Origin of the sequence: Streptomyces regalis, from assembly GCF_001509475.1 — a bacterium.
GTDB classification, from domain to species: domain Bacteria; phylum Actinomycetota; class Actinomycetes; order Streptomycetales; family Streptomycetaceae; genus Streptomyces; species Streptomyces regalis.
Window position 1 is genome coordinate 55,761 of sequence record NZ_LLZG01000399.1, and the last position, 56,505, is coordinate 112,265.

Sequence of the window (56,505 nt, forward strand, 5' to 3'; positions counted from 1 at the left end):
GGGCGGTGTTCACTGCGTGCAGATCGTTCACCAGGGCGGGCAGGCTGTCGGGATCGCGGCGCGAGAGCAGCCATGAGTACCCGTAGTCGTCGCGGCTGAACTCCACGGGCATACCCGCCCGTTCGGAGTCCGCGTCCAGCAAGGCCCCTACCTCCTGTTGGACTTGGGCGAATGCCCCGCCCTCGATGGAGGCGAAGCACACCGCGCCCGCACCGGTCGGGGTGAAGCCGATGGCCGCCTGGAGCGTGATCGCTGCCGAGGGGAGGCCGAAGAGCTGGTCCAGGTCGGGCTTGACCGGCTTGGACCGGCCAAGCAGGGAATCCAGGAAACCCACGGGGTCTCAGCTCCTTCTCATGGCGTCCGGCTGCCCGGTTCGCCCAGCTCGGCGGAGATCTCCGCGAGGGCTTCGAGGCGGCGTTCCAGACTGGGGTGGGTGGAGAACAGGTTGGCCACCGCCGTTCCGGGGCCGAGGGCGGGGGTGAAGAAGAAGGCGTTGAACGCCTGGGCGGTGCGCAGGTCCTGGGTGGGGATACGGGCGATGTCCCCGCTGACCTTGGTGAGGGCCGCGGCCAGAGCGGAGGGCTTCGCGGTCAGCATGGCTCCGGCGCGGTCGGCGGCCAGTTCGCGGTAACGCGAGAGCGCCCGGATGAGCAGGAAACTGAGCGCGTAGACGAGGGCGGAGACCGCCATCACCAGAGCAAGCGCGACGGCGGTGTTCTGGTCGCGGTTGCGTCCGCCGAACAGCTGGGAGTAGAAGGCGAAGCGGACGATGAGGCCGGCGATCACGCCCAGGAACGAGGCGATGGTGATCACCGCGACGTCGCGGTGCGCGACATGGGAGAGCTCGTGGGCGAGGACGCCTTCGAGCTCCTCGGTCGTCAGGCGGCGCTGCAGTCCGGTGGTGATGCAGACGACGGCGTGGTCGGCGTTGCGGCCGGTGGCGAACGCGTTCGGCAGGTCCAAGTCGGAGATGGCCACCCGGGGTTTGGGCATGTCTGCGGCGGCGCACAGCCGGTCGATCACGCCATGCAGCCGGGGCTCCTCCTCCGGTGTGACGAGGCGGCCGCGCATGGCGTACAGGGCGATCCGGTCGGAGTACCAGAACTGCGCCAGCAGCAGCCCGGCGGCTATGACGACCACCAGGACGACGGACTTGAGCAGCACGATCAGCGCGGCAATGAACGCCACGTACATCAGCCCGAGCAGGAACATGGTGACCGCCATGCGGGCGGTCAGCTGCCGGTCGGGCTCAAAGCGGCTGCGCATCGCCATCACCCCGGGATCAGGCCCTCGTCGGAGAGCATCTCCCGCACTTGGGTGAGGCTGGTGTCCGCATCGGGCAGCACCAGATCGGACGGCGTGATCTGCTCGTCCGGCAGCGGCGTGCCCAGGCTGCGTACCGCGTCCAGCAGGGCCGAGAGTGCGGTGGTGAACGCCGCCTCGTCGCCCGCGTCGGCGGCCGACTGCAGGGCGGCATCCAGTTCGTTGAGCAGATTCATGTGCTCTTCGGTGACCTCGTACTGGCCCTCGCCGAGAATCCGCATGATCATGATGTCGCCTCCTGGTCCGGCGGCTTCTTCGGGGTTTCAGGGCCCTCCAACGCCTCGGGGGCGGAGGCGGCCGGGAGCTGTGCCTTCATGCGGGCCAGTTCGATCTCCACGTCCTGACCGGCGCTGACGCGCTCAAGCTCGGCCTGGATGTCGTCACGCCCGGCCGGCAGCGTGGCGTCCTCCAGCGCTCCGGAGGCGATCAGCTCGTCCAGCGCACCGGCGCGGGCCTGCATCTGCTCGGTCTTGTCCTGGGCGCGCTGCATGGCCAGGCCGACATCGCCCAGCTCTTCGCCGATGCCGGTGACGGCCTCGGTGATGCGGGTCTGGGCCTCCGCCGCGGTGTAGGTGGCCTTGATCGTCTCCTTGCGGGTACGGAACGAGTCAACCTTCGCCTGCAGGCGCTGTGCGGCCAGGGTCAGCTTCTCCTCCTGCGCCTGCAACGACGCCTGCTGCTCCTGCAGATCGGTGATCTGCGAGGCCACGGCCGTGCGGCGGGTGAGCGCCTCACGGGCCAGGTCCTCACGACCGGCCGCGAGCGCCTGCTGCGCCTGGTCCTGCAGCTTGCCCGCGGACTGCTGCAACTGGTTCACTTGCAGCTCGACGCGCTTGCGGCTGGTCGCCACATCGGCCACGCCACGTCGTACCTTCTGCAGCATCTGAAGCTGCTGCTCGTAGGAGTAGTCCAGGACTTCGCGCGGGTCCTCGGCCCGGTCCAGTGCCTTGTTGGCCTTGATCCGGAACAGTGCGGCGATACGGTGAGTGATGCTGGTCATGACGACCGCCTTCCTCTCGCCTCTTGGATGCCGGGTGATGCGGAAGAGACCGGCCGGGCCGTTAGCGGGCACGTGCGCGACAGCGTCCGCCGCCGCAGGTCACAGCCCCGACCATGGTTCTTCCATTGTCCGGGCGCACTACCGGCCTGGCAGCTCCACCCGTTCTGGGCCGGTACGTGCCTCAGGCCGGTCACGGCGTCCTCCCGGCCCCAGCCGCGCCCTGAACCGCCCGGATGTCACGGAGAGTGTCAGCAAAGGCGTAGACGAGGGCTGCGGCGATGTAGCCGACACCCCAAAGGCCCCAGGCACCGGCCGGTGCGTCGGTGGCGAGCAGGGCGGGAAGGGGCAGTGCCCCGGCGATCAGGAGGGCGGGGGTGGTGCGGCGGATGCTGCGGTCCAGGCGCGGGGCGTCACGCTTGCCGCGCCAGGCCAGGAGCACCCCACTGACGGCAGTGGCCAGGATCTGGAGCGCAAGGAGAAGCCAAGTCAGCAGGCCGGCGGCGTCCATTTCGGTCACCTCCGGCCGGGTCGTGGTTGTCGGCGGTGACGCTCTGCCCGGTCGAGCACAGTGAGCAACAGCGCAATTCCGGCGAGGGCGCTGTCGGCGATCGCGGGATGCAGGGCCACGGAAATCCCGGTCATCGGCTCCTCCCGGTGTGGGAGTGGTGGGATACGGCAGTGCGCGGCGGCTGCGGCTGATGCCCGGATCCGGCGTGAGGGCCTGGCGGGGGCGTGGTGCTGCGGACAGGGCGGTGGCGGGGCAAGAACGCCGGGGTGCGGGCGGCGTAGGCGTCCCACTGCTCGCCGAATTCCTTGGCGACCTCGCGTTCCTCGCTGCGGGCCAGGCGTACGTACACGTACCCCAGGACCGGGAACATGATCAGGGTGGGGATGGTCGGCCACTGCAGCAGGAAGCCGATCATGATGAGCAGGAAGCCGTCGTACTGCGGGTGGCGCACCCACGCGTACGGGCCGGTGGTGGCGAGTTCGTCGTGCTGGGCGGCTTCGTGCAGGCGCTTCCAGGCGGCGGCGATCAGCCAGAACCCGGTGCCGAGCGCGGCATAGCTGGCCAGGTGGAAGGGGCTCAGATGCGGGTCGCCCTGCCAGTTGGTCAGGTCGTTCCACAGGTGCCCGCCGGCGTGGGTGTCCTCCAGCAGCGGGAACTGGTTGCCGAGCCAGCTGCCCAACAGGTAGATGGTCAGCGGGGTGCCGTACATCTCGGTGAAGAGCGCGACGAGGAACGCGCTGTAGGCGCCCATCGCCCGCCAGTCCCGCTTGGTCTTGGGGTGGAAGAAGCTGGCGGCGAACACCACGAAGAGCAGGGTGTTGAGCACCACCAAGGGCCACAGGCCGTATGCCGCGTCAGCCATGATGTCCTCCCACCGTGTTGGTCGGTCCGGTGGTGCTGCGGCGCTGTCCGTGAGCGAGGGCGCTCATGCGTCGCTGGTAGGTGGCCGTGTCGATGCGGTCGTGCAGGCGCAGGCCCACCAGCCACCGTTCCGCTTCGGCCAGCGCGGCACGCCGTCCGCGCAGGCGGGCCAGCGGTGGGCGTCGAGGCTCGTCGGGGGTGATCAGGCGGGCGATGTCGTAGACGGTGCCCGCCAGGATCAGCACCCCGGCCAGCGAGGCGATCACAGTGGCCATGGTGCTCACCCCCTGCCAGGCGCGGGCGGTCAGGCCCGCCCGGGCCCGGTGTGGTGGTCGTGCTTGTGCAGCGGGTCTTCATCCTGGTCGTCGCGGTGTTGATCGCGTCCGCCGCGCATGTCCTGGCCGTGCATGCTGCGCATCATGAAGAACATCATCAGCGGGCAGGCGGCGACGAGGGCGAGCCAGACGAGGCTTTCCAGGGACGCGCCGACGATCAGGGCGCCGACCACGACGATCGCGGCGGCGAGGGCGTACATGCCGTAGTTGCGCTGGTTCATGACTGGCCTCCTTCGACGGAGGGCTGTGGGCCGCAACCGGGGCGGCCGTCTTCTCAGGTTTTGGTGAGAGGGCCGGCGTGCAGCGCGGTCAGGCTGCGCCGGTACTCCTCCTCGTCGATCTCGCCGCGGGCCAGCCGCTCACGAAGGATGTCCTCGGGCGTGGGCGCGGCGGGGGTATGGGTGTGTTCGCGGGGGCTGCTGAGGGCGCGGACGAGCAGCACGACGACTGTGATGATCAGCGCCCAGAAAAGGATCATGCCGGCCGACATCGCGAACCAGCCCCATCCACTGACGTCGTGGTCGTACCAGAACATCATCGCCACTCACCTGCTTCGGCTTGTCGGCGACCGGGAGCCGGACGGGGTCCCCAGGGACTTTCCTGCCTTCACCTGCATCGTCCCTCTGCCCGGTGTGACGGTCTGGGGCCGGATGGTCCAGGACCAGTGGGCCGTTCAGCCCCTACCTGGCAGGGGTACCCGAGCGCAGGCTGGAGACGGACCGAAGTGGGAGGCGAGCAAGCTCATGGGTGCCGTCGACATCGTTGTGGTTCTGGCCTCGGCCGTGCTGGTCGCTGTTCTGGGCCGGTACTTCTTCGGGCCGCGCCGGGCCGGTGCCGCCCGGCTGGAAGGCGGCGTACAGCGGGTGGAGGTGACGGTACGGGGCGGCTACAGCCCCGATGTGATCAAGGTCCGCCAGGGCGCCCCGGTGGAGCTGGTCTTCGACCGGCAGGAGGCCGGCGAGTGCACATCCCGCGTGGTCTTCCCCGATCTCAAAGTCGGCGCGGGACTGCCCGCCCACACCCGCACGACCGTGCGGCTGAGCCCGGACCGGCCAGGTTCCTTCGGCTTCGCCTGCGGCATGAACATGATCCACGGCACGCTGCTGGTCGAACCTGCGGAAGGCTCCGCACCACCCGGCACGGACGGCGACGGCACCACGACCATCTCCCCTCCGTCTGCTGCTGCTCCGACCGGCGGTCCGCCTCCTGGTGAGGAACGGACGGCGGCCGAAGCTGAGGCCGCGGACGCCGCCGAGCGGCGGTCGGAGATCAAGGACCTCACGCGCAGGGTGCTGACGGGCGCGGTGCTCACCGCTCCGGTGCTGTTCGCCGTGATGGCACACGAACTCTTCGGCGCGGACTGGGTGCCCGGCTGGATGCTGAACCACTGGCTGCAGCTGGCCCTGATCACGCCGGTGATGCTCTACACCGGGTGGCCGATCCACGTGACGGGCTGGCTGACCCTGCGCCACCGCGCCGCCGACATGAACTCCCTGATCACTCTCGGCACCAGTGCCGCCTACGGCTACAGCCTGCTGGTCACCCTCGCCCCCGGCCTGCTGCCGGAGGACCTGCGGGAGGTCTACTACGAGGCTGTCGGCGTGATCCTGACCCTGATCCTTCTCGGACGGCTCCTGGAGGCTCGCGCGAAGGCCGGCACCGGCGAAGCCATCCGTGCCCTGCTGGGACTGCAGGCCCGCACCGCCCGTGTCGTATGGGATGGCACCGAGTCCGAGATTCCCGTCGAGGACGTCGTGGTCGGGGACGAGATCGTCATCCGGCCGGGAGAGAAGATCCCCGTCGACTCCGAGGTTCTCTCGGGTTCCTCCGCGGTGGACGAGTCGATGGTCACCGGCGAGCCGATGCCCGTGACCAAGCATGCCGGGGACACGGTCATCGGCGCCACGGTCAACGGCACCGGGTCCCTGAGGGTCCGGGCGGCCAAGGTCGGCGCGGACACCATGCTGGCCCAGATCATCCGGCTCGTGCAGCAGGCCCAGGCGTCCAAGGCCCCCATCCAGCGGCTCGCCGACGCCGTATCGGCGTACTTCGTGCCCGCGGTCATCGCCATCGCGATCGGCACCTTCGCCGTCTGGTTCACCATCGGCCCGTCACCCGCACTGACCCTGGCACTGGTCTCCGCGGTCGCAGTACTGATCATCGCCTGCCCGTGCGCGCTCGGACTCGCCACGCCGCTGTCGGTGATGGTCGGCACGGGCAAAGGCGCCCAGGCCGGCATCCTGATCCGCTCCGCGGAAGCCCTGGAAACCGCCCACAAGCTGGACACCGTGGTCCTGGACAAGACCGGCACCGTCACCGCGGGCAAGCCCGTCCTGACCGACGTCCACACAGCCGACGGCTTCGACGAGACGGAACTGCTGCGGCTGGTCGCCGCGGCCGAGACCGACAGTGAACACCCACTCGCCCAGGCCATCGTCACCGGCGTCCGCGACCGCGGTCTGCACCTGCCCGTGGCGACCGGGTTCGACTCGGTCACCGGCAAGGGCGTCCAGGCCACCGTCGACAGGCGTGCCGTCCTGGTCGGCACCGCCCGGCTGCTGGGTGACGTAGGCATCGACACCACCGCATTGGCCCCGCTCGCGGCCAATCTGTCGGCCGAGGGCAAGACCCCCGTGCTCGCGGCCGTCGACGGACGTCCCGCCGGTGTGCTGGCGGTCGCCGACACCGTCAAGGACGACTCCGTCTCCGCCATCGCCGCCCTCAAGCATCTCGGCATCGAGGTCATCATCATCACCGGCGACAACGCCCGCACCGCCGCGGCGATCGCCGCCCAGGTGGGCGTGGACCGGGTGCTGGCCGAGGTTCTGCCCGAGCACAAGGCCGACGAGATCCGCCGTCTGCAGCGCGAGGGGCGGACCGTCGGCATGGTTGGCGACGGCATCAACGACGCCCCCGCCCTGGCCGCCGCCGACGTCGGCCTGGCCATCGGAACCGGCACCGACGTGGCCATCGAGGCCGCCGACATCACCCTGATCTCCGGCTCGCTGAGCGGAGTCGTCACCGCGATCCGCCTGTCGCGCGCCACCATGCGCAACATCCGGCAGAACCTGTTCTTCGCCCTGGTCTACAACGCCGTCGGAGTCCCCCTCGCCGCGGGCGCCCTCTACCCCCTGTGGGGCCTGCGCCTCAGCCCGATCATCGCTGCCGCCGCCATGGCGCTCAGCTCTCTGTCGGTCGTCACCAACGCCTCCCGGCTACGCCGCTGGCACACCCAGCCACTGCCCGACGCCCAGTCCGCCCGCGTTCAGCCCCGTGTCGAGTCCGCCACCGACCGGGCCCAGTCCGACACCACGGCCGCCACGGCGGGGCATGGGCACCGCCACCCCGCTTCCCAAGGCGGAGGCACTGTGGTCGCGGACCCGGTGTGCGGCATGCAGGTAGACAGGACCACCGCTGCCGAGCACCGGCAGACCGAGCACGGCACGTACTACTTCTGCTCCGCCCACTGCGCCGCCACCTTCGACGCCGACCAGGACCGCTACACCGCCCCCACGACCGGCAGCCCGCACGAGGGAGGCGAACCTCGATGACCACCGCTCCAGCCGCCTCTCGCCACGCCCACGAACAGCACACCCAGGCACCCGGTTACGCCGATCACAAGGCCGACCACCTGGCCCGCCTGAGCAAGATCGAGGGCCAGATACGCGGCATCTCCCGCATGGTCACCGGCGACCGCTACTGCATCGACGTCCTCACCCAGATCACAGCAGCCAGCCGAGCCCTCCAAGAAGTCGCCCTCAGTCTCCTCGACGACCACTTGCGCGGCTGCGTCACCGACGCCGCCCGCGCCGATCCGGCCCAAGCCGAGGAGAAGTTCGCGGAACTGAGTGACACCTTGCGCCGCGCAGTGCGTCTGTAGCCCCTCCTGGGGTGGGGTCCACGCCCTCGTCGCTCGAGGCGCTGAATTACCCCCATGGGGTATATTGACGACGATGAGCCGTTTTTCAGCTCCAGCACGGACGGAGACCATGACGAGAGCCGACCACCGGCGAGGCGGCGCCAGCAGCGCCGCACTCCGGTGGACGCGCGCTGCCGTCATCGCGCTGATGGCAGCGCTCGCTGTTCTCGTTCACCACGAGACGGCTGTGGCCATCGCGTCTGTGCCACCCACGGCGGCCTCGGAAACGAGCATCCTCGCGGGTATGCACCACGCGGCCGCAATGACCCATTCCGTGCACACGGACGGGCACACCACGTCGCCGGGCGCCACGACCACGACCACGACCGACGATCATGGGGCGTGCTCTGGCACGGTGATGCAGCACTGCTCCGCCGCCGGTGTCGACAGCGTGAAGCTCGTGCCTCCTCACCACCCCTCCATCAACTGCGCTCCGGCCCTCCTTTCCGGAGCAGCCGCTGGCCGCGACGTCCCGGGAACGACGGGACGGGCACCACCCGATCTTTCGGTTCTCTCTCGATTGCTGCTGTAGGCCGCGCCCTCGGCTGCGCACGTTCACGCGTGCGTTCAGCCGAGACCGCACGCGACCGAACAGAAGCGACATCGAGAAGAGGACACCCCTGTGAACAGCATGAACCGCCGCTCCGTCCTGCTGACCGGGCTCAGCGTCGCGGGCACGGGCGCGCTCGCCGCCTGCAGCGGCTCCGGCAGCACGCCTGCCCTGATCAGCCCCTCCGAACCGGCCGTCGCCGCCGCCGACAAGAAGCGCACGAAGAGCGGCAGGACACACGAACTGACCCTGACCGCAGCACAGGCCAAGGTCGACCTGGGCGCCGGACTCAAGGCCAGCACCTGGGCCTTCAGCGGCCAGACCCCGGGCAAGGAACTGCGCGTCTCGGCCGGAGACACACTCGCCGCCACGCTGTCCAACCAGCTGCCGAACCAGACCACCACCTCCATCCACTGGCACGGCGTCGCCCTGCGTAACGACATGGACGGGGCACCGCCGGCCACCCAGACCGCCGTCCGCGCCGGCCGCAACTTCACCTACCGGTTCACCGCGGACGCTCCCGGTACCTACTTCTTCCACCCGCACGTCGGCGTCCAGCTCGACCGCGGCCTGTACGCGCCGTTGATCGTGGAGGACCCCAAGGAGCCACTGTCGTACGACGAGGAGTGGGTGGTCGTCCTCGACGACTGGCTCGACGGCGTCACCGGCACCCCGGACGACGTCTTCGCCGAGTTGAAGCAGGGCATGGGCGGGATGCACATGGGCGAGGCTTCCGGCAGCTCGTCCAGCCCCTCCGGCCACGACATGGGACACATGGCCGGGATGGACATGGACAGCGGCACAGGCGCGACGAGCAGCTCACCGTCCCCGTCCTCCGGCGCAGGCATGTCGACGAAGTTCATGCTGATGGGGGCCCGGAGCCCGCTGCTCGGCGGCGACGCTGGCGACGTGAAGTACCCCCACCACCTGATCAACGGCCGCGTTCCGGCCGACCCCGAGGTCTTCCGCACCAAGCCCGGCAAGCGGATCCGGCTGCGACTGATCAACGCCGGCGGCGACACCGCGTACCGCGTCTCCCTCGGCGGCCACAAGCTCACCCTCACCCACACCGACGGCTTCCCCGTCCAACATCAGCAGGTCGACGCCGTGCTGATCGGCATGGGCGAACGCTACGACGCCCTCGTCACCCTGGACGACGGAGTCTTTCCTCTTGTCGCACTGGCGGAGGGCAAAAACGCCACCGGCCTGGCCTTGGTCCGCACTGGATCAGGAAGCGCGCCGAAGCCGGACGTTCGCCCGAAGGAACTGGACGGGATGATCATGGCCGCGTTGCAGCTGCGCGCGGCGGACGACGTCCGGCTGACGTCCAAGAAGGCGGACCGGGTCCACCGCATCGAGCTGACCGGCGGCATGATGACGTACAACTGGGCCATCAACGGCAAGCGGTTCGACATGAACCACCCGACCGCGAACCCGATCACAGTCGAGGAAGGCCAACGGGTACGGCTGGACTTCGTCAACACCACCACCATGTGGCACCCGATGCACCTGCACGGCCACACCTACCAGATCGGCACGGGCGGCCCGCGCAAGGACACCGCGATCGTCCTGCCGAAAAGGACGCTGTCGGTGTTCTTCGACGCGGACAACCCCGGGCAGTGGATGCTGCACTGCCACAACGCCTACCACGGCGAAGCCGGAATGATGGCGCTGGTGGCCTACCAGAGCTGATCGTCAAGCCCTGCAGGTGCCCAGCCAGACGCGGGCGGGCCGGGCTGCCGAGCCGTTCCTCGACGGCGCCGAGGAGTTGACGCGCGGCGGATTCGGAGAGCTGCTCTGACCGGCCGCGAGGAGGCGTGCCGCCACGGCACCTTCGCTTCGCCGTCCACTGGTGATCACCTCACCCCGTCCCGTCATGGTCTCTTGGTGTGGCGGCGCTCGATGGCAGGGGGCAGGCTGGAGGACGGTGACGGTGAAGGGGCGGCACTCAAGACCCTTCTGGAGGCGGCCATGACTGGTGCGGACGGGCGTCGGCCGATCGTGGTGGGCGTCGACCCTGATCCTTCGAAGCGGCTGGCGCTCGCCTGGGCCGCCGACGAAGCAGATCGGCGTGGCCTGCCGCTGCGGCTCGTCCACGCCCAGGGCGTGCCGACCGGCGGATACCGCTCGGGAGAGGCACGGCCGTCCTGGGAGGAGTGGAACCGGGCGCTGCATGGCGCGGGTGACCAGGTGCTCAAGAAGGCCGTTGCGTACGTCGAGTCCCGGCAGCCGACGGTGGAGGTGTCGACGCTGCTGGCGGAGGGAGAACCGGCGTGGGTCCTGCGCGAGGAGGCGCGCAGCGCCTCTCTGGTCGTGGTCGGCTCGTGGCACCTGAGCAGACGCCGCGAACTGTTCACCTCCGCCTCCGTGGCGCTCCCGCTCAGCGCCCATGCTTCCTGCCCGGTGGCGGTTGTACCGGAGTCTGAGCACGTCACCCAGGAGCCCGCGTACTTCGTGGTCGGCGTCGACGGCAGTCCGCATTCGGCTGCGGCGGTGGATGTGGCGTTCGAGGAGGCGGCCCTGCGTGGGGCGCGGCTGCGGGCCCTGTACGTGTGGCATCCGCCGCTGCTCGGTGTGCTGGACGAGGACGCCGCGGTGCGGGAGTGCCGCCGTGTGCTGTCGGAGACGGTCGCGGGCCGCACCGCGACGCACCCGGACGTGGAACTGCACCACGAAGTCGTCCGCGGCCACCCGGTGCAGGTCCTGACGGAAGCCTCGGAACACGCCCTGGGCCTGGTCGTGGGAACCCGGGGGCACGGGGGATTCACGGGCATGCTGCTGGGCTCGGTGAGCCAGGGGGTGCTGCGCCACGCCCGCTGTCCCGTCATCACGGTCCCAGTGTGAGGCGGCGAACGGCCCGGGGCTTCTGTCCCGGATGGCCCTGGTGGTGTCGTCGGGCCCGTCACACGATGAGGGAACGCCGCCGGTCATGGGCGGCGAACTGGCGAGACGCCCGCCGAGTCCCCTGGAGTCCGTCATGGCAGCCTCACCCAACGCGCTCCGCGCAGTCCGGCCGATCGCACCGGTGACGGGGACCGCGTCACCGTACGGGATCGGATGATGCGCACCGGTACGGAACCGCTGATGCCGGGCGGAGAGAAGGACGAGGCCGCCGGTGTCACGTCCGCTTCCGGTCCGCGTCCGCCGGTGCGGGAACTTCCCGCCGGTGAGGTCTTCACCGCGCTGGACACGTCGCGGCGCGGCCTGTCGGCGGCGCAGGCACGGGCCCGGCTGGAGCGGTACGGGGCCAACGAACTGCCCCGTGCGGGGCGGCGCGCCGTGTGGCGGCAGCTGGGGGCGCAGTTCACGGACCTCTTCGCGGTCGTGCTGATCGTCGCGGCGGGAATCACCTTCCTCGCCTACTGGCTGGAAGAGCCGCGTGACATCGGGACCTTCCAGCTTGCGGTGGCGATCCTCGGCGTCGTGGTGCTGAACGCCGCCATCGGCTTCACCCAGGAGTACTCGGCCGAGCGGACGGCCCAGGCGCTGGCGGCGATGGTGCCCCACACCTGCAGGGTGCTGCGCGGCGGCGAACGGCTGGAGCTGCCGGCCCGGGAGCTGGTGCCGGGCGACGTGATGGTGCTGGAGGCCGGGGACGCGGTGTCGGCGGACGGCCGGGTGATCGAGGCCCACGAACTCGCCGTGAACAACGCGCCGTTGACCGGGGAGAGCAATGCCGTGGGCCGTACGGCCGATCCGGTGGCGGCCGGGCCGGCGCTGGAGGCCCGTAACTGCGTGTTCATGGGGACGGACGTCGTCGCGGGGTCCGGGCGGGCGGTGGTGTTCGCCGCCGGCGTGACCACCGAGTTCGGGCGGATCTACCGGCTGGCCGCGGCCGCCCCGAGGCAGAAGACCCCGCTCCAGCACCAGGTGGCCTCGATGGCGCGGCGGGTGGCGGGGGCGGCCCTGGCGATCGGCGCCCTGATGTTCGCCGTGCGGCTGCCCACGGGGGAGTCCCTGGTGACGCTGTTCGTGTTCGCGCTGGGGGTGATGGTGGCGCTGGTGCCGGAGGGGCTGCCCGCGACGCTCTCGGTGTCCCTGGCGATCGGGGTACGGCGGATGGCGCGCCGCCACGCGCTGATCAAGCAGCTGCTGGCGGTGGAGGCCCTCGGGTCGACCACGGTGGTGTGCACCGACAAGACCGGAACGCTGACGCAGGCGGAGATGACGGTCACCAGCGTGTGGGCGGGCGGTGTCACGCACCCGGTGACCGGTGTGGGGTACGCCCCGAGCGGTGAGGTCGCCGATGCGGCGCCGGTGCGCGAGCTGCTGCGGGTGGCGGGCCTGTGCTGCAACGCACGGCTGGTTCCACCCTCGGGCCCCCGGGAGCACTGGCGGGTGCTCGGTGACACCACCGAGGGGGCCCTGCTCGTCGTCGCCGCGAAGGCCGGTCTCGACGTGGACGCGGAGGAGGCGGCGGCGCCGCGGGTGACGGAGTTCCCCTTCGACTCGGTCCGCAAGCTGATGACCACGGTGCACAAGGGCGGCGCGGGATATCAGGCGTGCGTGAAGGGGGCGCCCGGGGAACTGCTGGCGCGGTGCACCGACGTGGAGTGGGCGGGGCGGCGCGGGCCGCTGACCGATCAGGACCGGGCGGCGGTCGTCGCGGCGGGTGACGCCCTGGCCTCGCAGGGGCTGCGGGTGCTGGCCGTCGCGCGGCGGGAGCTGGACGGGGCCCGCCCCGCGCAGGATGAGGCCGAGTCCGCACTCACGCTGCTGGGCCTGGTCGGCATGCTGGACCCGCCGCGTCCGGAGGTCACCGACGCGGTCGCCGCCTGCCGGCGAGCCGGGATCCGGATCGTGATGGTCACCGGCGACCACCCGCTGACCGGGGAGGCCGTGGCCCGGCGGGTCGGGATCGTACGGCGGCCGGATCCGGTGGTGGTGACGGGCGCCAGGCTCGACGCGATGGACGACGAGGCGCTCGACGCGCTGATCGCCGAGCCGTCGGAGTTGCTGCTGTGCCGGGTCAGTCCGGAGCACAAGATGCGTGTGGTCACCGCCTTCCAGCGGCGCGGCGAGGTGGTGGCGGTCACCGGCGACGGGGCGAACGACGCGCCGGCGCTCAAACACGCCGACATCGGGGTCGCGATGGGGGCGTCCGGGACCGATGTCGCACGGGAGGCAGCCTCGATGGTGCTGCTGGACGACTCGTTCGCCTCCATCGCGGCGGCGGTGCGGCTCGGCAGGTCCGTCTACCAGAACATCCGCAAGTTCCTCGTCTACGTCTTCAGCAGCAACATCGGCGAACTCGGCCCGATCCTGGCAGCGACGTTCGCCGGATTCCCCCTGGTGCCCATCAGCGCCGTGCAGATCCTGGCGATCGACCTGGGCTCGGACGTCATGCCCGCCCTGGCGCTGGGCGCGGAACGGCCTGAGCCGGACGTGATGGACCGCCCGCCGCGCTCCAGGCGTGAACGGCTGTTCTCCCCCGCGGTGGTGGGACGCATCCTGTTCCTGGGCGGCATCCAGGCGCTCGGCGTGTGCGCCGTGTTCTTCTGGCACATTCATTCCTCCGGCATCCCGTTCGACGACTTCACCGAGGACAATCCCGTCTACCGGGAGGCCGTCACGCTGGCCCAGGGCGGGATCGTGCTCAGCCAGTTCTTCGTCTCCCTCGCGGTGCGCACCGACCGCCAGAGCATCCTGAGGGTGGGACTGCTTTCCAATCCGGCCCTGCTGGCGGCCGGCGGCTTCGGAGTCACCCTCATGGCCGCGATCAGCTACCTGCCGCCGCTGCAGGCCGTCTTCAACACCGCCCCGCTCGACGCCACCGACTGGGCGGTCCTGGCCGGGCTCGGCACCCTGCCCCTGCTCGCGGACGAGGCCCGCAAGGCGTGGCTGCGCCGCAGCGCCGACCGCCGGAAAGGAGCCCCACGGTGAAGGTGATCGTCGTCGGCTGCGGACGGGTGGGATCCACCCTCGCCGGTCTGCTCGCTACGGAAGGGCACGACGTGCAGGTGGTGGACCGGAGTCCCAAGGCCGCCCGACTGCTGCCCGACAGCCCCCGCATCCGCTTCCACGAGGGCAACGGCTACAGCCGGGCCGCGCTCCAGACCGCCGGGATCGAACACGCGGACGCGTTCGTCGCCGTCACCTCCGGCGACAACAGCAACATCGTCAGCGCGCGCACGGCGAGGGAGACCTACCGGGTCCCGATCGTCCTCGCCCGCATCTACGATCCCCGGCGCGCCGACATCTACCGCGAGCTCGGCATCCCCACCATCGCCAGCGTCCGCTGGACCGTGCACCAGATCCACCAGATGCTGCTGCACCGCCACCTGACCCCCGAACTCAGCTTCGGCAACGGAGAGACCCTGCTCATCCGCTCCGAAGTGCCCGACTACCTCATCGGGCGGCGGCTGACCGAGTTCGACGTCGACGGCGAGATCCGCGTCGTCGAGGTCACCCGCGCCGGCCGCTCCCTGATCCCCGCGCACAGCACGCCCGCCCAGGCCGGCGACCTGGTCACCTTCGCCGTCGCCGCCACCGCGCTCGGCAGGCTGCGCGGCTTTCTCGACAAGGAGCTGGGGACATGAACGTGCTCATCGCCGGCGCGGGACGGCTCGGCACCCAGATCGCCCAGGTGCTCTCCGCCGCCCGCAACGAGGTCACACTCATCGACATCGACGACGACCGCCTGGCCGAACTTGAGGGCCGCATCCCGGTGCAGCTGGTCGCCGGGGACGCCTGCGAACCGGCCCTCCTGGAACACGCCGGTGCGCTGACCGCCGACCTCGTCATCGCCACCACCGGGGACGACGAGGACAACCTCGTCATCAGCCTGCTTGCCAAACGGCAGTTCTCGGTGCCCCGCGTGGCCGCCCGGGTCAACGACGCCGACAACGCCTGGCTGTTCGACGGGCGGTGGGGTGTGGACGTCGCCGTCCCCGCCGCCACACCGCTGATCTCCCTCATCGAGGAGGCCACCGGGGCCACCGACACGGTCGCGCTGCTGCGGCTCAGCAAGGCCGGCGTCGACGTCATCGAAACGGCCATCACACCGCAGTCCAGGGCAGTGGGCCGAGCTTTGGGCGACATCCGACTGCCCGAAGGAACGGTCGTCGCCACCATCGTCCGCGACGGGCAACCGACCGTGCCGGATCCGGCGATCCCGCTCCGGGCCGGCGACGAACTCCTCCTCGTCTCGCACACCGCGACCGAGCAGGAGATCCATGCGGCGTTCCAGTGAACCGCCCTCCCCGGATGCGGAATCCCCGGAGATCCGGCGCCGGGCCCCGCGATCGTCTCCTTCAGCGACGCTCTCCCGCTCCCCGTACCACCGCGACCGGGCAGTGCGCGTGGTGCAGCAGGGCCTGGCTGACCGAGCCCAGAAGCAGTCCGGCGAAACCGCCGCGCCCCCGCGCACCGACCACCACCAACTGAGCGGACCGACTTGCGTCGATCAGTGCCTCCCGCGTCCCGCCGTGCACCACTCTGTGTTCCACAGCCACACCCGGGAAGCGCTCCTGACGGCCGGCGAGCGCCTCGTGCAGCAGCCGCTCTTCCCCCTTGGCCAGCGCTCCTGGAGGGTTCGCGTACGGCATCGACGCATCCTGCGGTGCGGGCATCGGAGCATTCCACGTGGTCCAGGCGTGCAGAGCCACCAACGGCGCATTCCGCAGGGCGGCCTCGGCGAAGGCGAAATCAACGGCGTTCTGCCCTGCGGCCGAGCCGTCGACGCCCAGCACGACCGGGCCGTCGTCGCGAGGCAGCTCACGCACCACCAGAACCGGACACCGGCCGTGCGTCGCCAGATGGACCGCCGTCGACCCCACCAGCAGCCCGACAAACCCGCCCATACCCCGGGAACCGACCACCACGAGTTCCGCGGCACGCGACTGCGCCTCCAGCACCGTCAACGGCTCACCGGTGACCACGACGTGACTGACCTCGACCTCCCGCGCTCCCGCCCGCGCCCGCTCGAGCGCCTCGGCCACCAGGCCATCGACCATGTTCTGCAGCCCACCCTGCGGAGGTCCCAGCGGCGACGGCCCCATGGGCACATGCGTCGCGGGCCAGACAAAAGCATGAACCACCCGCAGCCCCGCCCCGCGCAACCGCGCCTCCCGCGCGGCCACCTCCACCGCGGCAAGACTCGACGCCGAACCGTCCACGCCCACGATCACGAGACCACTCACCATGCCTCCCTCATAGCCGCCACCTCTTACCTCCAGCTTCACCCTGTCCACGCACCACTGCCGAGGGGATCAGGGGCCCGGGGATGACCCTGATCCCCGGATGGGGTGGCGAAGGCCCGGGCGCCTGCATCTTTCTGGGGGCGCGGTCACTGCCGGGCAGCCCAGCGCCGCCGGACGCTGTCCTCGTGCTCGGCCTGCTCCAGCGCCAGGCCGGCCCGGTCGAGAGCCTCCAGCAGGCGAGGAATCCAGTGGCGCCGCAGGGCCCGGACCCGGTGCCGGGTGCCGATGACCTCCGCGCCCACGAGCTCGGCGGCGGCGTGGGCGGCCGCGTACTCGGCGGCGGCACGCACGGCCCGGCCGTAGGCAGCCTCGGCATGCACGAGCGCCGTGTTGGAGGGAGCGGCGGCGGTGGGTGGGCGGGCGGGTACGGATATGTCGGCCCCCGCCGGGTGGCGTACCCCCATGGAGGTGGTCCAGTGCACCGTGACCTCGGCAGGGCCGATGCCCGCGGCGGCTCCGTCGAGGGCCTGTTCGCCGCCCAGGAGCAGTCCGCGCAGCAGCCAGGTCTCGGCCTCGGGCAGCAGGTGCCGCCATGCGCGCGCGGCTGCCTCCTCCGCCCGCAGCAGGCGCTGGTGCTCGGAGCGGAGGATGCGGAGCTTCTGCTCGAGCAGGTCGGCTCCGCGCTCGGCGACATCGAGGCTGTGCCGCAGACGCAGGCGTCCTGCGCGACCTGGCGGTGTGTGGCGGGTGCCGGCCATCAGGACGACACCTCCTTGTCCGGGGTGTCCTTTGCCCCGTGGGCGTCGAGGAGGTGGGCGGGGAGCATGGAGAGCTGGCTGCGGGGCAGGGTGAGCAGGGCCCGCCAGCCGCGTTCCAGTGAGGTGTCGAGGTCGCGCGGTTCGTCGCTCCGTTGGTCGGCGAAGTCCCGCAGGAACGCGTCCTCGTAGTCCAGGTAGCGGCGGTCGGTGGGGCTCAGTGCCGCCTGGCCGACCAGGTCCGCGAGGTCGCGGACCTGCCGGGCCCTGGCCAGGGCGGCGAGCAGCTGGGCCGCGACGTCGAGGTGGTCGTCGCGCGTACGGCCGGGGCCCGCGCCCTTGCGCATCAGCCGGGACAGCGAGGACAGGGCGTCCAGCGGCGGGTACACGCCCCGCGCGTGTGTCTCGGCCGAGAGCACGATCTGGCCCTCGGTGATGTAGCCGGTCAGGTCCGGTACGGGGTGGGTGATGTCGCCCGCGGGCATGGTGAGCACCGGGAGCACGGTGACCGAGCCGGGACGGCCCCGGATGCGTCCGCAGCGTTCGTACAGGGAGGCCAGGTCGCTGTAGAGGTAGCCGGGGTAGGCGCGGCGGGCGGGGATCTCCCCGCGGGCGGCGGAGACCTCGCGCAGGGCTTCGGCGTACGTCGTCATGTCTGTCATCACCACGAGGACGTGCCGTGCCTCGGTGAAGGCGAGGTGCTCGGCGACGGTGAGCGCGATGCGCGGGGTGAGGATCCGCTCGATCACCGGGTCGTCGGCGGTGTTCAGCAGCAGGACCAGTTCCCCGGCCGCGGATCGTTCCTCCAGGGCGTCGCGCACGAAGGAGGCGTCGGCGTGGGTGAGTCCCATGCCCGCGAAGACGACGCTGAACGGCTCTCCGGCGGCGGTGGCCTGGGCAGCGATCTGGGCGGCCAGTTCCAGGTGCGGCAGCCCGGCCACGGAGAACACCGGCAGCTTCTGCCCGCGCACCAGGGTCGTCAGGGCGTCGACGGCCCCGACCCCGGTGAGCACCGGCTCGGACGGCGGCTCGCGCCGCACCGGGTTAATGGGGGCGCCGCCCACCTCTGCGGTGTCGGAGCCGAAGACGGGCGGGCCGCCGTCGAGGGGCCCGCCCCGGCCGTTGCAGACCCGGCCGAGCCAGTCCGTCCCGACCGGGACGCGCAGCGGGCTGCCCGAGAAGGCTGCCCAGACGCCCTCCGGATCCATGCCCGCAGTGCCCTCCAGCACCTGGACCACCGCCAGGTCCCGGTCGGCGTCCAGGACCACTCCGTGCCGCCGTTCGCCCGAGGCGAGCGTGATGCGCACGTACTCGTCCCAGCCAATCCCGGCCACGCCCTCGACGACCACGAGCGGCCCGCGCAGTTCGCGCACCTTCGTGTACTCGATCTCGTCGGACGGGCTCATGGCCACATCTCTCCCAGCCGGGCGAGCATCGCGTCCCGCCGCGTCGCCACCCCGGCGGCGTCGTGCGGGCCGGTGTCCTCGCGGGCCCGCAGCACCGGACCGAAGTCGATCTCCTCGACCGAGGCCGCCGGGATGCCGGAGTCCACCAGCTCGCGGCACCGGTCGGCGACCGTGAGGACGGCGTCGGCCAGGGCGGCCGTCTTCTCCGGGCCGCAGTACGCGTCCCGCTCCGACAGGGCGCTCTGCTGCAGCACGCCCTCGCGGACCAGCCTCCCCGCGAGCACGCTGATGCGTTCGCGCGCGGGCAGGGCGGCGATGCCGATCAGGTCCACCAGATCGGCCAGCCGGTCAGCTTCCGCCAGCACCGCTCCCACCCGGTCGCGGCGTCGGGCCCACACCGGATCACCCGCCGTGCGGTGCCCGGCGGCCAGGACCGGCACGTCCCGGGAGAAGGATCCGGCCCAGGAGAGGGCCGGGTAGTGGCGGGCGTAGGCGAGGTCGCGGTCGAGGGTCCACAGGCAGCGGACGAAGCGTTCGGTGTGCGCGGTCACCGGTTCGGCCATGTCCCCGCCGGGCGGGGACACCGCGCCGATCACGGTCACCGATCCCCGGTCGCCGCCGAGGGTGGTCACGGCGGCAGCCCGCTCGTAGAAAGCGGCGATGGCGGACGCCAGTCCGGCCGGGTAGCCCTCCTCGGCGGGTAGATCGCCGGTACGGGAGGCGAACTCGCGCAGCGCCTCGGCCCACCGGGAGGTCGAGTCGGCGATGACGACCACGTCCAGGCCCATGTCCCGGAAGTACTCGGCGACCGTCACTCCCGTGTAGACGCTCGCCTCACGCGCCATCATCGGCATGTTGGAGGTGTTGGCGATCGTCACGGTGCGGTCTGTGAGGCGTCCGCCCGTGCGCGGGTCCTTCAGCTCCGCCAGTTCGGTGATGACGTCGGCCATCTCGTTGCCGCGTTCCCCGCAGCCGACGTAGACGATGACGTCCGCGTCGCACCACTTGGCGATCTGCTGCAGCAGCACCGTCTTGCCGGTGCCGAACCCGCCCGGAACCGCCACGGTGCTGCCCCGGGCCACGGGGAAGAGCAGGTCGATCACCCGTTGGCCGGTGTTCAGGGCGTCGTGGCTGTCGACGCGCTCCCGCACGGGGCGGGGGCGGCGCACCGGCCACAGGGCGCCGACTGGCACCTCGGTGCCGCCCACCACAGCCACCACGGTGTCCAGCGGGCGGTCCCCGGCGGTGGCGATCTCATCGACTGTGCCCCCGCAGCCGGGCGGCACGAGGACCTTCACCTGCACCGGCCCCGCGTCACGGATCTCCGCGAGCGCCTGCCCCTCGGCCACCTGCTCGCCCTCCGTCACCAAGGGGGAGAAGGACCAGGTGCGTTCTCCTGCCGAACCCCGGTGCGCGCCCGGCAGCAGCCATTCGCCGGCACCGGACAGGGGGCGCAGCAGGCCGTCGAAGATCCCGCCGAGCAGTTCGGGACCGAGCCGCACCGACAGCGGACGGCCCTGGGGCAGTGCCGTCTGCCCCGGAGCGAGCCCGCCGGTGTACTCGTACGCCTGGACGGTGACCACGTCACCGCTGATGGCCACCACCTCGCCGGGCAGCCCGGCCGGGCCGATCGAGACCAGGTCGTACATGGCGATGCCGCCCGTGTACTCCATCTCGACCAGCGGTCCGGTGACGCGCAGGATCCGGGAGACCGGCGGCCGGGCGGCAGGCTGCGGATGTGTCCCAGCGGCTTCCGTCACGGCTCCCATAGGCTCCGCACCTCCGCTCCCATCCGGTCCAGCGCTCGGTCGGCCAGCGCGGTCAGCGAGAGGTCGACCCGCCTGCCCGGCGCCCGGGCCACCACGCCCCCGTCGGTGTGCTCGCTCACCTCGGCGCCGGGCCCCAGCAGGAGGCGGGCCCGGCGTTCCAGCCGCTCCCTGACGGCCGCGTATCGGTCGGTTCCGCGCACCCCTCCGACTCGCTTGGCGGCCTCACGGCGCAACTCCTCGTACGTCTCCCGGCGCGCGGCGAGCGTGTGGGACCTGGCGTGCCGCCGGGCCTGGACGAGGAGGTCGCGAGCGGCGTCCGCGCCATCGGCCTCGCCCTGGCGCCGGGCCTCGCCGACGACCGCCCGGGCCTCGGCGCGGGCCTGGTGGACCAGTTGGGCGGCCTCGCGCTCGGCGCGGGCCAGGGTCGCTTCCGCGTCGGCATGAGCCGCTCGCAGCAGTTCCGTCCGGACCGGTGAGAGCGCGTCGTCCGTCGTCTGGAAGTCGGGGGCCGGAGTCTTCATGGCGGCATCACAGCGATCAGCGGGCGGCGGCCTCCGGTCGACGAGTAGTCCGGCTCCAGCGCATCCGCCGCGGCTGGGGTGAGGATCACCAGGTCGATGCCGTCCGGCAGGCTCCGCCAGACCCGGCGTACGGCCTCGGGGCCGTCGGCGACGAGAACGACGGCCCCGGCCAGGGCCAGGCCGGCCACACGGGACCGCTCTCCGAGGGCGGCGACGCGGCCCATGGTCATGCCTTCCCGATGAGGATGACCGCGACGACCAGCCCGTAGATGGCGATGCCCTCGGCCAGACCGACGATGACCATGGCCCGGCCGAAGAGCTCGGGCCGTTCGCTCAGCGCCGCGAGGGCCGCCGCACCGGTGTAGGCGACGGCGATGCCCGCCCCGATCGTCGCCCCGGCCACCGCGATCGCGGCGCCGATCAGAGCGGCGGATCCGGAGCCGGCATCCTGTGCCGTCGTGGTCGCGGCCTGCGCGGATCCTGCGCCGAGCGCCAGGGTCAGCACCACTGTGGCCGCCACCAGCAGCACGGCGTCGGCTGCGACCATCCACCACAGGGCCGTCCGGCCGGAGCGCCGCAGCACAAGGCGTACGGCGACGAATCCCGCCACGATGACGGGCAGGGCCAAGAACCAGGTGATCACGATTACTCCTCCCTTGCCGGGCCATTTGGGACGGCCTGCGCCGCTACCGCCGGCCCTGCGACGGCGGGCGACCCCGGGATGTGCTCCACGGGCAGGTGCCAGGGCCGGAAGGGGCGGCCCTCGCCCTCGAAGAGCCGGGAGAACAGTTCGTAGAACTCCAGCCGCAGCGCCTGGACCCCGGCCACCAGCGCCTCCAGCGCGAAGGCCAGGGCATTGCCGAGCAGGAAGACGAGCACCGCTGCGACGACGCCCACGGGGCCCCGTCCCGTCAGTGCCGTCGTGCCGTCCCAGACGATCGAGCCGAGTGCCGCGTGGGTGAGCCCGAAGGCCGCGAGTCGCGCGAAGGAGACGACGTTGGAGCCGATCCGGACCACCGCGTCGAACAGTTGGATGCCGGTCTGCACGGCTCCGCCAGGGCCGCCCGCCGTCGTCGCGTAAAGCCCCGTCCCGGCCAGCGCCAGCCCTCCGGCCGCGATCACGGCACCGACAACCCCGTAAGCCGCCTGGCCGAGCCACACGTAGCCGGCAACGGCGGCGAGGCCGAGGTAGAGCGTCGCCCCGGCGATCCCGGTCGTCGCGTAAAGGGCTGCCGCCGGTCCGCCTTCCCGCCACCGGTTGACGATCCCCGCGGCGTAGGCGACGGCGAGCAGCACGGCGCCGAGCTCGACGGCGGCGGCCAGCAGCCGCATGGGCTCCTCCAGGGGTTCCAGCCACAGCACGGGCAGCACCCCGGTCGGGCCGAAGAACTCGCCGTACGCCACCCCGGCCAGCGTGGCGGCCAGCCCGGCCCCCGCGACGAAGGGCCACAGCCGACGTAGTGCCGCCACTCGGCGCGGCCGTCCCGCCCGCAGCAGCAGGGCGAGGGCGACCAGCAGCAGTCCGTGCCCGGCATCGCCGAACATCAGGCCGAACATCATCACGTAGACGATCCCGGCCGGCATGGTGGGGTCGAGGTCGGCGTAGGGCACGGTTCCGTACGTAGTGACCAGCGGCGTGAAGGAGCGGCGCACGGTCCTCGCCGCGTGCGCCGGGGGCGCCGTGCCCGCTCCGGTCAGCAAGGTCGGAGGGTCGACGCCGCGTGGGGTCCGCAGCGGCACCAGTGCGCCCCCGGCTGCGGCGATGCGCGCCGCCGTGGTGCCCACCTCCGCCTCGGGGCACCAGCCGGCCAGCGCCGCGGCCGCGCCGTGCCGGACCGCGCTGCCGAGCCGTTCCTCCAACTGCGCCTCGCCCGCCAGCAGGTCCGTCCGGCACTCGCGCTCCAGGGCGTCCAGGTCGGGGGGAGCCTCGCTGAGAACCGGTTGCGCCGGCTCGGTGCGCAGCCGCTGCAGGCGCGTCGCAGCGGGCCCGCGGACGTCCGGCCCGCCGTCCCCGGCCAGGTCGATCTCCACGCAGCCCGCCTCGGCGATCCGCACCAGGCCCTCCCGCAGCGCCTTCTCGGGGGCCACGATGGCCACCCTGCGCATCCGGACCGGGAGCGCCGCCTCAGCTCGGGGCATCGAACACCTCCGCGGGCCAGTTGCCGGGGCCGCCGCCCCGGGCGGCCAGCTCCAGCGCGCCGCGGGTCCGCCACGCGTCGGCGGACAGCAGTGCCACGGCCCCCACCACCGGCTGCGGCCCGAAGTGGGACCGGCGCAGCAGTTCCCGGCCGTCCCGCTCGACCGCGTCCCACCACCGCGCCTCGGCCCGCCACAGGTCCGCCGCCTCGTCGACGTCCTCCAGCAGCCACCGCGCCGTGGCCGGCAGAGCCTGCCGGAAATCGGCGTAAGACCCCGCCCCCACCGCCCGCGGACCGAGCAGGCGGGCCACCCGACGGGCGGACACGTCCGGCAACCGGCGACCGACGACGAACACCTCACGGCCGAACAGCAGGGCGAGCCGGGCCGCCGCCCAGCGCGTCGCGTCGGGAACGGTGGTCGCGAGCCGTAGGGCAGCGGAGACCCGCATACCGGTGGCGACGGCGGCGGGGGAGTCGCCCCCCGGGTCGCCCCAGACGGAGGCCGCCAGCGCGGTACGCAGCTCGGACGGCGTACGGGTGCGGGCGAGCCGCGTCCAGGCGATCGCCAGCGCACCTAGGTGATAGGGCGGGGGCGGGAGGCGTTCCGGGTCCGGCTGCCGCGGGTCGGCCTCGAGAGCCCTCAGATGGTGTTCGGTGTTGGAGATCTCGAACCCGGCGGCGAGCGCCCGGACGGCGCCCGCGCCGGTGGCCGGTTGCCAGCCTGCGAGGACGCGCAGATGCCACAGCAGTGTCGCCGAGACCGCGCGCTGGGCCTCGGTCGGCGTGGTGCCCGGGGTGACGTCGTGCCGGTACGGCGTGGCCGCCAGGTAGCGCAGGGCGTCATCGAGGGTGCGGGACGCGGCCACCTCCCTGATGCCTTCGGCGCCCAGGCACCGGGTCCGCAGAGCCCGTGCCCGGGTTACGCCGGCCACCCATCCGGCGCCCATCAGGGACCACCCTCCTGCGGCCTGTTCCTGCCCGGAGCCCGGTGTTCCATCGGCGGCGAGGGTGATGCCTGCCCCGCCTCGAGATCCTCCAGCACCAGCGCGAGAACGCGGTCAGCGAGTACGGGCGTCCGGCTCCTGGCGCGATCGCGTACGGCGACTGCCGCGCGTTCTGCCTCGGCGAGCAGTGCCGCCGCCTCCCCCTCGGCCGCACGCCGCACCTGCTCGGCGGCGTGCGCCCGCACGTGGCGGGCCTCTTCATGCGCCGCGGCCACGGTCGCCTCGGCCTGCCGTTCGGCCTTGTCCCGGAGTGATGAGGCGTCGGCGTCGGCCTGCTCTCGTATGGTCCGCGCTTCCGCCTCCGTCTGATCGAGCAGAGCCAGGGGCGGCGTGAGTTCCGCACGGAGTTCGGCGGAGCGGTCCGCGGGGACACCGCTCGGTGCGGCCCGGCCGGGCGATGCCGCCGGCCGGAACCGTGTCAGAAAGTCCCGGAAACCCGTCACGAACTCTCCTCCAGGTGGCCCAAGCCCCACTTCCCAGTCTCCTTGGTAGGCGATGGCATGTCGTGCCGCGCTGGGCCACCTGTCCCTCGGGCAGGGCCGTTCGGCCCGCAGGCCGCACCCGCAGATCGATGCCAGACTGACCGCGTAACAGGTGGACCGCGTCCCCGGGAGACAGCCGTGAGCCACTCCGACCACAGCCCCGCGGAGAAGGAAGCCCGCCGCGCCACGCCGGGCCGCCCCTGGACACCCAAGGAAGAACCGCGTCAGGACGCGCTGAGCCGCTACCTCGGAGCGGTCGCCGCCGCCGCGTCCGCGAGGAGTACCGAGGAGCCCGAGCCCGCTCCCGGCACGGCGAAGTCCCAACCGCCGCCCGCCACTTCCGCACACGAGCCCTCCGCCGGGGAACCAGCCACCCTCCACGTACGGGACGTCATGCAGGTTCCGGCGATCTCCGTCCCCGGCGACATGCCGTTCCTGGACGTGGCCCACACACTCGCCCGCGAGAAGCTGAGCGCCGTACCGGTCGTCGACGCCGGCGACCACGTGATCGGCGTCGTCTCGGAGTCGGATCTGCTGGCCAAGGCCGCCGTCATGGCGGAACCGCACCGGCACGGACCTGTCGGCAGGCTGTGGCAGCACCGCCTGTACGAGAAGAGCCACGGCGACACGGCGGCCACATTGATGACCTTTCCGCCCGTCACCGTCCACCCGGCGCAACGCGTGGCGGAGGCCGCGTGGACCGCCGCCCACGCACGGTTGAAGCGGCTCCCCGTGACCGACTATCGCGGCCGGCTCGTCGGCGTGGTGAGCCGACGCGACCTGCTGCGGGCCCTGATCCGTGACGACGCCGAGATCCGGGGCGAGGTCGAATCGCTGATCCGTCAGCACCTGCTGGACCCGCGCGCTGCCGAGGTCACCGTGGAGAACGGCGTGGTGACCATGACGGGGAGACTGGACAAGGCTGTTGTCCCCGAACTGCTCGCATCGGTGCGGGACATCAACGACGTGGTCGGTGTCGTCGACGACATCGAACCGGTCTGAGCCGTCATCGCCCACGAGGCTCACGTCACTGCGCGGGCGACGAGGAAGTCGGCGCTGGCGGCCAGTGAGGTGAGCCGGGGCGTGTCCTCGTCCTCGATGCGGACGCCCGACAGCTCGCTGAGGACCTCGACGAAACTCAGGAAGTCCAGCGAGTCCATCTCGAGCACGTCGCGGAACGCGTCGTCGAGCCCCAGAGCGGCGATGTCGGCGTCGGGGATGACGCGCGAGATCGACTCCCTGACCATGTCCAGCGCGTCGGTTCGGTTCATGTTCACAGCTGCTCCGGGTTCTGCAGGAGGCGGGCGACCGCCGTGAGGTAGCGGGCGCCGACGGCACCGTCAGTCGCCCGGTGGTCGGCGGAAAGGGTCGCCGTGACCACGGGGCGCACGCCCAGCAGGCCGTCGACGGCGCACGGCCGGTCGACCACCCGCCCGAAGCCGACCAGGGCCACCTGGGGCGGGTAGATCACTCCGAAGACGGTCTCCACACCCTGCTCGCCGAGGTTGGTGACCGTGATCGTGGCGTCGGACACCTCGGAACCGCGGAGCCTTCCCGTACGGGCCCGGGTGACCAGGTCCTTCAGGGCGGCCATCAGCTGCGGGAGTGCCAGGGTGTCGGCGTGGCGCATTGCGGGGGCCACGAGCCCTCCGCCGCGCAGGGACACGGCCACGCCGAGGTGGACGCCCTCGCCTGCCGAGAAGTGGTCATCGGTCCAGAAGCCGTTGAGTTCGGGGACCTCGCGGGCCGCCAGGGCCGCCGCCTTGATCAGCAGGGCCACGGGGAGCAGCCGTTCACCGACCGGGCTTTGCCGGTTGTGCTCGTGCAGCCAGTTCATCGCGGCGGCCATGTCCACGGTCGTGGACAGGTAGTAGTGGGGGATGTCCCGGTTGGCGCGGCTCATCAGGCCCGCGATCGCCTGGCGCATGGCCGCCGCCCGGTCCTCGGACGGACGTGCGGCAGAAGGCCGTGCAACCGAAGGACGGACCGGAGTGGCGGGCGCGGGCGAGGCAGGGGCCGCAGGGCCGGGGGCTGCCCGGCGCACGTCCGCGGCACGGACGGCCGACTCCTTGCCCGTTCCCCTCACTGTGGTCAGATCGACGCCCAGTTCGGCGGCAAGCCGCCGGGCGAGCGGCGTGGCCCGCACGCGCGGTGGCCCAGGCGCGGCTCGGGCAGCCGCCGCTTCCTGGACATCGGCCCGGGTGACACGCCCTCCGGGCCCGGATCCGTGCAGCGTCTCCAGGGCGACGCCACTCTGTTCCGCGAAGTGCCGGACCAATGGGCCCGCCTCGATGTGGGCGCGCTGCCGAGCGGCGGACGGTACCGGCGGCACCGGGACCGGGGCGGTCTCGGGCGGGGCGGCGGGCTTGGCGGGCGCGGTGGGCTTGCCCTTCTTCGGTACGTGACGGACCGGTCGTCGCTCCTCGGCCTTCTCGGCCGTCGGCCCGATCAGCGCGAGCGGTGTGCCCACCGGCACCGTCGTGCCGGGCGCGACGAGCAACTCCGTCAGGGTTCCGGTCTCGAAGCACTCCACCTCGATGGTCGACTTCGCGGTTTCGACGACCGCGACGGGATCGCCCTTGTGGACGAGGTCTCCTGGGCCCACCAGCCATTCCAGGAGCGTGCCCTCGTCCATGTCGGCGCCGAGGGACGGCATGGTGAACTCGGCCACGTCAGTCCACCGCCCGGTGGGCGGCCGCGACGATGTCGGCGGTCTGCGGCAGGGCGGCCTCCTCCAGCCGCCGCGCGTACGGCATGGGCACCTCCGCGCTGCACACCCGCTCGACGGGCGCGTCCAGTTCGTAGAACGACCCTTCGGCGATGCGGGCGGACACCTCGGCGGCGAGACTGCCGGTGCGCCAGCCCTCATCGATGATCACGACGCGGTGTGTGCGGGCCACGGAGGCGGTGATGGCCGCGTCGTCGAGAGGCCGGAGCGTGCGCAGGTCGATCACTTCGGCGCTGATGTCCTCGGCTGCCAGCTCGTCCGCCGCCGCGAGCGTCTTGGTCAGCGAACCGCCGTACGTGATCAGGGAGATGTCGGTGCCCGGCCTGCGGATCGCGGCGTGGTCCAGGTCCACGGGGGCCGTGGGCGGGGCGAGTTCGCCGGAGGCGTTGTAGAGGCTGCCGTGCTCGAAGATCAGTACGGGGTCGGGGTCGGCGAGCGCCGGGGCCAGCATGTGGCGTGCGTCCTCGATGGTCGCCGGGGCGAGGACGCGGATACCGGGGATGTGCGCGTACCAGCCCTCCAGGCTGTGGGAGTGCTGCGCGGCGAGCTGCCGTCCGGCGCCCGTGGTCATGCGGATGACCAGTGGCACCGGCAGCTGGCCGCCCGACATGTGCAGCAGAGTGGCGGCGTTGTTGAGGATCTGGTCCAGGGCGAGCAGGCTGAAGTTGACGGTCATGATCTCGACGACGGGCCGCATCCCGGCCAGGGCGGCGCCGATGCCGGCGCCCACGAACGCGGACTCTGACAGCGGGGTGTCGCGGACGCGTTCGGGGCCGAACTCCTCCAGCAGGCCGAGGCTTACGCCGAAGCATCCGCCGTAGCGGCCTACGTCCTCGCCCATGAGGAAGACACGGTCGTCGGAGCGCAGGGCCTCCCGCAGCGCCTCGCGCATGGCCTCCCGGTAGGTCGTCTTCGACACTTCCGTTCCGCTGGCGCCCATGGTCAACTCACCGCCTCCGCCGGGGAACTGGTGACGTGGCGGAGCAGGTTCTCGACCGGTTCCTCGGGTGCCTGTTCGGCTGCTGCGACGGCGTGATCGATCTCGTCGGTGATCCGCTGCTCGATCCGGGCGAGCTCCTTCTCGACCGGCTCACCGTTCTCGCGCATGCGGTCCGTGAGCCGGTTGATCGGGTCGCGGACCTTCCACTGCTCGATCTCGGCCTTGTCGCGGTAGCGGTCCGGGTCGTACATGGAGTGGGCGCGGAAGCGGTAGGTGCGCAGCTCCAGGAAGTGCGGCCCGGTGCCGGCCCGGATGCCCTCGACGGCCCGGCGGGCGGCCTGCTCGACGGCTTCGACGTCCATGCCGTCCACGGCCCAGGCGGGCATGCCGTAGGAGGCGGCGCGCATCGCCAGGTCGGTCTGCGCGTGCTCCCGGGCGAGCGCGGTGCCCATGGCGTAGAGGTTGTTCTCGCAGACGAGCAGCAGCGGCAGACCCCACAGGGCGGCGAGGTTCGCCGTCTCGTGGAACTCGCCCTCGGCGAAGGCCCCGTCGCCGAAGAAGCAGCACGTCACACGGGGCTGTGCGCGCATCCGGTCGGCGAGTGCGAGCCCCGCGGCCAGCGGGAGCCCACCGGCGACGATCGCGCTGCCGCCGTAGAAGCGGCGGCTCGCGTCGAACAGGTGCATGGAGCCGCCGTGTCCACCGCTGCAGCCGGTCGCCTTGCCGTACATCTCGGCCATGACCGACTCGGCGGGGATGCCCCGGGCCAGCGCGTGGCCGTGTTCGCGGTAGGTGGAGACGACCGCATCTTCGGGTGTCAGTGCCTCATTGATGCCGACGGCGACGGCCTCCTCACCGATGTAGAGGTGGACGAAGCCGCGGATCTTCGTGGCGCTGTAGAGCTCCACGCAGCGTTCCTCGAAGCGCCGGATGCGCAGCATCGCCTCCAGCAGGTCCGTCCGGTGTCCGGTGCTCGGCTGCCGGGCCGGCGATTCGGTGCTCGCGCTCGGCTTGCTCGTCGCGGTCTTCTTGCCCGACTTCGGGCGCGCCGGGTCCTTCCGCGTGCGGCTGGAACGGGCCACGCTCATGCGGATCCCTCCAACGTCGACAAGTCACCCATCGGCAAGCCGAGTTCACGCGCACGCAACAGACGGCGCATGACCTTCCCACTGCGGGTCTTGGGCAGGTTCTGATCGAACGCGATCTCCCGCGGCGCGACCGCGGGGCCCAGCTTGCGGCGCCCGAAGGCCAGCAACTCCCGCTCCAGTTCCGGGGTCGGCTCGACACCGGGCCGCAGCGACACGAATGCCTTGACCACGTTCCCGGCGACCGGGTCCGGCCGTCCGATCGCCCCGGCCTCGGCCACCGACGGGTGCTCCATCAGCGCGCTCTCCACCTCGAACGGGCCGATGAGGTGCCCGGCCGACTTGATGACGTCGTCGGCGCGCCCCACGAACCAGTACCAGCCGTCCGCGTCCCGGCGGACCAGGTCACCGGTCAGGTACCAGCCGCCGGCGAACGCGGCGTCGTAGCGCTCCTTGTCATGCAGATAGCCGCGGAACATCGAGGGCCAGCCCGGCCGCAGCGCCAACTCGCCTTCAACATCCGGGCTTTGCACCTCGGTGACCCTGCCGTCGATGACGAGCGCACGGCCGTCCTCGCCCTGCTTCAGCACGGTCGCCTCGACGCCGGGCAGCGGCCGTCCCATCGAGCCGGGCCGGATCTCGCACGCCGCGATGTTCGCGATCATGATGCAGCCGGTCTCCGTCTGCCACCAGTTGTCGTGCACCGGCAGGCCCAGCACGTCCCGACCCCACACGACGGCCTCCGGGTTGAGGGGTTCGCCGACGGAGGCGATGAAGCGCAGGGCCGACAGGTCGTAGGAGCGCGGCAGGTCGTACGGGCCCTCGCGCGGGGTGGCGCGCATGAGCATCCGCAGGGCCGTGGGGGCCGTGTACCAGACGGTGACCCGCTGTTCGCCGAGGATCCGGTACCAGCGCCGGGCGTCGTAGTCGCCCTCGTCGACGATCACAGTCACGCCGTGGACGAGCGGGGCGATGATGCCGTACGACATGCCGGTGACCCAGCCGGGGTCGGCGGTGCACCAGTACACGTCCTCGGGGTGCAGATCGAGCGCGTACGCGGCGGTGACGTAGTGGGCGACGACGGCCTCGTGGACGTGGACCGCACCCTTGGGGGTGCCGGTGGTACCGCTCGTGAAGTGCAGCAGGGCCATGTCGTCAGGCGAGGTCGGCGGGATGGTGAAGGTGTCCGGGGCGGCGGACATCAGGTCGTCGAAGGACGCGGTACCGGGCAGGTCCTCGGCACCGGGGCCGACGATCAGGACGTGCTTCAGTCCGGGAACCGACGCTCGGCGCTCGGCGACCTTGCGCCGGTACAGGGCCGCGGTGGTGACCAGGACCTTTGCGTCCCCGAGCCGCAGCCGCTGGGCCACCGGGTCGGGGCCGAAGGCCGAGAAGAGCGGGCAGAGCACGCTGGTGTTCTTCAGCGTGCCCAGCACCGTGGTGTAGAGCTCGGGACAGCGGCCGAGGAGGGTGAACACCCGGTCCCCGTGGCCGACGCCGAGCGAGCGCAGCACGTTCGCGAAGCGGGCCGTACCGCGGGCCAGTTCCGCGTAGGTGACGGTCGAGACGGAGTCGTTCCGGGCGACGCATCGCAGCGCGGCCTTGTCCGCGAGGTCGGAGGCGGCGTGCCGGTCGACCGCCTCATGGGCCATGTTGAGCCCGCCGTCGGGCAGTCCGGCCAGTGCGGCGCGCGCCTGTGACCAGGTGAATTCGGAGCGGGTCCGGTCGTAGTCGGTGAGACGGGGTGGGACGACCGGTGCGGTGTCCTTGTGGATCGTTTCCCAGTGCATGGGTGCTCCTCCCGGCACTGCTCCCGATTTCCAGAGTCGCCGAGCCCGGCCCTGGCCGCACTTCGGTCGCAGGAGCGGGAGGACACGGCCCGATGGGACGGGCGGCGGCATGGCTGCCGACGTTGATGGAGACGTGCATGGAGCCGGGGGCCGCCCGCTTCTTGCGGGCCCGAATTGCACGGTGCGCGGTCTCTGACTCCGCTTCGCCGTGTCTCTTTGTGGCCCTCGGCTCAATTCCATGGCACCGCTGCTTGCCGGCGGGGTGTAGGGCCGGACGGCCCGGATCGAGGGGCCGTCCGGCCTGTTCGACCCCTTTCGGTCTGGGCAGTTCACTCGCGGTGCAGTACGACTTTGAGGGCGCCTGTGGTGGCGCCGTGTGAGAACACCTCGTAGGCGTCCTGCATGCGATCGAGGGGGAAGGTGTGGGTGACCAACTGGGAGATGGGCAGGCGTCCGTTCCTCAGCAGCTCCAGGAGCCACGGTGTGGAGGACGTGTCCACCTGGCCGGTGCTGATCGTCACGTTCTTGCGCCACAGGGATTCGAGGTGCAGGGTCGCCGGTTTGCCGTGCGTGCCGATGTTGGCGATGTGTCCTCCTGCGCGGACGGCGCGGGTGCCCAGCACGAAGCCGTCCGGTTCCCCTGACGCCTCGATGACCACATCCGCGCCGGGTCCTTCGGACAGTTCGGCGATGAGCTTTCCCGGCAGTTCGGCAGCGTCGGCACCCACACGGACGGCGGCTTCCAGCCGTGCGGCGGACAGGTCCACGACGATGATCCGGCGAGGCGAGTAGAGCCGCGCGACGACGACCGTGGCGAGACCGACGGGGCCCGCGCCCACCACCACGACGGTGTCTCCCGGGCTCACATGTCCGTTCCGCACTCCGACCTCATACGCAGTGGGGAGGACCTCGGCGAGCAGGATCGCGTCATCGAGCGCCAGGTTCCACGGCCGTCGGTGGGTGGAGAAGTCGGCGAAGGGCACCCGCACGAACTCGGCCTGGGTCCCGTTGATCAGACTCCCCAGGATCCACCCTCCGCCACCGTGGCACTGTCCGTGCATGCCGTCCCGACACGACTGACAGTGGCCGCAGGCCGACACGGACGACACGATCACCTGGTCCCCGGGGCGCAGGTGATGGACCTCGCTGCCGACCTCCATGACCTCGCCGACGGCCTCGTGACCGAGGACCGTCCCCGGCTTCACCTCGGCGAGGTCTCCCCGGAGAATGTGCAGATCACTGCCGCAGATGGTCGCCGCGTCGATCCGTACGACCGCGTCGGTGGCCTCCTCGATCGAGGGATCGGGGGCGGTGTCCCAGGAGGCTTGTGCGGGGCCGTGGTAGACGAGTGCTCGCATGGGTACCCACTCCCTCGCTGCCTTCTCTCCACCGTCACCCGCGACGGACTCCCGGGCAACACGGACCGGCCGCTGCGGTGTCCCTGCTCAGTCGTGGGGGACGACGGCGACGGGACAGCGCGCGTGGTGGATGGCCGCGTGGGCCACCGGGCCCAGACGCGGCGCCGGGGCATGATGGTGTTTGCGCCGGCCGACGACCAGCAGCCCGGCACCCTCGGCGGCCCGTAGGACTGCCCTGGCGGGGCTCTCCAGGGCGATGCTGTCGGTGACCTCCACGTGCGGAAACTTTTCGCGCCACGGGTGGAGCGCCTTGCCGATCTGCCCCTGCGCGTCCTGCCTGATCCCTTCGGTGATGTTGTGGTCCACCCCCCAGGGCACATGGGCGTGGAGCGGCACAGTGTGGCCATGGACCGCCCGAAGGGGCACGTGCCTGGCCGCAGCGGTGGCGAAGGCGAAGTCGAGCAGATCGTCGCAGGACCCGTGCAGTTTCAGGCCCACGACTACGGGGCCCGTGGGCGCTGGCGGTGGACCCTCGTGACGGTTCTCGGCGCGGACCAGCACCACCGGCCGCTCCGCGCGCGCCACGACGGGCATGCTGATGACACCCAGGAAGTAACTCGCCACGGGCTCCAGACCCCGCGAACCGAGCACGATCATCTCGGATTCCGCTGCCGCCTGGAGCAGCGCGTGCTCGGCGTCGTCGGCGACCAGGTTGCCGAGGATGGACAGGCCCGGATGGCGCGCTTGGAGCTCCGCCTGTGCGGTGTGCACGAGACGCTTCGCCCAGTAGTTCTGGTCGACTTCCGAGGGGATGCGGGTCGGTTCCGGTGCCAGGAGCGGCCACGCGTGCAGCAGGCGCAGAGTGAGCTTGCGCCGCTCGGCCTCGTCGGCGGCCCAGCGGGCTGCGGCAAGACTCTCCGGTGAGCCGTCGAGGCCCACGGTCACGACTGGTTGCATGGCGACTGCCTCCGTCTCGTACGAAGCTGGAATGACGGTGAACGAGTCCGCTTGTCCGGACAGCGCCGCCGCGTCGAGCACGGACCTCTCTGATGCGAGGGGTGCGGATCCGAGGAGTACGGATTCGAGGGGTACTTCGAGGAGTACCCCAAACCTCCCCGCGGCGCATGCGGACCGGAGGCGTGGTACGGGGCCCGCAGACATGGGGGCCAGCGTGAGACCGGCACGAGAGGAGACAGGGGCCGTGACGATTCCCCTGGTGGTCGGCATCGACGGATCCGAGGAGAGCCTTCAGGCCGTGGACTGGGCCGCCGGCGAGGCGGCCCGGCACGGGGTGCCGCTCCACCTCGTGCACGCGGCGGCGCCGGCCCAGGAGACGTTCGAGCCGGTCACCGCTGCCGCAGAGCGTGCCAGGAAGGGTGCCCCCACGGTGCGGCTGTCGAGCGAGGTACTGCACGAGGATGCCGCCTCGGCCCTCGTCGGCAAGGGACGCAACGCCTTCGCGCTCGTGCTCGGCTCCCGGGGGCTCGGAGACCTCGCCGGGATGCTGCTGGGTTCGGTCAGCCTGGCCGTGGCGGCGCGGGCCGACTGCCCGGTCGTCGTGGTGCGCGGCGCGGCGGACCACCGGGACGACCGGTTCGGGAGCATCGTCGTCGGCGTCGAGGACGGGCAGGGCAGCGGCACGGCGGTGTGGTTCGCGTTGCGCGAGGCCCACGTGCGGCGCTGCCGGCTCGTGGCGGTACACGCCTGGAGTGCGTCGTTCGGGGCCTCCGCGAGACCTCCGCCCCCGCCGTGGTACGCCCTTGAGGCCCATCGGCGCCCGCCGGCCCAGGTGCTCGACGATGCCCTGCGCGACCTCGCCGAGCGGTACCGCGACGCCACGGTGAGCCGTCAGGTGGTCGAGGGGCCGGCCCGGCAGGCCCTGCTGGCGGCCGCTTCAGATGCCGATCTGCTCGTCGTCGGGGCCCGCAGACGGCACGGGCATCTCGGCCTGCAACTGGGCCTGACCAACCACGCGGTCCTGCATCACGCGCCGTGTCCGATCGCGGTCGTTCCCCAGATCTGACCGCCAGGCCCACCCATCAGGGACCTTCGGCCCCTGTGACCGGAGCTCGCGGCCGTTCGATGGTGGGGGAACCGGCAGGGGAACCAACCAGCAACGGGCTGGAGGCCGACTCATGAGCGCACAAGGTTCACCGCACGCATCCGGCCCGCGCTCACCGCGCCACGCGTACGCCTCCAAGAGGACGAACCCTCTGAGGCGTACGTCCGACAGGATCGAATCCTGGTTCTCCGGTTTCCTGATGCTCATGCTCGCCCTCGGACTGCCGGCGGCCTCACTCAGCGCGGGGCTGTCGGCGTACAAGTCGTCGATGCGCACCGTGCAAGCACAGTCGGCGGAACGACAGGAGGTCTCCGCCCGGCTGACATCGAACGTCACGAGCGATTCCAATGTGGCCAAGCAGTCGGCGCAGGTCCGCTGGACCGACAAGGACGGCACGGCCCGAACCGGAACCACTCTCGTGAAGTCGGGAACGCCCAAGGGCACCACCGTGCGGGTGTGGGTGGACCGAGACGGTCACCTCACGAGTCCGCCGATGAGTGCGCTCAACGCGACGACCACGGGCTGGTTCGTGGGCGGTATGGCGGCTGCCGGTGTGGCCGCCGGGTTCTACGGGGCGCGGGCCGGCATGAGCTGGGCGTTGGACCGCAGAAGGTACGCGCAGTGGGACGTCGAGTGGGACCGGGTGGAGCCGCTGTGGTCCGCGCGCTTCCGCCGGTGACGGCTTTGGTGAGTGACGGCTTTCGTCGAGGACGGTCTCCGTGAGGGACAGGCAGAAACCCGCATCGAGGAAGAGATATCGGCCCCTGCCGCCCGAGCCCGGAGCCGAGAACCCACCCGGATCGCGCCGTCCCTAGCGAGGAGGAGGAACGCGATGCCGCACACCGTGGAATGGAAGGTTCGTCTGTACCTCTTCGAGGACGAGGGGACAACGAAGGCACGCGTGGTGCTGGACGCCGGAGCCGCGTCGCTCACCGGCCGCGGCGTCGCGCGCTGCAATCCGGCGGACACGGACGTGCCGGAGATCGGTGACGAACTGGCGGCGGGCAGGGCCCTGCATGACCTTGCCCAGCAACTGGTGAGCGCCGCCGAGCGCGACATAGAGGGCGTGGGCGCGACCGCGCCGAGCACCCGTCAATTCGTGGGGTGGCCCACGTGACCTGACCGTCGCGGGACAGCGTGAGCGATCTCGCGTGTCCCGTGCCGACCTGGGAACCCGGCAGGTGAGCAGCGAGTCCGCCTCCCAAGGCGGATGCGTGGCCGCCTGCAGAAGTCAAAAGGAGGATGACCGATGACGCTTCCCGTACGACGCGGCAGGGGCGCGCTTCCGATGTGGGACCCCTTCCGTGAGATCGAGGATCTCCGCACCCGGATGGACCAGCTGATGCGATCCACCTTCCCCTTCCCCGGCGCCGGCTTCCTCGAGGCCGGCAAGGCCGAGATGTGGGCGCCGCTGGCCGATGTCGAGGACACCGAGGACGCCTACCTGGTGGAGCTGGAGCTGCCCGGTGTCGAAAAGGATCAGCTCACCGTGGAGGTCGCCGAGGGCGAGCTCGATGTCCACGGCGAGATCAAGGAGAAGGAACGCACCGGTGTGGTCCGGCACCACGCCCGTCACATCGGGCAGTTCGACTTCCGAACGAGCCTGCCGTCGAACTGCGACACCGAGCACATCAGCGCGGATCTGACCAACGGAGTCCTCACGGTGCGTGTCCCGAAAGCCGAGAGGGCGAGGCCGCAGCGCATCGAGATCAGCGGCTGAGCCGGGGGTGCGGGTTGGCCGTCAAGGTCTGTGTGGGATACGGCAGGCCGGTACCCGCCTCTACCGCGGAGGGTCGGCGGTTCCGCCGTCGGCTCTCCGCCACCTCTGGTCCTGCTGTCTCGGACACGGCACTCATGGGGCGGGACAGCACACATCGACTACGGCGACACTGTGAGGAAAGGGTGGCGGCGACCATGCAAGCTCACCTCGGCGATCAACTCGTCATCGAAAGCCCGACAACCGGTGTCGCCAGGCGCGACGGAGAGATCGTCGGACTCCATCACGCTGACGGAACACCCCCCTATGACGTGCGTTGGTCGGACACGGATGAGGTGACGCTCGTGTTCCCCGGGCCCGACGCGCACGTCCGCCATGTCGAGCACGAGCCCTCCCAGCTCGGCACAGAGCCGGACGTGGACGAGGTGGGCGCCGTGTCGGCGACGTCCCCGCCCGAGCGGGCGCCCAACCCCGGCGACATCGGCCGACGCGTGGCCGCCGAACGCGGGCGGAAGGGGCTCACGCGGGCGGAAACGGCCCGCCGCGCCCGCATCGCGCCGGAGTACCTGGCGTACCTGGAGGAACGGCCGGCCGACCCCACCGTGGCGACCCTCATCAACCTGGCCGACGCGCTGGGCACCACCGCCACGGCCCTGCGCGGGGGCGGCGTCGACCTGCCACCAGGCCAGGGCCACGCACTGCTGCACCCTCGGCTGCGGGACCTCAGCCCGGAGGAATGCCGCTCCCGGCTGTCCACGCACGGGGTGGGGCGCATCGCGGTGTCCACGCCCGACGGCCCGGCGGTCATCCCGGTCAACTACGAGGTCGTCGACGACACCATCGCCTACCGGACCGCACCGGACTCCGTGCCCGCCGCAGCCGTGGGATCGGACGTCGCCTTCGAGGTCGACCATGTGGACGAGGCCATGAGCCAGGGCTGGAGCGTGCTCGTCGTCGGCCCCGCGCGGGTCGTCACGGAGCCCGACGCCGTGCGGCGTCTGACCGAACGCGCCCACACCGAGCCGTGGGCGGGTGGCGAACGTGAGATGTGGGTGTCGATCCAGCCCACGCGCATCACGGGCCGCCGTATCACTCCTGCCGATCAGTGACGAAGTGAAGAGCGGTCACGGTTCCTGTTCCAGGGACCGCCTGACTCGCGAGGGGAGGCTCTGGTGAGCCGACACGTACCGTCCGAAGAACGTGTGACGGACTTGGTCTACGACGCCGCTGCCGCCCCGTCGATGCACAACGCGCAGCCGTGGCGCTTCCGCTACTTCCAGGGCAGCAGCACCTTCCACGTGTGCGCCGATCTCGAGCGCGCCATCCCGCACTCCGACCCCGACGACCGTGCCCTTCACCTCGGCTGCGGCGGCGCCCTGCTGAACCTGAGGGTCGCGGTGGTCCACGAGGGCTGGTACCCGGTGACCCGGCTGCTGCCCGACCCGGCCGACCCGGCGCTGCTCGCCACCGTGCAGCTGACCGGCCTCGGAGGCGGCGAGAGTGACCTCGGCGTGCTGTATCCGGCGATTCACCAGCGGCACAGCAGCCGCTTCCCGTTCGAGGAGACGGAGATTCCTCAGGCTGTGCGGAAGGCTCTCAGCGACGCCGCTCGCCGTGAGGGAGTGGAGCTGACGTGGCCTGCTTCATGGCATCTGCGGGAGGTGCTGGAACTGCTCGCGGAAGCCGAGGCGCGCAACCTCACCGACCGGGGCGCCGACCAGGACCTGGCCGAGTGGACTCGCCTCGACGCTCCGTCGGTGAACATGGCCGCAGACGGAGTCCCGGGCTACGCCTTCGGGCCGCGCAAGCGCGGCGGCAAGGCGCCCATGCGCGACTTCGCCGGCCCTCGGCAGGCGGCGGGGCGTGGCGCGGCGGAGTTCGAACGGACCCCTCAGCTGGCTCTCCTCAGTACGACCCACGACCGTCCGGAGGACTGGCTGCGCGCCGGCCAGGCCATGGAACGCGTCCTGCTGCTGGCCACCATCGAGGGCCTGTCCAGCTCCTTCGCCACCCAGGCCCTGGAGTGGACCGACCTACGCTGGCCGCTGCGGGACCCGTTGTCCGGGACGGGCTGCACCCAGGTGGTGCTGCGCCTGGGCTACGGCCCCAAAGGCCCCAGCACGCCACGCCGCCCGGTGCCGGACGTCCTCGATATCCAGCCGTGACCGGGACGCGGGTACCGCAGGCCCGCCGACAGCTCCCGCGTCACTGTGGGCCCGGTCCGGCCGGGGCGCCCGATCCGCCGGTGAGATGGGGCTCGACGTCCACCACGCCCTCCACGGCGCGGACGAGGCGCGCCGCGACCGAGACGAGCGAGGTGTCGCGGACCTGTCCGCGGAGCGTGACGACTCCCTCGTTCACGTTCACGTGGATGGTGTGACTGAGGGCGGGGAACAGGTAGGAGATCACGGTGCGGCGGACCTCCTCCTCGATGTCCTCGTCGGACCGCAGGAACACCTTCAGCAGATCGGCGCGGCTGACGATGCCCTGCAGCATGCCCTCGGCGTCGATCACCGGGAGCCGTTTGACGTGTCTGACGGCCATGATCCTGGCCGCCTGGGCCAGGGTGGCGTCGGGGTGCACCGTGATGGCGGGGGTGCTCATGAGTTCCCCGGCGGTCACAGCTGCTGCTTTGGCGATGTCGGACAGCCGCTGACGCTGCTCGAAGAGGCTTTGAACGCCTTCGCGGAACTCCTCCTTGGGCAGCAGATCGGCTTCGGAGACCACGCCGATGACGCGGCCCTCGCCCTCCAGGACCGGCAGTGCGCTGACCTTCCACTGCTCCATGGTCTGGACGATCTCCTTGAAGGGCGCGTCGCGTCCGACGGCCACCACCGTCTGGGTCATCACATCGCTCACGATGTGCGGGGTCTCGGGCACTTCGGACCTCCTCCACTCGCCTCTTCAGGGCACATCGCCCGCGCCGTAGGGCGCGTACAGGTCGAGCAGCCGTACTCGGGCAGCTCTGAGCCGGTCGGCTATGACGCGGGCGATGCATGTGCACAGTGCGTGCTCAAGTGCCGGGTTCTTCCCGCACAGTTCACGCACCGCTGCCGCGTCGAACTCGTAGGCAAGGACCGGGCCGCCGGCCGCGGCTCCCAGGTGCCAGTGGTGGGGAGAGATGAACCAGGACCAGCCCAGCACTTCTCCGGCGCCGAGGGTTTCGATGACCGCCGCGCGCCGGCCCGGCACGTGAAGGTCGAGGGCGACCGTACCCGTGCGGATGATCCAGAAGCGGTCGGCCCTGCCGCCCTCGTCGAAAATGCGATCGCCGGTCGCGAAGGACACCTCGCGGGCGAGGGACATGAGCTGAGCCCGATGGTCCTCGGTCAGGGCGCCGAGAAGGCCCGTCCTGGCAACCATCACGGCCTTCCCTTCTCTCTGGCCTCGAAATGTGGAGGGCCGGGCCGCGGATTCTTGTGGACCGGGACTTGTCGCTCCAACCGCTCCCACCGATGCCGATAGCGAGTACCCGCGGCGGCCCCGTTCTTCTCGGCCGTATGACTCCACCATCGTCGCAATCCGGCGCGGTGCAACCCGGCCGATGCCCCGATCCGAGACCGGCTACGCACGTTGCGCATGTCGCGACGGACCCTGGGCGGTGCGACGGTATTCACAGGGGGATCTCTCAACAGCCGCAGAGGAAGGCGATGGGGACGATGGAGCTCCCGCTGGTCGTCGGGGTCGACGGATCGGATTCCAGCCTGCAGGCAGTGGACTGGGCGGTGGACGAAGCGGCACGCCACGGGCTGCCGCTGCGCCTCGTCTACGCCTCCCTGTGGGAACGCTACGAGGGAGGCCGTCCGTCCTTCAGCACTGATCGTCCCGCCGAAGAGATCATGGCGGAGCACATCGTCGCCTCCTGCGTGGAACGCGCCCGGCTTCGCAATCCGGAGGTGAAGGTGTCGGGCGAGGTGCTGCCCGACGACGCCGTGTCCGCGCTGTTGCACGCCGGGCATGAGGCGTGGGCCCTGGTCACAGGTTCCCGCGGGCGCGGCGAGCTCGCCGGGCTGCTGCTGGGGTCGGTCAGCCTCGCGGTCGCGGCCCGTGCCGTGTGCCCGGTCATCGTGGTCCGTGGCGCGGAGCGGAACCGGCAGGGAGCCTTCGGCCGGGTGGTGGCCGGGGTCGGCGACGCGACCAGGGGCTCGGGCGCGGTGCGGTTCGCCTTCCGTGAAGCCGAGGCGCGCGGCTGCGCTCTCGAGGCCGTGCGGGCCTGGCGCAGCCCGGCCCATGAGCACGCCGACCACCCCCTGATCGCGGACGATGCCGACCGAGTGCACGAGGAGCGGGCCTCGACCAACCTCACCGACGCGCTCCGCGAGGCCGTACGGGAGCACCCTCAGGTCGATGTACACCGCAAGCCCGTCGAGGGCCCCGCCCACAGGGTCCTCCTGCACGCGTCGACCGATGCCGACCTGATCGTCGTCGGCGCCCTGCGACGGCACGGCCAGTTCGGTCTGCAACTCGGCCGCGTCGCCCACGCCCTGCTCCATCACTCCCAGTGCCCGGTCGCCGTCATCCCCCAACGGGCCTGAACTCCGGCGCGTGGACCGCGCTCCTGTACACCTCGTGAAGCCAGGGAGGGTGAGGGCAGCGGATGTCGGAGTGGACGTGGGAGTACGAGGGCTACGCCCCCGCCGCCGAGCGGCTGCGCGAATCGCTCTGCACGCTCGGCAACGGCTACTTCGCCACGCGCGGCGCGGTGCCCGAGTGCAGGGCGGGCCTGGTGCACTGCCCGGGGACCTACGCGGCCGGGTGCTACAACCGCCTGACCTCGGCCGTGGCGGGACGAGAGGTGGTGAACGAGGACCTCGTCAATCTCCCGAACTGGCTGCTCCTGCGGTTCCGTTGCCGCCGCGCCGGCGGATCGTGGGGCCGGTGGTTCTCCCCGGACACCCACGCCCTCCTCGACCACCGGCACACCCTGGACCTGCGCCGCGCCACGCTGACCCGCACCTTCCGCTATCGGGACGGCGATGCGGGCGTGCTCGGCGTCGAGCAGACCCGCCTGATGCACATGACGGACTCTCACCTGGCCGTGCTACGGACCGTTTTCACGGCCGAGGACTGGTCGGGCGAGATCGAAATCGAGGCTGCCCTCGACGGCAGTGTGACCAACAGCAACGTGCACCGCTACCGGTCTCTCAACCGAAGACACCTGGCCCATGTACGGTCCGGAGCGCAGGAGCCCGACATGATGTGGCTGCACTGCCGCACGAGCACCTCCGACATCGCCGTCGCCATGGGAGCCCGGACAGTGGTCACCGGACAGTCGGCGGTTGCCTCGGCGGTTCGCTCCACCCCGCATCGCGCCGTCCACCGCCTGGTGATCCCCATCGGGCCCGGCCTGCCCGTCGCCGTGGAGAAGACCGTGGCGCTGCACACTTCGCGCGACACGGCGATCAGTGACCCACTCGGGGCAACCCTCGACGATGTGGCCGAGGCGCCGGACTTCCCCGCCCTGCTGGACTCCCACGTCGCCGCGTGGGAGCGGTTGTGGCGGCGCGCGGAGATCCAGGTGCCCGGTCAGGCAGGCCGCGTCCTGCGGCTGCATCTGTTCCATGTCCTGCAGACGCTGTCCCCGCACACCGCGGACCTGGACGTGGGTGTGCCGGCCCGGGGGCTGCACGGCGAGGCGTACCGGGGCCATGTCTTCTGGGACGAGCTGTTCGTCCTGCCGTATCTCAACCTGCACTTCCCAGAGGTCTCCCGGGCCCTGCTGACCTATCGCCACCGGCGCCTCCCGCGGGCGTGCCGGGCGGCCGCCGCGATCGGCCGGGCCGGCGCGATGTACCCCTGGCAGAGCGGCAGCGACGGCCGTGAGGAGACCCAGGAGCTGCATCTCAACCCCCGCTCGGGCCGCTGGCTGCCGGACCACTCCCGGCTCCAGCACCACGTCGGCTCGGCGATCGCCTACAACGTGTGGCAGTACTGCGAGGCCACCGGCGACACCGAGTTCCTGCACACCAAGGGCGCGGAGATGCTGCTGCAGATTGCCCGCTTCTGGGCGGACCTCGTGGTCCACGACCCCGGCACGAACCGGTACCGCATCCGCGGCGTCGTCGGCCCCGACGAGTACCACGACAGCTACCCGGACGCAGCACGGCCCGGGCTGGACGACAACACGTACACCAACGTCATGGCCGCCTGGGTCCTCACCCGCGCCCTGGACCTGCTGCGGCGCCTTCCCGCCCGGCGACGGCAGGAACTCTTCGAACGCGTCCGGCTGGACGGCGGCGAACTCCCGAGGTGGGAGGAGGTCTCCCGGCGGCTGCGGGTTCCGTTCCACCGGGGCGTCATCAGCCAGTTCGAGGGCTACGACGACCTCATCGAGCTCGACTGGGACGCCTACCGGGCGCGCTACGACAGCATCCGGCGGCTGGACCGGATCCTGGAGGCCGAGGGCGACACCGTCAACCGCTACAAGGCGTCCAAGCAGGCTGACGTCCTCATGCTCGGCTACCTGTTCTCGCCCGCGGAGCTGCGGCAGCTCTTCCGGCGTCTCGGGTACGACGTGGACGACGAGATCTGGCGCAGGACCGTGGACTACTACCTGCAGCGCACCAGCCACGGCTCCACGCTCAGCGGGCTCGTCCACGGCCTGGTCCTGGCGCGGGCCAGACGGGCCGAGGCGTGGCGTTACGTCCAGGAGGCCCTGGAGGCGGACATCGCCGACATCCAGGGCGGCACGACCGGCGAGGGCATCCACCTCGGGGCCATGGCCGGGACCCTCGATCTGGTCCAGCGGGGGCTGACGGGCCTGGAGACCCGCGAGGACGCCCTGTGGCTGGACCCGGTGCCTCTTCCGGCACTGTCCGAGTACGGCTTCTCGCTCCGCTATCGCGGTCACTGGGGGATCGGCGTACGGCGCCGGAGCGGACAGTTGGAGATCGGTGTCCCCGACTCGGAGGAGTCACCGATTCGCGTGGTGCTGGCCGACCGGGCCGTCACCATCGCGCCGGGAGAGACCTGCACGCTGGTGCTGCCGACGAGTTGAACTGAGGGGATGCGGCCGGGGAGCGCGGCGATTCAGTCCTGCGGCGGTGTTGCCGTCCGCCTACGCTCCGAGACTGGGGGTTCGGCTTCCGGAACAGGGCCCGTGGGAGACGCGCATGGAGTGGTTGGTCTCGCTGGTGGGCGCGGGCCTCGTCATGATCAGCCTGCGGGACCTGTTCCACACGCTCTGGCACCCCACCCGCCACGGCGGCCTGAGCCGTCTCGTGATGACGGCGCTGTGGCGGCTGGCCCGGCGCTTTCGTGCGCGCAGGCGGGTGGTCGGGCTCGTCGGGCCGCTCGCCATGGTGACGGTGGTGGGCATGTGGGCCGGAACCGTCATCCTCGGCTGGGCCATCGTCTACTGGCCCCACATGCCGGAGTCGTTCGCCTTCTCGCCCGGTTCCAAGGCGGCTCAGGAGCCGGCGCTGCTCGACTCCCTGTACCTGTCGCTCGTCACGGTCGCCACTCTGGGGCTGGGGGACATTGCGCCCGGCGAGGGATGGCTCCGCGTGGTGTCGCCGCTGGAGGCCCTCGTCGGCTTCGCCCTCCTGACGGCCACGGTCTCCTGGGTCCTCGCGATCTACCCGGCGCTGACCCGCAGACGGGTCCTGGCCATCCGGCTGGCGCTGCTGCGCGACGCGGAACCGACGACGCAGCAGATCGACTGCACGGCGGGCGCGCTGCTGCTGGACAGCCTGGCCACCGAGGTCGTACGCGTCCGCATCGACTTCACCCAGTACGCGGAGGCGTACTACTTCCATGACGGGGAGGACCACTCGTCGCTGGCGGCTATGGTCGGCTACGCCGCCGCCCTTGCCCAGCGTGGACAGACAGCGCGGCAGCCGGAGGTGCGACTGGCCGGTGACCTGCTCGCCGGGGCGCTGAGAGATCTCGCGGCCATCCTCGACCAGCGTTTCCTCCACACGGGCGGCACACCGGCGGACGTTTTCGCGGCCTACGCCGCCGACCACGGGCGGGCCTCGTGAACCGGCGCGCGGACAGCCGGACCCCCGACGCGGACAGCGGCGGCCCCCGAACCGCGCCCCCTGGGGCGGGTCCGTCGGGCCTGTCGTCGGACGAGGCCGCGCGGCGACTGGCGCTCCACGGGCCCAACGAGATCCCCTCGGAGGCGCGGACCCCGGTGTGGCGGCGGGTGCTGCAGCAGCTGCGCGACCCGCTGATCCTCGTCCTGCTCGTGGCCGCCGCCCTGACGATCGCCACCGGCGATCTCTCCGACGCCGCCGTGATCCTGCTCGTGATCACCGTGAACACCGTGGTCGGCGTCGTACAGGAGGTACGGGCGGAGCAGGCGGTGCTGGCCCTGTCCGCGATGAGCGCCCCGGCGGCCAGGGTGGTGCGGGACGGCGAGGAACGCTCCATCGCGGCCGCTGAGGTGGTACCGGGCGACCTGGTCCTGGTGGCCGAGGGGGACATCGTTCCCGCGGACGGAGACGTGCTGGCCGCGGCGTTGCTGCTGGCGGACGAGTCCTCACTGACGGGTGAGTCCGTGCCGGTGGAGAAGGCCCCTGACCGGGACGCGTCGCGGGGTGCGGTCTCGGCGGGCACGGTCGTCGTCCACGGCCACGGGCGTGTCGTGGTCACGGCCACCGGGGCCGACAGCGCGCTCGGCCGGATCGCCGCCCTGATGGGCGCCGCGCCCGGCTTGACTCCGCTCCAGCACCGGCTGGCGCGGTTCGGCCGGACTCTGGCAGCGGTCATCGTGGCGCTGTGCGCGGTGGTTCTCGCTCTCGGGCTGGTGCGCGGACAGCCCGTGGAGCTGATGATCGTGGCGGCGATCAGCCTCGCCGTCGCGGCCGTTCCGGAGTCCCTTCCCGCTGTGGTGACGCTGGCCCTGACTCTGGGAGCGCGGCGGATGGCGGACCGGCATGCCATCGTCCGCAGGCTGCCCGCGGTGGAGACGCTGGGTTCGGTGACCGTGATCGCCACCGACAAGACCGGCACCCTGACCGAGGGCCGGATGGCCGCCGAGCGGCTGTGGACACCGTACGGAGACGCAGCGGTCGTGGGGACGGGCTACGAACCCGAGGGCCGGGGCGTCCGCGACGGCGAAACGGTCACCGCGGGCGACCCACCCGACCTGGCCGCGCTGCTGCGCGTCGCGCTGCTGTGCAACGACGCGGCGCTGGAGCCCCCGCCGGACCGCGCCGATGAATGGCGTGCACTGGGCGATCCCACGGAGGCCGCTCTGCTGGTGACCGGGGCCCGCCTCGGGCTGGACCGGGCGGCGCTGGAGCGTGAGCTGCCGCGACTGGAGGAGATCCCGTTCGACAGCGACCGCAAGCGCATGACGACCGTGCACCGCCGACCGGAGGGCGGAGTGCTGGTCGCGTGCAAAGGGGCGCCGGAGTCGGTGCTCCGGCCGCAGCTCCTGGCTGACGGGTCTGACGTCGTCGCCCGAGCGGCCGCGCAGGCGGAGGTGCTGGCACGACACGGATACCGCGTGCTCGCCGTCGCCGCTGCCGACCACGAGGACACGGCGCAGCGGCCCCCGACCTGGGAGTCGGGCCTGTCGCTCCTCGGCCTCGTCGGCATCCTGGACCCGCCTCGCAGTGCATCCGAGCCGACGATCACCGCCTGCAAACGGGCCGGCATCGTCCCCGTACTCATCACCGGCGACCACCCGCTGACCGCACGAGCCATGGCCGAACGTCTCGGCATCGCCACCCGCGACGAGGACGTCACGACCGGCGGGCGCATCCGGGAGGGCACAGCGGGCGACCTGACGGACGCACGGGTCTATGCCCGGACCACTCCCGAGCAGAAGCTGGACATCGTCCAGGCGTGGCGCGGAGCCGGGCACGTGGTGGCGATGACGGGAGACGGCGTCAACGACGGCCCCGCCCTGCGGCGCGCCGACATCGGCGTCGCCATGGGGCGGCGTGGCACCGAGGTGGCCCGCCAGGCGGCCGATCTGGTGCTCGCCGACGACAACCCGGCCACCATCGTGTCCGCCGTCGAGGAGGGACGCCGCGTCTACGCCAACGTGCGCCGGTTCCTGCTCTACGCGCTCGCCGGGGGCACCGCGGAGATCCTGGTCATGCTGCTGGGCCCGTTCCTGGGGATGCCGCTGCCACTGCTGCCCGCACAGATCCTGTGGATCAACCTGCTCACGCACGGCCTGCCCGGTGTCGCCCTGGGCGCGGAGCCCGTCGCCCCGGACGCCATGCGCCACCCTCCCCGCCCTCCCGAGGAGAGCGTGCTGGGGGCCGGCCTGTGGCCACGGATCCTGCTCATGGGGACCTTCGTCGCCGCGGTGACCCTCGTGGCCGGCGTCTGGGCCAGGGAGACCGGACGGCCCTGGCAGTCCATGATGTTTCTGATCCTCGGCGCGACGCAGCTCGGTGTGGCGCTCGGCTCCCGGGCCCGCCCGGGCAGCCTGGCCAACCCGTTCCTGCTCGTCGCCGTGGGCACGGCACTGACCCTCCAGGCCGCAGGCGTCTATCTGCCGCCCCTGCGGGAGCTGCTGGGCACGGAACCACTCCCACTCACCGACCTGGCGATCGCCGCCGCGCTGTCGGGCCTCGGCCACGTCGTCATGCGCCTCCAGACCCGGCTGAAACCGGAACGCCCACCGGAGGCCCGAGCGCGCCCCGGCCGGCATGCGCACGGGAGACGCGGAATCCACACTGGTCTGTAGGAGGAACGGCCGGGGCGGGCCAGGCTCCACTGGGCTCGGGCTTCCCCCCGCGCGGATCGCGACGCTCGAAGGAGACGACCATGACCACTGCCCGGGAGATCATGCACGGCGGTGCCACCTGCATCCAGGAGAACGAGACCCTGGAAGCCGCGGCGCGCAAGATGAAGGAACTGGACGTCGGAGCCCTCCCGATCTGCGGCGAGGACGACCGGCTCCACGGGATCATCACGGACCGTGACATCGTGCTGAAGTGCCTCGCCAAGGGCAAGGACCCCAAGACCATGACCGCGGGCAGCCTTGAGCAGGGCAAGCCGGTCACGATCGACGCCGAGGCCGACGCCGACCAGGTCCTTCAGGCCATGGAGGAGCACAGGATCCGCAGGCTGCCGGTCATCGACAACCACCGCCTCGTCGGCATGATCAGCGAGGCGGACCTCGCGCGTCACCTGCCCGAGGAGCGGGTGGGCCACTTCGTCGAGGTCGTCTGCGCGGCTCGCTGACCGGCCGACGCGGTCACCGTGAGGTCACGCGTACGGCCGTGACCTTGTATTCGGGGCAGGACGTGACGGTGTCCGCGTGGTCGGAGGTGAGGCGGTTCACCCCGCTGGAGGGGAAGTGGAAGGAGCAGAAGACCTCGCCGGGGACGGTCTGTTCACTGACCCGGGCGACGAGCCGGGCTCGGCCGTGCCGGCTCTCCACGGTGAGCTGGGCGCCGTTCCGGACGCCGTACCGGGTTGCGTCGTCGGGGTGCAGGTCGAGGAAGTCGACCGGGTCGAGTGCGAGGTTGCCGCCGCGGCGGGTCATGCTGCCGGAGTTGTAGTGCGCCCAGCGCCGCCCGGTGACCAGGAGCAACGGGTAGTCATAGTCGGGTTGTTCACCGGGTGGGAGGTAAGGGGCCGCGGTGAGGTGGGCCCGCCCGTCCGGTGTGGCGAACCGCTCCCCGTACAGCTTGGCTTCTCCTGGGCGGCCGGGGTCCGGACAGGGCCACGGCACGGCGGCCTCCCGGTCCAGTCGGTCGTGGGAGAGACCGGCGAAGACCGGCGCGACGTGCCCGCACTCGGCCAGGGCATCTGCCGGAGTGGCACAGCCCAGGTCGACGCCCATCACACCGGCGAGAGCGCGTACGACGTCGAAGTCGCTCCGTGCCTCGCCCGGCGCGGGCACGGCGGGGCGGACCCGCTGGAACCGGCGGTCGAAGTTGACGAATGTGCCGTCCTTCTCCAGCCAGGACGCCACCGGCAGCACGACGCCGGCGTGGCGGGCGGTCTCGGACAGGAACAGCTCGTTGCACACCACGAGCGGGCACGCGTCCAGAGCTGCGGCCACCTGGTTGCTGTCGGGGTCGGTGGCGCAGACGTCCTCGCCGATGACCCACAGCGCCCGCAGTTCCCCGGCTCGTGCGGCGGCGAACATGTCCGGGATCCTCAGGCCGGGGCGTTCCGGGATCGGTACGCCCCACACAGCCTCGGCCCTGCCCCGTGCGGCGGGGTCGGTGACCTTGCCGTAGCCGGGCAGCAGGTCGGGCAACGCGCCCATGTCGGAGGCGCCCTGGACGTTGTTCTGGCCGCGCAGCGGGTTGACTCCGTGCCCGCAGTCGGTGCCCACGGCGCCGCGCAGGATCGCCAGGTTGGCCAGGGACCGCACCCCGTCGGTGCCGTGCAGGTGCTCGGTGACGCCCAGGCCGTACACGATCGCGGGCCGCTCGGCACGGCCGTACAGCCGGGCTGCGGCGACCAGGTCCGCGGCGGGTACCCCGGTGATGTCCGCGACCCGGTCGGGTGGGTAGTCCAGCAGCAGCTCGGCGAGCTCCGGCAGACCGGTGGCCCGCTCGCGCAGGAACTCCTCGTCCACCAGCCCTTCGGTGAGCAGCACATGGGCGAGCCCGTGGAAGAGCGCCACGTTGGTGCCGGGCCGGGGCCGCAGATGCACGTCGGCGTGCAGGGCGAGGCCGACGGCGCGGGGGTCCGCGACGACCAGCTTGGCCCCGCGCAGCACGCGCCGGAGGAGACGTGCTCCGACCACCGGATGGGCCTCGACCGGATTGGCGCCGACCACCAGCAGGCAGTCGGACCGCTCGACGTCGTCCAAGCTGTCAGTGCCGCCGGAGAGCCCGAAGGAGGCGGTCAGGCCGGCGGCGGACGGGGAGTGGCACAGGCGGGAGCAGTTGTCGACGTTGTTCGTGCCGATGACGACCCGCAGGAACTTCTGGACGAGGTAGTTCTCCTCGTTGGTGGCGCGGGCGGAGGAGATCGCCGCGACGGCGTCCGGGCCCCCGGTGTCGACGGCCTCGCGCAGTCCCCGGGCGACATACCCGAGTGCCTCGTCCCAGCCGACGGGTTCCAGGCGGCCGTCGCGCCGCAGCAGGGGCCGGGTGAGGCGTTCGGGAGAGGTGAGATAGCCGTGGGCGAAGCGGCCCTTGACACAGGCGTGTCCCCGGTTGACGGGGCCGTCCCGGGCCGGCAGGACGGCCGTGACCTCGCCGTCGGAGGTGACGACGTCCAGGGCACAGCCGACGCCGCAGTACCCGCACGTCGTACGAGTTGCGGCCGTGCTCGGCCGGTGGGCGGAGGTGAGCCCGCGCCCGGGGCCGGGCTCGGTGATCGCACCGGTGGGGCAGGTGTCGACGCAGCCGCCGCAGGCCACGCAGTCCGACTCGGCCCACGGCCCGCCGGTGCCGGGCGCGACCACGGTGTCGGCGCCCCTGCCGGTCAGGGTCAGGGCGAAGGTGCCCTGCACCTCGGCGCACATGCGCACGCACCGCCCGCAGGCGATACACAGGTCCCGGTCCAGGTGCACGTACGGGTGGGAGTCGTCACTGCCCCGGCCTCCGGCACCCTGAGCCGTCTCGGGGCCGATACCCAACGATCGGCAGACGTGCGCCAGTTCGCTGGGGTTGTCCTCGGTGAGAGCACTGGGCGGCAGGGCGGAGGCGATGACCTCCACCGCGTCCCGGCGCAGCCGACGGAGGTCTTCCGCAGCGGTTTCGACGCGGACACCGGACGTGGCTGGGGTCACGCAGGCCGCCACGATCTGTCCGTCGGCCCGCACGAGACACGTACGGCAGGAGCCAGCCGGGCTGAGCCGTTCGTCGGAGCAGAGCGCGGGCAGCTCGGCGCCGGCCGCCCGCACCGCCGAGAGCAGGGAAGCTCCCTCGGGAACGGCGACCGGGACGCCATCGACCTCGATTCCCGTCATGATTCCCATCCCGCGAGTCGGTCCCCGTAGGCGCGGGCGAGGCTGTGCACCGCGGGCGGAATGCGCCGCCCGAAGGCGCACAGGCTCGCCTCGGCCAGGACATGGGCGAGGCGCCCCCATTCAGGCCCGGGCGGGGCGCCGGCGGAGGCCAGCTCCAGGCCGCGGCGCGAGCCGACGCGGCAGGGGGAGCAGGCGCCGCAGCTCTCCGCGGCCGCGAACTGCCAGATGTGCCGCAGCACTTCCTCCGGGGCCACGTGCTGGTCGAAGGCGACCAGTCCGGCGTGGCCGAGCGCGGCGCCCCGGGCCGCGAGGTCGGCGGTCGTCAGCGGCACGTCCAGCGCGTCGGGGCCGAGGAATCCGCCCAGCGGCCCACCGACCTGCACGGCGGTCAGTTCGCTGCCGTCCTTCAGGCCGCCGCCCAGCTCGGTGACGATCCGCAGCAGTGGGGTGCCGAGCTCGACCTCGTATGCCCCCGGCCGGGCGAATCGCTCCGACAGACAGACCAGTTTCGTCCCGGTCTCACCCCGAGCGCCGCGCCGGGCGTACGCCTCTCCGCCACGGGCGATGATCCATGGGACGGACGCGAGGGTCTCGACGTTGTTCACCACCGTCGGCGCATCCCAGAGGCCGCGCTGAGTCGGGTACGGCGGGCGCGGCCGGGCACACCCCCGGTCCCCCTCCAGACTCGCGATCAGGGCGGTCTCCTCGCCCGCGACGTACGATCCGGCGCCCTCCACCACCTCCACGTCCAAGGCGATGCCCGTGCCGTGAACGGACGGGCCGAAGTGCCCGTCGGCGTACCCCTGCCCGACCGCCTCCCGCATCCGCGCCAGCGCCCGCGGATACTCCGAGCGCACCAGCACCACACCCCGCCGTGCCCCGCATGCGAAGCAAGCCAGAGCCAGGCCCTCCAGTACCCGCTCCGGCTCCGCCTCCATCAACAGCCGATCGGCGTAGGAGCCGGGGTCCCCCTCGTCTCCGTTGGCCACCACGACGGTGCCGGGCGCCCGGCCGGCTGCTTCCCACTTCGCGGCCACCCGGAATCCCGCGCCGCCGCGGCCTCGCAGTCCGGATGCGGCCACCTGCCGTTGGACCTCGTCGGGGGCGCCGGTGGTCGCCGTCCGCGGCCACACCTGCCACGGGGGCTCACCGGCCACCACTCCGCCCAGCAGCACGGGGTCGCCGGTGGCGTCGGCCGCCGGGATCCCGGGTGCCCGAGGGGGCTCGTGTCCCGCGAGCTGACCGGCCAGCGTCGGGCCGGTGCAGGGTGTGTCACCGTCGAGTGCCGCAGGACCCGTGTAGCAGTACCCGAGGCAGCGGACGGTCTGCAGCGATGTCTCGCCGTCCGGCGAGACTGTGTCCGTGGTGACGCCCAGCTCGTGCTCCACCTCGGCGAGATGCCGTCCGGCCTGCGCGGCGAAGCACGCCGTCGCCGCGCAGACGCGGACGTGACGGCGGCCGTGCGGGGCGGCGAGGTCCGCGTAGTATCCGGCCGGTCCGAGCGCGGCGGCAGCGGGCAGGCCGAGACCGGTGGCGACAGCCGGAGCCCAGGTTCCAGGGCTGTCGGCCGTTCCCGCCCTGGCCTCGGCCAGCGACTCGATCAGTCGGCCTCCCGGCCGCCCGCGCCGGTCGGCCAGGGCCCGAAACGCGTCGAAACGGTCTGCGGAACCCACCTGAATCATGACCTCATCGTGGAGTCGGGCACCAAGGCCCGCAATCCGGGTGTCGGTGCTCATCCTGGGCCTTCCCAGCCCCGGCGCGGCCCCCGTGACGGGACGCCTGCCGAGCGGGACCGGTAGACGATGTAGGGCCGGAACAGGTAGCCGACGGGCGCGGTAAAGGCGTGGACGAGCCGGGTGAACGGCCAGATGGCGAAGAGCAGCATGCCGATGAGGGTGTGCAGTTGGAAGGACAGCGGCGCTGCGGCCATGGCGTCGATGTCCGGCTGCAACGTGAAGACGGAGCGGAACCAGGGCGAGACCGTTTCGCGGTAGTTGTGCTCCTCGCCGACGACGCCCGCCCCAAGAACCGTGGTGATCAGCCCGACGACGATGGCCGCAACGAGGACGACGTACATGGTCTTGTCGTTGCGCGTGGTCGCCATGAACACCGGACCGGTGGTGCGCCGGCGGTAGATGAGGATCGCGACGCCGACGAGCGTGGCGAATCCGGCGACACCGCCGAGGACCAGCGCCTGGACGTGATACGCCGTCTCGGACAGGCCGGCGGCCGAGGTCCAGCTCTGCGGAATCAGCAGCCCGATCACGTGGCCGATGACGACGACGAGGATGCCGAAGTGGAACAGCGGGCTGCCGATGCGCAGCAGCCGGGACTCGTACAGCTCGGAGGAGCGCGTGGTCCAGCCGAACTGGTCGTACCGGTAACGCCACACGGTGCCGCCGACGAGGAGCGCGAGGGTGACGTACGGCAGGACGCCCCAGAGAAGGACATCGAGGGCACTCATCGTCGGGCACCTTCCGACGGCGCCGGTCCGAAGGGCTCCAGGCCGACGGTCTCCTGGGGCGGTCCGGTCCGGGCCAGACGCTGAGCAGCGGCGCGGTCCTGCGGGGATGGGCCGGGCAGCAGTGCGCACACGGCTTCGACGACGGCGGTGTGGGGCGAGCCGGCGTCGCGCAGGGCCAGCCTGAGCAGTTCGATCCCGGCGCGGTGCTCCTGGAGGAGGGCCAGCCCGTCGGCGAGGTCGCCGGTCGCCGTGTACTCCAGCACGACCGGAAGAAAGTCGGGCAGCTCGTTGCTGCCGAGTTCGAGGCCGTGGCGGCGGTAGCGGGCCTTGAGCGTGGCCAGGGCCTGGCCGCGGCGGCGGGTCTCGCCGTCGCTCCACCAGGTCAGATACAGGCAGCACCGTCGGCGCCGGTCGAAGGTGGCGACGTACGTCTCGGCGAGGTCGCGTGGCGGTGTGGCCGCCAGGTGGTCGAGGAAGCGGGTCAGCGCCGAGCGCGGGGTGCCGGGAGGCAGTCCGGCCACGGCTTCGGCCACCAGAGGGATGCGGTCCCGGACACCTTCGTCGGGGTATTGCAGCAGGATCGCGGCTGCCTGGCAGACCACCGCGGCGTGGCGTTCGGCGATCACCGTTCCTCCTCGGTGCGCTGCTGCGGGCGCTTGGGCGGGAACAAGCCCTCGGGGCGGCCCTTGCCATCCCAGTTCAGCAGGTTGATCCGCGCGCCTTGGCGCTCCGGGTCGGCGATGGCGCCGGTGGTCTGGCGTTCCTTGAGTGCGTGGAAGGTCTCGACGGACACGGGCAGGGGCCGGCCCGAGGCTTCGCCGAAGGGGCCGCTGCCGTACATCCCGGGTCCGCCTTCGTAGTCGAGGCTGCATCCGGTCTCTTCGAGCCGTCGGCCTTCTGCTTCGTACGCGGTGGGGATGACGTAGCGGTCGTGGTACTTGGCGATGGCGAGCAGCCGGTAGAGCGAGGTGACCTCGCGTCCGGTCATCCCTGCCGCCTCGGCGATCCGCTCGTCGGGCGGATCGCCGAGGTTGACAGCGCGCATGTACGACCGCATGGCGGACAGTCGCTGCAGTACCTGCCGGACCGGTTCGGTGTCGCCTGCGGTGAAGAGTTCGGCAAGGTACTCGATCGGGATCCGCAGCGTGTCGATGGCGCCGAAGAGGTTGTCGACGTCCTCGCCGTCGTAGCCGGTGTCCGTCAGGGCGTCGACGACCGGGGACAGCGGTGGGACGTACCAGACCATCGGCATCGTGCGGAACTCCGGATGGAGAGGGAGCGCCACCCGGTAGTCCTTGGCCAGGGCGTAGACCGGGGAGCGGCGGGCCGCCTCCAGCCAGTCGTCGGGGATGCCGTCCCGGCGCGCTGCTGCGATCACCTGGGGGTCAGCCGGGTCGAGCATCAGGTCCAGCTGTGCCTGGTAGAGGTCTTTCTCGTCGGCGACCGACGCGGCGGTACCGACGCGGTCGGCGTCGTAGAGGACCAGGCCGATGTAGCGCAGCCGCCCCACGCAGGTCTCGGAGCACACCGTGGGCAGGCCCACCTCGACCCGGGGGTAGCAGAAGGTGCACTTCTCGGCCTTGCCGGTGCGGTGGTTGAAGTAGACCTTCTTGTACGGGCAGCCGGTCACGCACATCCGCCAGCCCCGGCAGCGGTCCTGGTCGACCAGGACGATGCCGTCCTCGGACCGCTTGTACAGCGCCCCCGAGGGGCAGGAGGCGACGCATGAGGGGTTCAGGCAGTGCTCGCAGATGCGCGGCAGGTAGAACATGTACGCCTGCTCGTACTGGAAGCGCACCTTCTCCTCGGCCTCGCGCCGGATGCGCTCGATGACGGGGTCGTGGTCGGCGATCTCGGCGCCACCTGCGAGGCTGTCGTCCCAGTTGGCGCTCCACTCCACCCGCATCGGCTCGCCGGAGATGAGTGACTTCGGCCGTGCGACGGGGAAGTCGTCGCCGAGCGGGGCGGTGGTGAGGTTCTCGTAGTCGTAGGTCCAGGGTTCGTAGTAGTCGCGGATGGTGGGCAGCACGGGGTTGGCGAAGAGGGTGAGCAGCTTGCGCAGTCGGCCGCCGGCCTTGAGCCTGAGACGGCCGCCGCGGGTGCGGATCCAGCCGCCCTGCCACTTCTCCTGGTCCTGGTAGCGGCGCGGGTAGCCCTGGCCGGGGCGGGTCTCGACGTTGTTGAACCAGACGTACTCGACGCCGCTGCGGTTGGTCCATGCCTGTTTGCAGGTGACCGAGCAGGTGTGGCATCCGATGCACTTGTCGAGGTTCATCACCATGGCCAGCTGGGCCATGCAGCGTCCGATCGGCTCGCTTCCGGGCATCAGTACGTCACCTCCTGGGAGCGACGGCGGATCATGGTGACTTCGTCGCGCTGGTTGCCCGTCGGGCCGAGGTAGTTGAAGGCGAACGACAGTTGGGCGTAGCCGCCGATGAGGTGGGTGGGTTTGATGAGGATGCGGGTCAGGGAGTTGTGGATGCCGCCGCGCTGGCCACTGGCCTCGGTGAGGGGGACGTCCACGACCCGTTCCTGCGCGTGGTGGACGTACACGGTGCCGGTCGGCATACGGTGCGAAACGATCGCGCGCAGCACCATCACGCCGTTGCGGTTGACCGCCTCGACCCAGTCGTTGTCACGGGCGCCGATCGCCTCCGCGTCCGCGGGGCTCATCCACACGGTCGGGCCGCCGCGGGACAGGGTGAGCATGAGCAGGTTGTCCTGGTACTCGGAGTGGATCGACCATTTCGAATGCGGGGTCAGATAGCGGACGGTGACCTGTTTCTCGCCGTCCGGGCCGATCTCGGGCTCGCCGAACAGCCGGTGCATGTCCAGGGGCGGGCGGTAGACCGGGAGTGTCTCGCCGAACTCGTGGATCCAGTCGTGGTCGAGGAGGAAGTGCATGCGGCCGGTGAGGGTGTGCCAGGGCTTCAGCTCCTCGACGTTGGTGGTGAACGCGGCGTAGCGCCGCCCGCCGGTCTCGCTGCCGGACCACTCCGGGCTGGTGATGACCGGCACGGGCCGGGCCTGGGTGTCGGCGAAGGTGATCCGCCGTTCCTCGCTGCCCTCGGCCAGGTGGGAGAGCGGCCGCCCGACGCGCCGCTCCGCGGTGCGGAAGCCCTGGACGGCGAGCCGGCCGTTGGTGGTGCCGGACAAGGCCAGGACGGCCTCGGCCATCTTGGCGTCGGTGTCCAGGGCGGGCCGCCCGTCGCCGGCGCCGCCGAGCATCACCCCGTTGATGCGGGCGAGGTGCTCCACCTCCTCGTGGGGGTGGAGCGTCAGCCCCTTGACGGGCAGCCCCAGTTGTTCGGTGAGTGGGCCCAGTGCGGTGAGTTTGTCGGCGACCGCCCCGTAGTCCCGGGTCACCAAGGTCAGGGCGGGCATCGTCCGGCCGGGGACAGGAACGACATCGCCGCCCCGCCAGTCGTGGACGGTACCCCGGGCCTGCGCGGTCTCGCCGGGGGTGTCGTGCTGCAGTGCGGTGGCGACGACGTCATGCCGCACGCCGAGGTGCTCGCGCGCCAGCTCGCTGAACCGCCGGGCGATCACGGTGAACGCGGCGAAGTCGGAGCGGGTCTCCCAGGGCGGGTCGATCGCCGGAGTGAAGGCGTGCACGTACGGGTGCATGTCGGTCGAGGACAGGTCGTGCTTCTCGTACCAGGTCGCGGCGGGCAGGACGATGTCCGCGAGCAGCGTCGAACTCGTCATCCGGAAGTCCAGCGCCAGCAGCAGGTCCAGCTTCCCCTCGGGCACTTCCTCCTGCCACCTGACGTCGCGGGGACGGCCCTCCGGCGGTGTCT

At 71.6% G+C, this 56,505-nt stretch carries 53 protein-coding genes (2 of these 53 running past the window's edge); 19 read left to right on the top strand and 34 right to left on the bottom strand.

Going from position 1 to position 56,505, the window contains the following annotated elements:
- From pspAB to ADL12_RS42875, 9 genes are all read right to left on the bottom strand, one after another.
- Positions 1-334, bottom strand: the 5' portion of a protein-coding gene (pspAB, locus tag ADL12_RS42840; protein ID WP_062713653.1) for a PspA-associated protein PspAB. Its footprint begins 245 nt before the window's first position; the window shows 334 of its 579 coding nt (coding positions 1-334); the start codon lies at positions 332-334; its stop codon lies off the left edge, out of view.
- Between the two features lie 17 nt (positions 335-351).
- Entirely contained in the window at positions 352-1,266 is a 915-nt protein-coding gene (htpX, locus tag ADL12_RS42845; protein ID WP_062713783.1) for a zinc metalloprotease HtpX, read from the bottom strand.
- Between the two features lie 5 nt (positions 1,267-1,271).
- Complete coding sequence (gene pspAA, locus ADL12_RS42850; RefSeq protein WP_062713655.1) at positions 1,272-1,550, bottom strand: PspA-associated protein PspAA; 279 nt, start codon at positions 1,548-1,550, stop codon at positions 1,272-1,274.
- Positions 1,547-2,323, bottom strand: a complete 777-nt coding sequence (locus tag ADL12_RS42855; protein ID WP_062713657.1) for a PspA/IM30 family protein — start codon at positions 2,321-2,323, stop codon at positions 1,547-1,549. The genes pspAA and ADL12_RS42855 overlap by 4 nt, the downstream gene beginning before the upstream one ends.
- A gap of 190 nt (positions 2,324-2,513) precedes the next feature.
- Complete coding sequence (locus ADL12_RS51955) at positions 2,514-2,831, bottom strand: hypothetical protein (RefSeq protein WP_079052585.1); 318 nt, start codon at positions 2,829-2,831, stop codon at positions 2,514-2,516.
- A 130-nt stretch (positions 2,832-2,961) separates the two neighbouring features.
- The gene (locus ADL12_RS42860; protein WP_079052586.1) at positions 2,962-3,693 is read right to left on the bottom strand and encodes a methyltransferase family protein; all 732 of its coding nucleotides are present in this window, start codon (positions 3,691-3,693) and stop codon (positions 2,962-2,964) included.
- Entirely contained in the window at positions 3,686-3,967 is a 282-nt protein-coding gene (locus ADL12_RS42865; RefSeq protein WP_062713659.1) for a hypothetical protein, read from the bottom strand. Before ADL12_RS42865 ends, ADL12_RS42860 begins: the two co-directional genes overlap by 8 nt.
- 29 nt (positions 3,968-3,996) lie before the next feature.
- Entirely contained in the window at positions 3,997-4,248 is a 252-nt protein-coding gene (locus ADL12_RS42870; RefSeq protein WP_062713661.1) for a DUF2933 domain-containing protein, read from the bottom strand.
- A gap of 53 nt (positions 4,249-4,301) precedes the next feature.
- Positions 4,302-4,565: an SHOCT domain-containing protein gene (locus tag ADL12_RS42875; RefSeq protein ID WP_208614737.1), complete on the bottom strand. Its 264-nt coding sequence runs from the start codon at positions 4,563-4,565 to the stop codon at positions 4,302-4,304.
- A gap of 205 nt (positions 4,566-4,770) precedes the next feature.
- On the opposite strand from ADL12_RS42875, the gene ADL12_RS42880 reads away from it, so the two are divergent.
- From ADL12_RS42880 to ADL12_RS42910, 7 genes are all read left to right on the top strand, one after another.
- On the top strand, positions 4,771-7,578 hold the full coding sequence (locus ADL12_RS42880) for a heavy metal translocating P-type ATPase (RefSeq protein ID WP_062713663.1): 2,808 nt from the start codon (positions 4,771-4,773) through the stop codon (positions 7,576-7,578).
- Entirely contained in the window at positions 7,575-7,907 is a 333-nt protein-coding gene (locus tag ADL12_RS42885) for a metal-sensitive transcriptional regulator (RefSeq protein ID WP_062713665.1), read from the top strand. The genes ADL12_RS42880 and ADL12_RS42885 overlap by 4 nt, the downstream gene beginning before the upstream one ends.
- Positions 7,908-8,568: 661 nt before the next feature.
- The gene (locus ADL12_RS42890) at positions 8,569-10,188 is read left to right on the top strand and encodes a multicopper oxidase family protein (protein WP_062713667.1); all 1,620 of its coding nucleotides are present in this window, start codon (positions 8,569-8,571) and stop codon (positions 10,186-10,188) included.
- A 279-nt stretch (positions 10,189-10,467) separates the two neighbouring features.
- Positions 10,468-11,340 (top strand): universal stress protein, encoded by an 873-nt coding sequence (locus ADL12_RS42895; protein WP_062713788.1) that lies wholly within the window; start codon positions 10,468-10,470, stop codon positions 11,338-11,340.
- A gap of 216 nt (positions 11,341-11,556) precedes the next feature.
- The gene (locus ADL12_RS42900; protein ID WP_079052595.1) at positions 11,557-14,379 is read left to right on the top strand and encodes a cation-translocating P-type ATPase; all 2,823 of its coding nucleotides are present in this window, start codon (positions 11,557-11,559) and stop codon (positions 14,377-14,379) included.
- Complete coding sequence (locus ADL12_RS42905) at positions 14,376-15,035, top strand: potassium channel family protein (protein ID WP_062713669.1); 660 nt, start codon at positions 14,376-14,378, stop codon at positions 15,033-15,035. Before ADL12_RS42900 ends, ADL12_RS42905 begins: the two co-directional genes overlap by 4 nt.
- Positions 15,032-15,688 (top strand): potassium channel family protein, encoded by a 657-nt coding sequence (locus ADL12_RS42910; protein WP_062713671.1) that lies wholly within the window; start codon positions 15,032-15,034, stop codon positions 15,686-15,688. Before ADL12_RS42905 ends, ADL12_RS42910 begins: the two co-directional genes overlap by 4 nt.
- 61 nt (positions 15,689-15,749) lie before the next feature.
- Here the strand turns inward: ADL12_RS42910 and ADL12_RS42915 are convergent, their stop codons facing one another.
- From ADL12_RS42915 to ADL12_RS42960, 10 genes are all read right to left on the bottom strand, one after another.
- Positions 15,750-16,637, bottom strand: coding sequence for a universal stress protein (locus tag ADL12_RS42915; RefSeq protein ID WP_062713793.1), 888 nt, complete (start codon positions 16,635-16,637; stop codon positions 15,750-15,752).
- A 146-nt stretch (positions 16,638-16,783) separates the two neighbouring features.
- Positions 16,784-17,395, bottom strand: coding sequence for a V-type ATP synthase subunit D (locus tag ADL12_RS42920; protein WP_208614738.1), 612 nt, complete (start codon positions 17,393-17,395; stop codon positions 16,784-16,786).
- A complete protein-coding gene (locus ADL12_RS42925; protein WP_062713673.1) occupies positions 17,395-18,798 on the bottom strand; it encodes a V-type ATP synthase subunit B in 1,404 nt (467 codons plus the stop codon). Before ADL12_RS42925 ends, ADL12_RS42920 begins: the two co-directional genes overlap by 1 nt.
- On the bottom strand, positions 18,795-20,567 hold the full coding sequence (locus tag ADL12_RS42930) for a V-type ATP synthase subunit A (protein WP_062713675.1): 1,773 nt from the start codon (positions 20,565-20,567) through the stop codon (positions 18,795-18,797). Before ADL12_RS42930 ends, ADL12_RS42925 begins: the two co-directional genes overlap by 4 nt.
- Positions 20,555-21,088, bottom strand: coding sequence for a V-type ATP synthase subunit E family protein (locus tag ADL12_RS42935; protein WP_062713676.1), 534 nt, complete (start codon positions 21,086-21,088; stop codon positions 20,555-20,557). The genes ADL12_RS42930 and ADL12_RS42935 overlap by 13 nt, the downstream gene beginning before the upstream one ends.
- Complete coding sequence (locus ADL12_RS42940) at positions 21,085-21,318, bottom strand: hypothetical protein (protein ID WP_062713678.1); 234 nt, start codon at positions 21,316-21,318, stop codon at positions 21,085-21,087. The genes ADL12_RS42935 and ADL12_RS42940 overlap by 4 nt, the downstream gene beginning before the upstream one ends.
- The gene (locus ADL12_RS42945; protein WP_062713680.1) at positions 21,315-21,731 is read right to left on the bottom strand and encodes an ATP synthase subunit C; all 417 of its coding nucleotides are present in this window, start codon (positions 21,729-21,731) and stop codon (positions 21,315-21,317) included. The genes ADL12_RS42940 and ADL12_RS42945 overlap by 4 nt, the downstream gene beginning before the upstream one ends.
- A 2-nt stretch (positions 21,732-21,733) precedes the next feature.
- Positions 21,734-23,227, bottom strand: a complete 1,494-nt coding sequence (locus ADL12_RS42950; RefSeq protein ID WP_063806809.1) for a V-type ATPase 116kDa subunit family protein — start codon at positions 23,225-23,227, stop codon at positions 21,734-21,736.
- Positions 23,214-24,173: a V-type ATPase subunit gene (locus ADL12_RS42955; RefSeq protein ID WP_062713687.1), complete on the bottom strand. Its 960-nt coding sequence runs from the start codon at positions 24,171-24,173 to the stop codon at positions 23,214-23,216. Before ADL12_RS42955 ends, ADL12_RS42950 begins: the two co-directional genes overlap by 14 nt.
- On the bottom strand, positions 24,173-24,673 hold the full coding sequence (locus ADL12_RS42960) for an ATP synthase subunit B family protein (RefSeq protein WP_062713689.1): 501 nt from the start codon (positions 24,671-24,673) through the stop codon (positions 24,173-24,175). The genes ADL12_RS42955 and ADL12_RS42960 overlap by 1 nt, the downstream gene beginning before the upstream one ends.
- A gap of 177 nt (positions 24,674-24,850) precedes the next feature.
- On the opposite strand from ADL12_RS42960, the gene ADL12_RS42965 reads away from it, so the two are divergent.
- On the top strand, positions 24,851-25,714 hold the full coding sequence (locus ADL12_RS42965) for a CBS domain-containing protein (RefSeq protein ID WP_062713691.1): 864 nt from the start codon (positions 24,851-24,853) through the stop codon (positions 25,712-25,714).
- A gap of 20 nt (positions 25,715-25,734) precedes the next feature.
- Here the strand turns inward: ADL12_RS42965 and ADL12_RS42970 are convergent, their stop codons facing one another.
- The 7 genes from ADL12_RS42970 to ADL12_RS43000 form a co-directional block, all read right to left on the bottom strand.
- Positions 25,735-25,983 (bottom strand): acyl carrier protein, encoded by a 249-nt coding sequence (locus ADL12_RS42970; protein ID WP_062713693.1) that lies wholly within the window; start codon positions 25,981-25,983, stop codon positions 25,735-25,737.
- Between the two features lie 2 nt (positions 25,984-25,985).
- Positions 25,986-27,383, bottom strand: coding sequence for a dihydrolipoamide acetyltransferase family protein (locus ADL12_RS42975; protein WP_062713694.1), 1,398 nt, complete (start codon positions 27,381-27,383; stop codon positions 25,986-25,988).
- A gap of 1 nt (position 27,384) precedes the next feature.
- The gene (locus tag ADL12_RS42980; protein ID WP_062713695.1) at positions 27,385-28,380 is read right to left on the bottom strand and encodes an alpha-ketoacid dehydrogenase subunit beta; all 996 of its coding nucleotides are present in this window, start codon (positions 28,378-28,380) and stop codon (positions 27,385-27,387) included.
- Positions 28,381-28,382: 2 nt separating this feature from the next.
- Entirely contained in the window at positions 28,383-29,468 is a 1,086-nt protein-coding gene (gene pdhA, locus ADL12_RS42985) for a pyruvate dehydrogenase (acetyl-transferring) E1 component subunit alpha (RefSeq protein WP_208614739.1), read from the bottom strand.
- Positions 29,465-31,255 (bottom strand): acetate--CoA ligase, encoded by a 1,791-nt coding sequence (acsA, locus tag ADL12_RS42990; protein WP_062713696.1) that lies wholly within the window; start codon positions 31,253-31,255, stop codon positions 29,465-29,467. The genes pdhA and acsA overlap by 4 nt, the downstream gene beginning before the upstream one ends.
- Positions 31,256-31,584: 329 nt before the next feature.
- Positions 31,585-32,613 carry an alcohol dehydrogenase catalytic domain-containing protein gene (locus ADL12_RS42995; protein ID WP_062713697.1) on the bottom strand — a complete coding sequence of 343 codons (1,029 nt, stop codon included), beginning with the start codon at positions 32,611-32,613 and terminating at the stop codon, positions 31,585-31,587.
- Between the two features lie 87 nt (positions 32,614-32,700).
- The gene (locus ADL12_RS43000; protein WP_062713799.1) at positions 32,701-33,570 is read right to left on the bottom strand and encodes a universal stress protein; all 870 of its coding nucleotides are present in this window, start codon (positions 33,568-33,570) and stop codon (positions 32,701-32,703) included.
- A 244-nt stretch (positions 33,571-33,814) separates the two neighbouring features.
- Here ADL12_RS43000 and ADL12_RS43005 point away from each other — a divergent pair, with 244 nt between their 5' ends.
- The 6 genes from ADL12_RS43005 to ADL12_RS43030 all read left to right on the top strand — a co-directional run bounded on the left by ADL12_RS43005 (position 33,815) and on the right by ADL12_RS43030 (position 38,557).
- Positions 33,815-34,636: a universal stress protein gene (locus ADL12_RS43005; RefSeq protein ID WP_062713698.1), complete on the top strand. Its 822-nt coding sequence runs from the start codon at positions 33,815-33,817 to the stop codon at positions 34,634-34,636.
- A 112-nt stretch (positions 34,637-34,748) separates the two neighbouring features.
- The gene (locus ADL12_RS43010; RefSeq protein WP_062713699.1) at positions 34,749-35,354 is read left to right on the top strand and encodes an Rv1733c family protein; all 606 of its coding nucleotides are present in this window, start codon (positions 34,749-34,751) and stop codon (positions 35,352-35,354) included.
- 153 nt (positions 35,355-35,507) lie between these two features.
- On the top strand, positions 35,508-35,792 hold the full coding sequence (locus ADL12_RS43015) for a DUF1876 domain-containing protein (RefSeq protein ID WP_062713700.1): 285 nt from the start codon (positions 35,508-35,510) through the stop codon (positions 35,790-35,792).
- 132 nt (positions 35,793-35,924) lie between these two features.
- Positions 35,925-36,395: an Hsp20/alpha crystallin family protein gene (locus tag ADL12_RS43020; protein WP_062713701.1), complete on the top strand. Its 471-nt coding sequence runs from the start codon at positions 35,925-35,927 to the stop codon at positions 36,393-36,395.
- Between the two features lie 194 nt (positions 36,396-36,589).
- Positions 36,590-37,501, top strand: a complete 912-nt coding sequence (locus tag ADL12_RS43025) for a pyridoxamine 5'-phosphate oxidase family protein (RefSeq protein ID WP_062713803.1) — start codon at positions 36,590-36,592, stop codon at positions 37,499-37,501.
- A 63-nt stretch (positions 37,502-37,564) separates the two neighbouring features.
- Positions 37,565-38,557, top strand: coding sequence for an Acg family FMN-binding oxidoreductase (locus ADL12_RS43030; RefSeq protein WP_425265212.1), 993 nt, complete (start codon positions 37,565-37,567; stop codon positions 38,555-38,557).
- 40 nt (positions 38,558-38,597) lie between these two features.
- Here ADL12_RS43030 and ADL12_RS43035 read toward each other — a convergent pair whose 3' ends face one another.
- Both ADL12_RS43035 and ADL12_RS43040 read right to left on the bottom strand, forming a co-directional pair.
- On the bottom strand, positions 38,598-39,272 hold the full coding sequence (locus tag ADL12_RS43035) for a CBS domain-containing protein (RefSeq protein WP_062713705.1): 675 nt from the start codon (positions 39,270-39,272) through the stop codon (positions 38,598-38,600).
- Positions 39,273-39,296: 24 nt separating this feature from the next.
- The gene (locus tag ADL12_RS43040) at positions 39,297-39,755 is read right to left on the bottom strand and encodes a Crp/Fnr family transcriptional regulator (RefSeq protein ID WP_062713707.1); all 459 of its coding nucleotides are present in this window, start codon (positions 39,753-39,755) and stop codon (positions 39,297-39,299) included.
- A 296-nt stretch (positions 39,756-40,051) separates the two neighbouring features.
- Between ADL12_RS43040 and ADL12_RS43045 the strand changes: the two genes are divergently transcribed.
- The 5 genes from ADL12_RS43045 to ADL12_RS43065 all read left to right on the top strand — a co-directional run bounded on the left by ADL12_RS43045 (position 40,052) and on the right by ADL12_RS43065 (position 47,546).
- On the top strand, positions 40,052-40,927 hold the full coding sequence (locus ADL12_RS43045; protein ID WP_062713805.1) for a universal stress protein: 876 nt from the start codon (positions 40,052-40,054) through the stop codon (positions 40,925-40,927).
- A 62-nt stretch (positions 40,928-40,989) separates the two neighbouring features.
- Positions 40,990-43,389, top strand: a complete 2,400-nt coding sequence (locus ADL12_RS43050) for a glycoside hydrolase family 65 protein (protein ID WP_062713709.1) — start codon at positions 40,990-40,992, stop codon at positions 43,387-43,389.
- Positions 43,390-43,504: 115 nt separating this feature from the next.
- The gene (locus ADL12_RS43055) at positions 43,505-44,374 is read left to right on the top strand and encodes a potassium channel family protein (RefSeq protein ID WP_062713710.1); all 870 of its coding nucleotides are present in this window, start codon (positions 43,505-43,507) and stop codon (positions 44,372-44,374) included.
- A complete protein-coding gene (locus ADL12_RS43060; protein WP_062713712.1) occupies positions 44,371-47,046 on the top strand; it encodes a cation-translocating P-type ATPase in 2,676 nt (891 codons plus the stop codon). The genes ADL12_RS43055 and ADL12_RS43060 overlap by 4 nt, the downstream gene beginning before the upstream one ends.
- Before the next feature lie 80 nt (positions 47,047-47,126).
- Positions 47,127-47,546 (top strand): CBS domain-containing protein, encoded by a 420-nt coding sequence (locus ADL12_RS43065; protein ID WP_062713714.1) that lies wholly within the window; start codon positions 47,127-47,129, stop codon positions 47,544-47,546.
- A 13-nt stretch (positions 47,547-47,559) separates the two neighbouring features.
- Here ADL12_RS43065 and fdhF read toward each other — a convergent pair whose 3' ends face one another.
- The 6 genes in view from fdhF to ADL12_RS43095 are tightly spaced (at most 50 nt apart) and all read right to left on the bottom strand, a layout consistent with a single transcriptional unit that may run on beyond the window.
- On the bottom strand, positions 47,560-50,241 hold the full coding sequence (gene fdhF, locus ADL12_RS43070; RefSeq protein ID WP_208614740.1) for a formate dehydrogenase subunit alpha: 2,682 nt from the start codon (positions 50,239-50,241) through the stop codon (positions 47,560-47,562).
- A complete protein-coding gene (locus ADL12_RS43075) occupies positions 50,238-51,923 on the bottom strand; it encodes an NAD(P)H-dependent oxidoreductase subunit E (RefSeq protein WP_062713807.1) in 1,686 nt (561 codons plus the stop codon). The genes fdhF and ADL12_RS43075 overlap by 4 nt, the downstream gene beginning before the upstream one ends.
- A gap of 50 nt (positions 51,924-51,973) precedes the next feature.
- Complete coding sequence (gene narI, locus ADL12_RS43080) at positions 51,974-52,705, bottom strand: respiratory nitrate reductase subunit gamma (RefSeq protein ID WP_062713723.1); 732 nt, start codon at positions 52,703-52,705, stop codon at positions 51,974-51,976.
- Positions 52,702-53,331, bottom strand: a complete 630-nt coding sequence (gene narJ, locus ADL12_RS43085) for a nitrate reductase molybdenum cofactor assembly chaperone (RefSeq protein WP_062713724.1) — start codon at positions 53,329-53,331, stop codon at positions 52,702-52,704. The genes narI and narJ overlap by 4 nt, the downstream gene beginning before the upstream one ends.
- Positions 53,328-55,031 carry a nitrate reductase subunit beta gene (gene narH / locus ADL12_RS43090; protein WP_062713725.1) on the bottom strand — a complete coding sequence of 568 codons (1,704 nt, stop codon included), beginning with the start codon at positions 55,029-55,031 and terminating at the stop codon, positions 53,328-53,330. Before narH ends, narJ begins: the two co-directional genes overlap by 4 nt.
- Positions 55,031-56,505, bottom strand: the 3' portion of a protein-coding gene (locus ADL12_RS43095) for a nitrate reductase subunit alpha (protein ID WP_208614742.1). Its footprint extends 2,164 nt past the window's final position; 1,475 of the gene's 3,639 nt are visible here — the last part of the coding sequence; its start codon lies off the right edge, out of view; it ends in the stop codon at positions 55,031-55,033. The genes narH and ADL12_RS43095 overlap by 1 nt, the downstream gene beginning before the upstream one ends.

Excerpts from the sequence above, each read along its gene's own strand:
- ADL12_RS43055 (WP_062713710.1), top strand. The coding sequence starts at position 43,505 with ATGGAGTGGTTGGTCTCGCTGGTGGGCGCGGGCCTCGTCATGATCAGC.
- ADL12_RS43040 (WP_062713707.1), bottom strand. The coding sequence starts at position 39,755 with ATGGTTGCCAGGACGGGCCTTCTCGGCGCCCTGACCGAGGACCATCGG.
- ADL12_RS42870 (WP_062713661.1), bottom strand. The coding sequence starts at position 4,248 with ATGAACCAGCGCAACTACGGCATGTACGCCCTCGCCGCCGCGATCGTC.
- acsA (WP_062713696.1), bottom strand. The coding sequence starts at position 31,255 with ATGCACTGGGAAACGATCCACAAGGACACCGCACCGGTCGTCCCACCC.
- ADL12_RS42910 (WP_062713671.1), top strand. The coding sequence starts at position 15,032 with ATGAACGTGCTCATCGCCGGCGCGGGACGGCTCGGCACCCAGATCGCC.
- ADL12_RS43000 (WP_062713799.1), bottom strand. The coding sequence starts at position 33,570 with ATGCAACCAGTCGTGACCGTGGGCCTCGACGGCTCACCGGAGAGTCTT.
- ADL12_RS42900 (WP_079052595.1), top strand. The coding sequence starts at position 11,557 with ATGCGCACCGGTACGGAACCGCTGATGCCGGGCGGAGAGAAGGACGAG.
- pdhA (WP_208614739.1), bottom strand. The coding sequence starts at position 29,468 with ATGAGCGTGGCCCGTTCCAGCCGCACGCGGAAGGACCCGGCGCGCCCG.
- ADL12_RS42995 (WP_062713697.1), bottom strand. The coding sequence starts at position 32,613 with ATGCGAGCACTCGTCTACCACGGCCCCGCACAAGCCTCCTGGGACACC.
- ADL12_RS51955 (WP_079052585.1), bottom strand. The coding sequence starts at position 2,831 with ATGGACGCCGCCGGCCTGCTGACTTGGCTTCTCCTTGCGCTCCAGATC.
- ADL12_RS42930 (WP_062713675.1), bottom strand. The coding sequence starts at position 20,567 with ATGGGAGCCGTGACGGAAGCCGCTGGGACACATCCGCAGCCTGCCGCC.
- htpX (WP_062713783.1), bottom strand. The coding sequence starts at position 1,266 with ATGCGCAGCCGCTTTGAGCCCGACCGGCAGCTGACCGCCCGCATGGCG.
- ADL12_RS43050 (WP_062713709.1), top strand. The coding sequence starts at position 40,990 with ATGTCGGAGTGGACGTGGGAGTACGAGGGCTACGCCCCCGCCGCCGAG.
- ADL12_RS42925 (WP_062713673.1), bottom strand. The coding sequence starts at position 18,798 with ATGAGCCCGTCCGACGAGATCGAGTACACGAAGGTGCGCGAACTGCGC.
- ADL12_RS42880 (WP_062713663.1), top strand. The coding sequence starts at position 4,771 with ATGGGTGCCGTCGACATCGTTGTGGTTCTGGCCTCGGCCGTGCTGGTC.
- ADL12_RS42895 (WP_062713788.1), top strand. The coding sequence starts at position 10,468 with ATGACTGGTGCGGACGGGCGTCGGCCGATCGTGGTGGGCGTCGACCCT.
- ADL12_RS43015 (WP_062713700.1), top strand. The coding sequence starts at position 35,508 with ATGCCGCACACCGTGGAATGGAAGGTTCGTCTGTACCTCTTCGAGGAC.
- ADL12_RS43025 (WP_062713803.1), top strand. The coding sequence starts at position 36,590 with ATGCAAGCTCACCTCGGCGATCAACTCGTCATCGAAAGCCCGACAACC.
- ADL12_RS42860 (WP_079052586.1), bottom strand. The coding sequence starts at position 3,693 with ATGGCTGACGCGGCATACGGCCTGTGGCCCTTGGTGGTGCTCAACACC.
- ADL12_RS42920 (WP_208614738.1), bottom strand. The coding sequence starts at position 17,395 with ATGGCCGGCACCCGCCACACACCGCCAGGTCGCGCAGGACGCCTGCGT.
- ADL12_RS43045 (WP_062713805.1), top strand. The coding sequence starts at position 40,052 with ATGGAGCTCCCGCTGGTCGTCGGGGTCGACGGATCGGATTCCAGCCTG.
- ADL12_RS42980 (WP_062713695.1), bottom strand. The coding sequence starts at position 28,380 with ATGGGCGCCAGCGGAACGGAAGTGTCGAAGACGACCTACCGGGAGGCC.
- fdhF (WP_208614740.1), bottom strand. The coding sequence starts at position 50,241 with ATGACGGGAATCGAGGTCGATGGCGTCCCGGTCGCCGTTCCCGAGGGA.
- narI (WP_062713723.1), bottom strand. The coding sequence starts at position 52,705 with ATGAGTGCCCTCGATGTCCTTCTCTGGGGCGTCCTGCCGTACGTCACC.
- pspAA (WP_062713655.1), bottom strand. The coding sequence starts at position 1,550 with ATGATCATGCGGATTCTCGGCGAGGGCCAGTACGAGGTCACCGAAGAG.
- ADL12_RS42855 (WP_062713657.1), bottom strand. The coding sequence starts at position 2,323 with ATGACCAGCATCACTCACCGTATCGCCGCACTGTTCCGGATCAAGGCC.
- ADL12_RS42955 (WP_062713687.1), bottom strand. The coding sequence starts at position 24,173 with ATGGGCGCCGGATGGGTGGCCGGCGTAACCCGGGCACGGGCTCTGCGG.
- ADL12_RS43065 (WP_062713714.1), top strand. The coding sequence starts at position 47,127 with ATGACCACTGCCCGGGAGATCATGCACGGCGGTGCCACCTGCATCCAG.
- ADL12_RS42935 (WP_062713676.1), bottom strand. The coding sequence starts at position 21,088 with ATGAAGACTCCGGCCCCCGACTTCCAGACGACGGACGACGCGCTCTCA.
- ADL12_RS43075 (WP_062713807.1), bottom strand. The coding sequence starts at position 51,923 with ATGATTCAGGTGGGTTCCGCAGACCGTTTCGACGCGTTTCGGGCCCTG.
- ADL12_RS42950 (WP_063806809.1), bottom strand. The coding sequence starts at position 23,227 with ATGCCCCGAGCTGAGGCGGCGCTCCCGGTCCGGATGCGCAGGGTGGCC.
- ADL12_RS42875 (WP_208614737.1), bottom strand. The coding sequence starts at position 4,565 with ATGATGTTCTGGTACGACCACGACGTCAGTGGATGGGGCTGGTTCGCG.
- ADL12_RS43020 (WP_062713701.1), top strand. The coding sequence starts at position 35,925 with ATGACGCTTCCCGTACGACGCGGCAGGGGCGCGCTTCCGATGTGGGAC.
- ADL12_RS42885 (WP_062713665.1), top strand. The coding sequence starts at position 7,575 with ATGACCACCGCTCCAGCCGCCTCTCGCCACGCCCACGAACAGCACACC.
- narH (WP_062713725.1), bottom strand. The coding sequence starts at position 55,031 with ATGCCCGGAAGCGAGCCGATCGGACGCTGCATGGCCCAGCTGGCCATG.
- ADL12_RS42865 (WP_062713659.1), bottom strand. The coding sequence starts at position 3,967 with ATGGCCACTGTGATCGCCTCGCTGGCCGGGGTGCTGATCCTGGCGGGC.
- ADL12_RS42970 (WP_062713693.1), bottom strand. The coding sequence starts at position 25,983 with ATGAACCGAACCGACGCGCTGGACATGGTCAGGGAGTCGATCTCGCGC.
- ADL12_RS43010 (WP_062713699.1), top strand. The coding sequence starts at position 34,749 with ATGAGCGCACAAGGTTCACCGCACGCATCCGGCCCGCGCTCACCGCGC.
- ADL12_RS42940 (WP_062713678.1), bottom strand. The coding sequence starts at position 21,318 with ATGACCATGGGCCGCGTCGCCGCCCTCGGAGAGCGGTCCCGTGTGGCC.